This is a genomic window from Paenibacillus sp. NFR01 (assembly GCF_900111565.1).
Taxonomy (GTDB): Bacteria; Bacillota; Bacilli; order Paenibacillales; family Paenibacillaceae; genus Paenibacillus_AQ.
This window is the reverse complement of the sequence record NZ_FOIK01000002.1, coordinates 747,245-804,915: the sequence shown is the minus strand read 5'-3', so window position 1 is coordinate 804,915 and position 57,671 is coordinate 747,245. Positions and strand designations below refer to the sequence as shown.

Below are 57,671 nucleotides of genomic sequence, written 5' to 3'. Positions count from 1 at the left end.
CGAAATTCTCGTGAAGTTCCGCTCGCCGGTGAACGAGGATCTGCCGAAGCTGGAGCAGCTTGGCTATGCCCTGCCGGCACCGAACGACCAATCGGAGCTGGGCGGTCTTGAGGGGCAGCAGATCAGCGTGTTCGCGCGCAAAGCGCCTTATCATTACGGCTGGGACTGGGGTCCGAGATTCCTGACCGCAGGTATCTGGCGTGAAGCGGTACTGAAGGGCCGCGAAGCGGCAGAGATCAGCGACCTGTACATTCGCCAGAACGAAGTGAAGGCACAAGCGGCGCGACTGACCGCGGTGGCGGAAATCGACGCGCCGGAAGCCTGGGAGGGCACGCTGCGGATTACCGCGGACGGGCAGGAGTGGACGCGCGCCGTATCGCTGCAGCCGGGCAAGCAGACCGTGGAGCTGGATCTGGTCATCGACCAGCCGCGGTTGTGGTGGTGCCGGGGACTGGGCGAACCCGAGCTGTACGAATTCAGTGCGGCGCTGCTCGCGCAGGAGACGGTGGTTACCGAAGCAAACGTGACGACCGGCCTGCGGGAGATCAAGCTGATCCGCAAGCCCGACGCGCGCGGCACGAGCTTTTATTTTGAAGTGAACGGCGTTCCGGTCTTCGCCAAAGGCGCCAATCACATACCAAACGACAGCTTCATCACGGAAGTAACGGAAGAACGCTACCGCCATGAAATCGAATCGGCAGCCCTCTCCGGCATGAATATGCTGCGGGTCTGGGGCGGCGGCTTCTATGAAGAAGAAGTCTTCTACCGGCTGTGCGATGAATATGGCCTGCTCGTCTGGCAGGACTTCATGTTTGCCTGCAGCATGTATCCGGGTGATGCGGAATTCCTGGAGAGCGTGCGTCTGGAGGCGGAATACAATGTGCGCAGACTCCGCAATCATCCGTCGATTGCCCTGTGGTGCGGCAACAACGAAATCGATTCGGCCTGGTCGCATTACGAGGAGGATGCGGGCTGGGGCTGGAAGCGGAACTTCAGCAGCGAACTCCGCGAGAAGCTGTGGAGCGACTATCAGGAGATTTTTCATGTCATCCTGCCTAAGGCCGTGGCAGAGCTGCACGCAGACATCGCTTACTGGCCGTCCTCCCCGATGCGCGGCGTTACCGGCGACATTAACCAGCATGCGACCGGCATTACGGGAGAAGGCGACATCCATTATTGGGGCGTCTGGCATGCCATCGAGCCTTTCGAGAATTACAACGTCAAGGTCGGCCGCTTCATGAGCGAATACGGCTTCCAGTCGTTCCCGGAACTGAAATCGGTGCTGAGTTATGCCGAGGATGCCGACATGGAGCTGGAGTCGAAGGTGATGCTGGCGCATCAGAAGAACGGACGCGGCAACCTGCTGATCAAGGAATATATGGACATCTATTTGCCGAAGCCGAAGAATTTCCCTTCGTTCCTGTACATGAGCCATATTCTGCAGGCGGATGCCATCCGCATGGCGATTGAAAGCCACCGGAGAAACAAGCCGTATTGCATGGGTACGCTGTACTGGCAGATGAACGACTGCTGGCCGGTCGCTTCCTGGGCGGGCATGGATTATTACGGACGCTGGAAGGCGCTTCAGTATACGGTAAAAGAAAGCTTCCGCGATCTTCTGCTCTCCATCGACGGCACGGACGGCGAGAATATTCATGTTCATGCCGTGTCCGACCTGCGCAAGCCGGTGGAAGCGGAGCTGAAGCTCGGCTTGTACAGCTTCGGCGGCGAATTGCTCAAGGCAATCGCACAGCCGGTGATGCTGGCAGCGGATTCCGCAGCAGTGGTCTTCTCGATTTCGGCAGCCGAGCTTCTGGGCAGCACGGCGGTTGATCAAGCGGTGCTCGTGGCAACGCTGGAGCAGGGCGGGGAAGAGCTGGCCCGCAAGCTGCACTATTTCGCAGCGCCCAAAGAGATCCGTCTCGCTACGCCTGAGCTGACGATTCAGGAGGTTCCGGGCAGCGGCGGCCTCAAATACACCGTCAGCAGCAATGTGCTGGCCCGCGGCGTCTATCTGACGGCCGAGGACGAAGGCATTTTCAGCGACAATTTCTTCGACCTACTTCCGGGACAGCCGAAGACGGTATCCTTCCTGCTCCGCAGCGGCGGGGAGCAGCACTTTGTTCCGGCTGCGCCGAAGGGGCTTGCCGTCTCTTCGATGGCCGACTATATCGAATAACGAAACGCAGCCTTTCCGCGCCACGCGCGGCCAGCATGCGGCTCTCCGCGCTTCTTTGGCGCCGGAGCGGCCGCATGCTTTTTTTTCATCTAATAAAGGGTTTTGGATTGACTTGACGGTTACCCGAACCTATGATGATAAATAATATATCGCAGTGGCATTCCGAAGGAGAGAGACAACGATGGGCATGGAAATCGAACGCAAATTTCTGCTGCCGGAATATCCGGCGGATTTGATCGGACAAGGGCAGATTCAGGTGCTGACCCGGCACAGCATCGACCAGACGTATCTGGCCATTGAAGAAGGGCAGGAGCTGCGCGTCCGCAAAATCACCGACCTCGATACGGGAGAGGTTACGTTTACGCATACGTTCAAGGACGGGCTGGGCATCAGCCGCAAGGAGATCGAATATGAGATCTCGGCAGGGCTGTACCAGCAGATGATCGATGCGGTGCAGAAGATTGCGCTGGTCAAGGAACGGGTAACGGCCGTTTGGAACGGGATTACGATCGAGATGGATTTTTACAGCCAGCTGCAGCTTTCGGTGCTGGAGGTGGAGTTTGACTCCTTGGAGGATGCGCAAAGCTTCGTGCCGCCCGCCTGGTTCGGCCAGGATGTCAGCATCGAGAAGAAATACAGCAACAAAACCGTCTGGCGCGAGCTGCAGAAGAAATAACGGAAATTGAACTGGAAAGTTTGAGTATAGGTAAGGAGCAGCGGAGGGGATGTTTGGAACTGTAGGAGCGATAGCGATCGCCTTTGTTTCCGGATTTGAACCGCGAAAAGCGGTATAATCAGGAAATCTGGAAACAACAGCGGCCGGAAGTCCAAACACTCACCGTAGTTGTAACTGGCCGAATACTCGGAAATTCTCAGTTCAATTTAATTAGAATCCAAGGAGAAGTAACGGACTTTAACGCTTAAACGTGTTAATATAGAATGAGCTTACGTTTTGCGATTCGGTTATAGAGACAATTCTCAAGAGGGGTTCAGGGAGGATGAGGCAGGTAATGGAGTATATCAGCACTAGAGGCAAAGTGGAGGCGCGCGGTTTTATCGACACGGTTCTGATGGGACTGGCGGACGACGGCGGCTTGATGGTTCCTTTTCAAATACCGACGGTTTCGGAGGAGACGCTGGAGAAATGGAAGAGCCTGAGCTTTCAGGAGCTGTTTCTTGAGATCTTCTCCTACTATACCAACGACGAGATCCCTTACGACGATCTGAAAAAGATGGTGGATGCCAGCTACGGTAACTTCCGTGCGCCGGAAGTGACGCCGCTGCATCAAGTCAACGACTCGCTGTACGTGCTGGAGCTGTTCCATGGTCCGACCTTTGCGTTCAAAGACGTGGCGCTGCAGTTCATGGGCGAGCTGTATTCCTATATTGCCCGCGTGCGGGGCGAAATCATCCATATTCTCGGCGCAACCTCCGGCGATACCGGAGCGGCGGCCATTGCGGGCGTGCGCGGCAAGGAAGGCATCAAAATCTGTATCCTGCATCCGCACGGCAAGGTCAGCAAGGTTCAGGAGCTGCAAATGACGACCGTCGATGACAGCAATGTGCTTAATCTGTCCGTGGAAGGCAATTTCGACGACTGCCAGAAAGTGATTAAGGAATTGTTTGCCGACCTGGAGTTCAAGGGACGGTACCATCTGCGGGCGATCAACTCGATTAACTTTGTGCGCATCCTGGCGCAAACCGTTTATTATTTCTACGCCTACCTGCATGTAGAGAACAGCGGGGGCCGCAAGATCAATATCAGCGTGCCATCCGGCAACTTCGGCAATATATTCTCCGGCTTCCTGGCCAAAAAGATGGGCCTGCCGATCAACAAGCTGATCATCGCCACCAACGAAAACAACATTCTGGAACGCTTCGTGTCGACTGGAGAGTACAAGCCGGGCGAATTCACGAGCACCCACAGCCCGTCGATGGATATCCAGGTGGCCAGCAATTTCGAGCGGTATCTGTATTATCTGCTGGGCGAGGATGCAGTGAAGCTGTCCGAGTACATGGCCAAACTGCAGTCCGAGGGGAAAATCACAGTCTCGGGCGAGCTGCTGGCCCAGGTGCAGCAGGATTTCTCCGCGCTTGGCGTCAAAAACGGCCCATGCCTGGAGATCATCAGCAAATACAATCAGACCTACGGCTATCTGCTCGACCCGCATACGGCCTGCGGTATCGCTGCCTATGAAGCCTTCAGCGGTCAGGATGAGATCGGCATTACCTTTGCTACGGCGCATCCGGCCAAGTTCGACGAAGCCATCTCGCTGACTGGCATCCAGCAGACCTTCCCGGCGGAAATTGCCTCATTGTCCTCCTTGCCGCAGCATATGACGCTTGTGGTGAACGACAAGCCGACGATTACGCGGGAACTGGTCGGATTCTACGAAGCGAAATAGCCGATTCGCGGTTTATAACCATCCATGACGTGCAAGCCTTGCGGTTTGCCCGTCATTTTTGCGTCCGCCAAACCGTTCTTGCTGGAATTTTAGCGAAATCCGTCGAAAAAGTAGACATTTCTCCCTGAGGAATGCGAAAATAGCTTTTAGGTGAATTGGACTTGGGTAGTGAAAAGAACATCAAAAAGGACGGGATCATCATGACAATTCGTTTCGGGGTTATCGGCACCAACTGGATTACGGACCGCTTTGTGCAAGCCGGGTTGGAGAACGAGGAGTTTATTCTTACCGCCGTTTATTCCCGCACCGAGGAGAAGGGCCGGGCGTTTGCCGCCAAATATGCGGGCGCGGCCATTTATACGAGTCTGGAAGAAATGGTGCAAAGCCCCGAAGTGGATGCGGTGTATATCGCCAGCCCCAATTCCAAACATGCGGAGCAGGCCATCGTCTGTATGAACCACGGCAAGCATGTGCTGTGCGAAAAACCGGCGGCCTCCAACAGCGCGGAAATTCAGGCTATGATCGAAGCGGCCCAACGCAACGATGTGCTTTTCATGGAAGCGATGAAATCGACGGTGATGCCGAATTTCGGCGTCATCCGCGACAATCTGTACAAGCTGGGCCAGGTACGTCGCTATTTCGCCAGCTATTGCCAATACTCTTCGCGGTACGATGCCTACCGTCAGGGAACGGTGCTGAACGCCTTTAATCCGGAATTTTCGAACGGCTCGCTGATGGATCTCGGCATTTACTGCCTGTACCCGATGGTCGTGTTGTTCGGCAAGCCGGAACAGGTCAAGGCCACAGGCGTGATGCTCGCTTCCGGCGTCGACGGCGAAGGCAGCATGGTCATGAAATATAAGGATATGGATGCGGTTGTGATGCACTCCAAAATGACCGATTCGTATCTTCCGGCAGAAATCCAGGGCGAAAACGCAACGATGGTCATCGATAAAATTAATCAGCCGTATCAGGTTCGCATCCAGTACCGCGACGGATCCTCCGAGGAGCTGACGCTGCCGCAGGTATACGAGTCCATGTATTATGAGGTGGAGGAGTTTATCGATCTGCTGAAAAACGGCCAGCGGGAAAGCGGCATCAACAGTCATGCCAATTCCCTGGCGGTGGCCGAAGTCATGGAGGAAGCGCGCCGGCAGATCGGCCTGCGGTATGCTTCGGATTTACAATAAAGAAGGTATTATGCAAAGGGGGGCAGCACTTGAAAACATTTAAAAAGGTGTACATCGAGATTACAAGCGTCTGCAACCTCGCCTGCAGCTTTTGTCCGCCGACAGCGCGGACCAAAAATTTCATGAAACCCGAAACGTTTGACCATATTCTGGACGAGATCAGGCCGCATACGAACCACATTTATCTCCATGTCAAAGGCGAGCCGCTGCTGCATCCGAAGGTTGACGTGCTGCTGGACGCGGCGCATGCCAAAGGCTTTAAGGTCAACATCACGACGAACGGGACCTTGATTCGCAAAGCGGGGCCGAAGCTGCTCGGCAAACCGGCGCTGCGGCAGATGAACTTCTCGCTGCACAGCTTCGACGGGCATGAAGGCTCCGAGAACCGCGAAAAGTATCTCGCGGAGATCATCTCGTTTGCGCGTGAGGTCTCCGCGGCCGGCGTGCTGGTTTCTTTCCGGCTGTGGAACCTGACGGAAGACAATATTACGAATGCGGTGCGCCAGCGCAACCGCGAGACGCTGGCGATGCTGGAAGAGGCCTTCGGCCTGGATTACCGGATCGAAGAGAAGGTGCAGCCGGGGAGCGGCGTCAAAATCGCGCCGCGCATCTATCTGAACCAGGACCACGAGTTCAGATGGCCTGCCTTAACCGAGCCGGAGGATGACGGCAAGGGGTTCTGCCACGCCTTGCGCAGCCAGGCGGCAGTGCTGGTGGACGGCACGGTGGTCCCGTGCTGTCTCGACGGCGAGGGCGTCATCGGCCTCGGCAACGTGCACGAGAAGCCGTTCGCCGAGATTGTCGAGGGCGAACGGGCCAACCGCATTTATTACGGCTTCTCCCGCCGCGAGGCGGTGGAGGAGCTGTGCCGCAAATGCGGTTATAGACAGCGCTTCGGGACCTGAAGCGCATGGGAAGCGCCCCCGCCGGGAAGATGGCGGGGGCGCTTTTTTGCGTCCTGGAGCTATAGTGGCGGGTTCTGGTAAGTCCGCCACAGACTTGGCACCGCCCCACCACGCGTAGCCTTCATTGTATTTAGTACAACGGATTGGCCTGATTCTGCCGTAAAACTCAAATCTGTTGTATTTTGTACAATGGATTCTGAGGAAATGCCATAAAATGGCTCAAAACTGAAAATCCGCTTCACAAAATACAACGGAATCAAATCATTGGCGTGTTTTTGCCTAATCCGTTGTATAAAATACAATGAAGCCGGGTGCCGAACTTAGCTGCCGGTCTCCTGCTTTATGCGATTAGCATAAAATCTGCCGCATTGTATTTTTACGGCTAATCTACACGCCCCGCCGCTCTTCCTTGCGGAATTCCGACGGCGAGCATTTCATCAGCTTGCGGAACACTTTGATGAAGTAGCTGACATTGTCAAAGCCGACCTCAAGCGCGATGTCGGAGATTTTGCGTTCGCTCTGCTGCAGCAGGTCGGCGGCTTGGCGGATACGGTAGGAGTTGATATAATCCACCGGCGTTTTGCGGGTCATCGCCTTGAAGAACCGGCAGAACTGGCCTTCGCTCATCGGAATGAGCTCCGACAGGTCGCGGGTGCGGATCGGCTCCTGGTAGTTGTTCTGGATATATTCGATGACCTTTTTGAGCCGGTTGATTTTGGTGGTATCGGCGCTGTCCGAGGCGCTGCGGTTGACCGCGCGCTGATCAATTGCGATCAAGGAGAGCATAATAAGCAAGCTGCCCTTGATATAAGCTTCATAGCCTGGCTTGCCGTCGGCATAGGCAACAAGCATCCGCTCCAGATGCCCGATCAGTTCGCCTTGCCAGGGCACGGCGAAAGTCAGATGGCGGGGGAAGCTTTGGCGTTTCTCCTGCAGCGGCAGAATGACCGACTGCTGAATGGCGTCGTATTGGGCGCTGGCCAAAAGATCGGGATGGAAGACGAGTGCGCTGAACCGGCACGGCGTCTCCTTAAGCGCATATGCGGCATGGATGTCGCCGGATTCGATAAAGACGGCTTCGCCGGCTTTGAGCGGAAAATATTCGGTGTCGACCTGGAACAGGATCTCCCCCTCGAGCAGCAGGAAGAACTCGGCTTCCTCATGCCAGTGGGTGTCCAGAACGGGGGCGCCGGCGGGGAGTTCGATCCAGTAAGCGGCCGCGGGGAACATGCTGTCGCCGTGGACCCGGTCCTCGCGGAGTTGGCGCTGGGATGTACGGTCCATCAAAATTGCCCTCCAATGCTCGAATATATCAAAATCGTGTTATAAATAAGCTATAAAATATTAGTTTTGTTGAAATATTATCGTTATAATGCAACTATAAACACCAAATTGAAGGGTGGCAAGCATTCACATGAAATTTACCGACGGATTGTGGCTCGTGCGCGATGGCATTAACATCAACGGTGCCGTGCAAAACTATGTAGTAGAGAAAACTTCGGAGGGAATGACCGCCATTGCCCAAACGACGCCGATTACCGGCCGTGCGGCAACGCTGAACTCGACTCTCCTTACCGTTAAATTCCATTCCCCGCAACCGGGCGTAGTTGGCGTCAAAATCATTCATCATGACGGCGTACAAGAACGCGGTCCGGTGTTTGAACTGAACAAAGGCAATGGCGACCATGTACAAATCGAAGAAACCGAAACCGAAACGGTGATGATCACCGGCGGGCTGCGCGTTGTTGTCCGTAAAGGCGAACAATGGGCGGTTGATTTCTACCGCGGCAGCGAGCGCATCACAGGAAGCGGTTACAAGTCGATGGCCTACATTACCGACAGCGAAGGCAACTCCTACATGCGCGAAGAGCTGGATCTTGGCGTAGGCGAATTCGTCTACGGTCTGGGCGAACGCTTTACCGCTTTTGTCAAAAACGGCCAAGTGGTCGACATCTGGAACAAAGACGGCGGCACCAGCTCCGAGCAGGCTTATAAGAACATTCCGTTCTATGTGACCAGCAAAGGCTACGGCGTATTCGTGAACCATCCGGAACTCGTGTCCTACGAAATCGCTTCGGAAAAAGTGAAAAAGGCGCAATTCAGCGTGACCGGCCAAAGCCTGGAATATTTCATTTTCGACGGACCGACCATCAAAGAAGTAATCACGAAATACACCACATTGACCGGCAAACCGGCACTTCCGCCGGCATGGACCTTTGGCCTGTGGCTGACGACGTCGTTCACGACCAACTACGATGAAGCAACCGTTAACTCCTTTGTGGAAGGCATGGCCGAACGCGACCTGCCGCTGCATGTATTCCACTTCGACTGCTTCTGGATGCGCGAATACCAATGGACCGACTTCCAGTGGGACGAGCGCGTATTCCCGGATCCGGTGGGCATGCTGAAACGCCTGAAGGAAAAAGGGCTGAAGATCTGCGTATGGATCAACTCCTACATCGGACAACGTTCCCCGCTCTTTGAAGAAGGCAAAAAGAACGGCTATCTGATCAAAAGACCAAACGGCGACGTGTACCAAACCAACCTGTGGCAAGCAGGCATGGGGATCGTGGACTTCACGAATCCAGCCGCTTGCGAATGGTATGCCGGCTACCTGCGCGATTTGATCGACATGGGCGTTGACAGCTTCAAGACCGACTTCGGCGAACGGATTCCTACCGATGTCGTGTACTTCGACGGTTCCGATCCGCACAAAATGCACAACTACTATACCCAACTGTACAATAAAGTCGTATTTGAAGTGCTGGAAGAGAAGCTCGGCAAAAACGAAGCGGCGGTATTTGCCCGTTCGGCAACGGCAGGCGGACAGCAATTCCCGGTTCACTGGGGCGGCGACTGCTACGCCGACTATGAGTCGATGGCGGAAAGCTTGCGCGGCGGCCTGTCGCTCGGCCTCTCCGGTTTTGGCTTCTGGAGCCATGACATCGGCGGCTTCGAGAACACGGCGCCTGCGCATGTGTTCAAACGCTGGCTGGCCTTCGGCCTGCTGTCCAGCCACAGCCGTCTGCACGGCAGCACCTCGTACCGCGTGCCTTGGGCATACGACGACGAAGCCGTTGACGTTACCCGCTTCTTCACGAAGCTCAAATGCAGCCTGATGCCTTACCTGTACGACGTGGCAGGCCAGGCGCATGAGCAAGGCTGGGCTTCGATGCGCGCCATGGTGATGGAATTCCCTGAAGATCCAACCTGCGAAGTGCTCGACCGCCAGTACATGCTGGGCGATTCCCTGCTCGTCGCTCCGATCTTCCAGGAAGACGGCGGCGTGAAATATTACCTGCCGGCCGGACGCTGGACGCATCTCCTGACCGGCGAAACCGTACAAGGCGGCGTATGGAAGAAAGAAACGCATGACTTCTTCAGCCTGCCGCTGTACGTTCGCGAGAACACGCTGCTGGCCCGCGGCGCGGTGGATACCCGTCCGGACTATGATTTTGCGGATAATGCAAGCTTCGGCCTGTACGCGCTGCAAGACGGCGCCGTGGCAACGGCAACCGTACGCGACATGAGCGGCAAACCTGAGCTGACCGTCAAAGCAGAGCGCCAAGGCAAAACCGTTAAGGTGACTGCCGAAGGCAGCGGCAAAGCGTTTACGCTGAGCCTGAAAGATCTGGGAACGATCGCTTCCGTAGCGGGCGCTGAGCAAACGGATGAAACGTCCGTTGCCGTAGCCGCCGGTGCCAAATCCGTATCCTTCAGCATCACGTTGAACTAAACGAATCCGCACGACCCTTGCATGAAATACCTCCCTGCACGCAGATCGGCCGAAAGGCCGGCCCCGCAAGCGGGGAGGTTTTTACTATGCAACCGCACCGTTTGGCGGGTTACGCTGCTTGCGATGTTGACAGCCGGGATTGGCGGCAGTACAGTAACAAATATTCCGCACTATTGAAAGCGCATACGAATATGGAGGGATAAACGATGAATCAGGGATTGCCGGGAACACAGCTGATTACCCAGATCGGCATCGTCGTACATGACATTGAGAAGGTAGCGCAAAGCTATGCCGATTTCCTCGGCGTAGAGAAGCCGGCCTGGTTCTGGACCGATCCGGCGGAGCAGGCACGGACGGAATATAACGGACAGCCGACGGCTGCGCGCGCGAAGCTTGCATTTTTTGACTGCGGACAATTGCAGATTGAACTGATTGAGCCGGATCATGAGCCGTCCACCTGGAGAGAATTCCTGGATGCCAAAGGCGAAGGCGTACATCACGTCGCGTTCCGGATTGCCGGCATGGCATCAAAAATCGCCGAATTTGGTCAGAAGGATATGCCGCTGATTCAGAAAGGCGAATATACGGGCGGCCGGTATGCGTATATGGACAGCTTTGCCGAACTGAAGGTTTTGACCGAGCTGCTGGAGAACGATTGACGGAATTGATTTCGCGGAAGATACAGGGAGGGGCAGGAAAAATGATTGTGCTGATCACTGGGGCCGCCCAAGGGCTTGGTCTGGAGCTGGTGCGCGAAGCGGCAGTCCGGGGGCACCGGGTTATCGCGGGGGTACGGCGGATGGAAGGGGCGGAAGCGCTGCGGCAGCTGCAAAACGAGTATCCGGGCGCCATCCGCATAGCTCCGCTTGATGTATCGGATGAGAGAGCCATCGCGGCGGCACGTGCTTCCGTGGAAGCAGAGGAAGGCCGTGTGGACGCAATCGTCAACAATGCCGGGATCCTGCTGGCCCGTGACGAGGCGATCGAAACGCTGGACTTCGGCGATATGGAGAAGTCGATGGCAACGAATTTGTATGGGCCGATGAGGATTGTGAAGCATTTCCTGCCGCTGATGTTGGGCAGCGATTCTCCATGCATTATGAACATCAGCTCGGAGGCCGGCTGCTTCAGCGGCGCATACGGCGGGGATTATCCGTATGCCGTGTCGAAAGCGGCGCTTAACTTCTTCACCGCCCAGCTGCGGAGCAAGCTGTCTCCGGAAGGGTATGCCGTCTATGCCATACATCCGGGCTGGATCCGCACGACGATGGGCGGGGAAGCGGCGCCGGGCGATCCGCGCCAGGTGGCACGAAGCCTTATGGCGCTGGCGGAGCGGGAAGTGGAGCCGGACCGTGAAGCGTGGATGATCGATCACCAAGGGGCTGCCATGCCGTTCTAAAGCTGGCGCGCAGGCCCGCTGGAGGATCAAAATTGTACTATAAACAAGCTGATATCTGATAGCCGGGCAACAACGGGATGATTATAATTAGTTCATCCAAGGCAGAAAGAAGGAGCATCATCTATGAGCACCCAGCAAGAAAATAACGGCGTGTATGCCATGAGCGGCTACGCTTCCGCTACAGCGCTGTCCGCGGCAGCCAATTTTATCATGAACGAGCCCGAGCCATTCACCCGTACCTATCGGACCTATGTACGTGTGCGGGAGGCCGGCGATTTGACGCTGAAATTGTGGCATAGCAATGCGGTCGATTCCACCTGGGATCAGGGGCAGGATTCGGCAGGCAGCGAACCGGGCGGCGCGTGGACGATCCGCGCGGCCTATGTCGCAGACGGCGGGCGGACCCCGGACGGCTCGGTTGCCGCAGGCAGCCAGGTGCCGGTCACTTTTGACGGGCAAGCCGCGAAGAAGGTAAGCCCGGGAGAAACGTTCTGGAGCGACGCCGCGCGGCTGACGCTGCCGGAAGGGCATTATCTTGCTTTTACCTGGACGATTGCAACCGAGGCCGGCGGCAAATCGGTGCCGTTCAATGTGGAAGGAATGCTGGCGTCGGGCTATGATGCCGAAGGCGAGCGGGCCGGTCAGGAATCGGCCGCATCGTTCCGTGAATCGGACAAGCTGCTCGTGTTGCCGTCCTTTATCGGCTACGAGAAACAGGTCACTAAAAAACTGGTGTTCCTTGGCGACTCTATCACCCAGGGCGTGCGGACGCAGAAGGACGGCTATACCTACTGGGCCGCCCGGATTGCCGAAGGCCTCGGCACGGAATACAGCCTGTGGAACATCGGCTCGGGCTGGGGACGAGCGTATGACGTGGCCGAAGGCGGACCTTGGCTGCACAAAGCGCAACAGGGCGACGAAGTGCTGATCGTGCTCGGCGTCAACGATCTGGATATCGGCCAGCGCACGGCAGAGCAGTTGCTCGGCGATCTCGGCACGATCATCGCCGGCATCAAATCGGCCAACCGCGAAGCCCGGATCATTCTTTCGACCGTGCCGCCGTTCAACTTCGTGGACGAGCGTGAAGCGTACTGGCGTACGGTCAATGAGACCATCCTCAATCAGCCGCCGGCCGGCGTTGACCGCGTTTTCGACATCGCCGCCGTATTGTCGGAACCCGCGCCGCAGGAGCACCGGATCCGCCGCGAATTCATGAGCGACGAATACGATCCGCATCCGAACGGAGACGCAGGCAAGGCCGTGGCTGAAGCCTTTTTACGCTGGTATTAAGAGCTGCATGCAAAGAAGTACCGCATTTGTTGAAACTCTCCACGTGTTTAAGGAGTTATATCAACAATAAGCGGTACTTTTTTTGCGGCATTCCCTATGTTCAGGCTTCCGTCTTGGGACGAAAATCCTTCGGCGTCAGCCCGGTTAGCTTTTTGAAGACTTTACTGAAATATTTAACGTCGTGAAAGCCGACCATCTCGGAGATTTCCGCCAGCTTGAGGTTCGGGTTCTGCAGCAGCAGCTTTGCCTTTTCGATCCGCACGCTCACGATATAATCGGAGAAGTTGATGCCGAACGCCTGTTTAAACTTGCGGGACACGTATTCCCGGCTGACGAAGAACTTCCCTGCAACCTCCTGAAGCGATAGATCCGCCGCGTAGTTCTGCTCGATGTACTGGAGAATTTCCGCCATCGGGTTCCGTTCCTTGACCTTTTTGCTGGCGAGCGTCTCGGCGAGATCTGCCATCAGCGTAAGCGACCAGTCCCGCCAGGCGAACAGGGAGAAAGAGGACCCGCCGGGCGCCGGCGCAGGGTTCCTCCGGTCGGCCTGTTCAAGGGCATCAAGCGCCGATCCGGCTTCGTCGCCAAATGCCTCCCGGACCAGCCGGGAGCGCAGCAGCAGCGCGTCGGCCTTCCACACCTCCAGCATCTCCGGCGTGACGAGGCCGCCGCGGCTAAGCTCCTGGGTCCAGTATTCCGCGGCGGCAGCCATCGTCTCGCGGTTCCCGCTGAGCACGGCCAGCCGCCAGTCCTCCTGGACCTTGGCAAAGGTCAGCGCGGGCACCGCCTCTGACCGGTACAAACCCGCGGCAATCCAGCCGCCATCCCCGCTGCCCTGCGGGAAATGGCAGTAATCCTCATGCCGCAGCAGATTCCGCCGCCGAAGCGCTTCGGCGGCTTCGGCGCGTTGCCGGGGCAAGGTGCCCGGAAGTTGCCCCGGCTCGCTGATCCCGAAATGCATCCGGTGCTGGAGGGTGTGGTAGAGGCCCTCGTTGATGCGGCTGAGCAGGTCCGTTACCGTTTCGCGGCTTTCGAAGAGCAGCAGTGCGATCTCCGGGGGGCCGCCCCAATAGCGGAACGCGATGCCCTTGCCTTCCGGCTGCAGAAATTCGTTGCAGATGTTCACGATGGCGTAATACAGCAGCTCGCTGTCGCCGCGGAACCGTTTCAGCAGCGGGCTGCCGCCGCCATCCGTCTGAACGAGGACAAGCCGGGCAGAGGAGACCTCCGCCGGCAGAACGCCCTCGGCCATCAGACGGCGCTGGGTGCTCTCGGCGACCACGGGATCGTCGATCAGCGCCGTCAGCAGCCGCTCCCCGTAGATTGGCTTGATCTCGTTCAGACGGATGCTCTGCTTGGCGAGGTGGCCGCGCTCGGCCTCCTCCTCGCGCCAGGAGGCGACGGCTTTCGCCACCGCCGCATTGATCGCCTCGGCTTCAATGGGCTTCAGAATATAATCGATTCCGCCGTGGCGGACCGTGTGGCGGACGAATTCAAAATCGTTGTGCCCGCTGACCACGATGAATTTGGTGCTCCCGGAATATTCATCGACCCAGGTCATCAGCTCAATGCCGCTCCCGGAGTCCATCATCATATCCATAATGACCAGCGCCGGTTTCTCCGCGCGGATCATTTCAATCGCATCATAGCCGCCTCCGGCTTCGAGGATTTCGCCGATTTGGTGCGACTCCCAATCCACGAGCAGGCGGATCGCCTTGCGTACTCTTGCTTCATCATCTACAATCAGCGCCTTCATACCCGATCACTCTCCACTAAAAACTCAAATTCCAGCCGGACGACTACGCCGCCGGCTTCCAGGTTGTCCACGGTCAATTCCGCATCGTCCCCGCAGACGAGCCGCAGGCGGGCAAGCACGTTCGCCAGCCCGATGCCTGAACCCGGCGCATCGCGTCTGCTGTCCGGCGTCTTTAGCGCGTCAGGCTCCGGCAGGCCCGGCTTGCAGAGCGCAAGCCGCAGCGCCTCCAGCTTGTCCGCAGCAATGCGGCTTCCGTTGTTGCGGATGTTCAGCTCCATCCGCCCGGAAGGCAGCCGGGAACCGGCAATCTCAATCCAGCCGTCGCTGCGCTGGAGGTTGAAGCCGTGCTTGAAGTAATTCTCCACAATCGGCTGGAGAATCATCTTCGGCATCAGCGCCCCCAGCAGCGGTTCCTCCATATCGTAGCGGAATGCGAAGCGGTTTTCAAAACGTTCCTTCTGCAGCTCGATATAAGCCTTCACATGCGTCAGTTCATCCTGCACGGTTACGATTTTCTCGTCGTTGTACATGCTGTAGCGCATCATTTTGGCCAGTGCCGAGAGCAGGCCGTAAATTTGCGGAACCTTGAGCTCCAGCGCCAGGGTCCCGATGATCTGCAGGGTATTGTTCAGAAAATGCGGGTTGATCTGCGCCTGCAGCGCCCGCAGCTCATTGGTTTTGCTCGACAGCTCCAGCCGGTATTCGCGCAGGATCAGATTGTTGATCGTGTCCATCATGCTGCGGAAATGCCGGGTCAGCACGCCGATTTCGTCTTTGCCCACCTGCCGGATCTCCACCTCCAGATTGCCGCTTTGCACCTGGTTCATATAATTGGTAAGCTGCTTGATCGGAGCCGTGATGCGGAACGAGATCAGAATGGTCAACAGCGTGATGACAATGAGCAGCAGAACGAGTAAAGCGATGTTGATCTTCGTGGCCTCGTTCGCCTCCCGGAACAGATAGGAACCGGGAATCTGCTTGACCAGCATCCAGTGCAGCCCGGGAGCCTCCACCGCCTGGTAAATAAACACGCTGCCGTTCTGCTCAAAATATCCTTGGGTGCCGGCGCCGGCAATCTTCTGATCGTACCAGGCGGCATTGATCGGCTTGCCGAGTTTTTCGGCCTCATTGGCGTAGACCAGCGCCCCTTTGTCATCCAATACATAGAGCTTTTCATGATTCTGCTCGTAAAGCTTGCCTACGATATCGCTGAGCGCGTCCAGGCTGACATCGATGGACAGATACCCCAGCGCTTCGGTCGTCGGCACCTTTTCGATCCGCCGGTGCAGCGTAAATACCGGCTCGGAGGCGTCGCGGTCGACGGCCGATACCAATCCGTAGGACGTGCTGGTGTGCGTGCTTTGAAACTGGACGGCTTCTGTTCCCGAGATGGCGGAATTTACGTCGGGCGGTCCGCCCTGCCGGCGCCGCGGCGTGCTGTTGCGGGCGATCAGCGTCGCTTTGCTGTCTTTGACGCCGTATAAATACACCTGCGAGATGCTGGGCATCGAGGTCGAGATATAGTTCAGCGAGGAGTAAATCCGCGAATTGGCCGAGATTTCATCGTAGCCGGTGGAGAGCAGGCGGTAAAAGTCCGAGTCCAGATACACGGACAAAGACAAGCGGTTAATCTCCTGGATCAGGTTGCCGATGTTCTGGGAGCCTTGAAACAGCAGGCTTTTATTCTCTTCGACCGCCCGCGTACGGAGCGAATCGGTGGTGTGCTGGTAGCTGATATACATCGTCAATATAATGCAGATCAGAATAGGCAACAATAGAAAAACAATTAGCTTTGTCCGGATACTATTCCATTTCATGGAGAAACGTCTCACTTCCGATCAATATTTTACCCCAGACTGATCACCTGCGTAGGTGTTTGGGATGTCCGAAAAATCGGATAATATCCTTAGATGATAAACAAGTAAGCGAGTAAAAGAAAGGGGGGACGGGCGATATGCGCGGCAATAAGTTGTCCCAACTCGGTCAGCAGGCTTTCTTCGTCGGCCCGGCCGTATTATTTTTCACTCTGATTATGATCATTCCGTTCGCAATGGGGATGTATTACTCCTTCACGGACTGGAACGGCGTATCGGGGAATGTAGCCTGGGTAGGCCTTGATAATTTCAAAACCATCTTCACCAATGACCCGGACTTCTGGTCTTCCTTCTGGTTCACCGTCAGATTTACGGTACTGGGTGTCATTTTGACCAACGTCGTGGGCTTTTTCCTGGCCTATTTTTTAACCAAGCCGCTCAAGACGCGCAATGCGCTCCGGACGATCTTTTTCATGCCAAACGTCATCGGGGGCTTGCTGCTCGGCTTTATATGGCAGTTTATCTTTATTAAAGGCTTCGCTACGATGGGGGATTTGACCGGATGGTCGTTCTTCGAACTTCCGTGGCTCGGCGATGCCATCACCGGCTTCTGGGCGATCACGCTCGTCTTCATCTGGCAGTCTTCGGGTTATCTGATGGTAATCTACATCGCTTCCTTGAGCAATGTGTCGCAAGAAGTGCTGGAAGCCGCCGAAATCGATGGTGCCAACCGTCTGCAGGTGCTCCGCAGCATTATTCTTCCGTTGATCATGCCGGCGGTTACGGTAGGTTTGTTCCTGGCGATCTCCTGGTCGTTCAAAATGTTTGACCTGAACTTGTCCCTGACCAAAGGCGGACCGTTCAAATCGACGGAATCCGTAGCCATGAACATTTACAACGAAGCATTCCTCAATAACCGTTATGGACTGGGTACTGCCAAGGCGCTGCTGTTCTTTGTGATCGTGGCCATTATTACCGTCATTCAGGTCCGCATTACGAAGAGCAAGGAGGTTGAAGCCTGATGAATGCAAATACGAAACGGTGGCCGTTCGTCACCGAAATCGTGATGATCCTGCTGGCGCTGCTGTTCCTTTCGCCGTTCTACTTCCTGCTGGCGAACTCGGTCAAGTCTTTCGGCGAAATTTTGAAAAATGCCGCGAGCTGGCCAAGCGAATTCGTCTGGTCCAACTATTCGAAGGCATGGGAGCTGGCCCGGTTCTCCGAGGCGTTCCGCAACTCGATTATCATTACCATCATCAGCGTTCTGCTGATTGCACTGTTCTCGGCCATGGCTGCCTACCGTATGGTCCGCGCCGACAACTGGTTTAACCGCCTGCTGCTGCTGCTGTTCGTAGCGGCGATGGTGGTGCCGTTCCAGACGATCATGATTCCGATCCTGAAAACGGTGAACGTGCTCGGCGTCAACAATACGATTGCCGGCCTGATCATCTGTAACCTCGGGCTCAGCATTCCGATGGCGATCTTCCTGTTCCACGGCTTCATCAAATCGGTTCCGCTGGAAATCGAAGAGGCGGCTACCGTCGACGGCTGTAATCCGGTTACGGTTTTCTTCCGGATCGTGCTGCCGCTGCTCAAGCCGATGCTCATGACGATCATCGTGCTGAACGCGCTGGGGATCTGGAACGACTATCTGCTTCCGTCGCTGATCCTGCAGGCGCCGAACCTGCGGACGATTCCGCTGGCGACCTTCTCCTTCTTCGGGCAATACACGAAGCAATGGGATATGGCGCTTCCGGCGCTTACGCTCGGCGTAGCTCCAATCGTTATTTTCTACCTGTTTATGCAGCGTTACATTGTTGAGGGAATCGCGGCCGGCTCGGTTAAAGGTTAACACCGGGCCGCCGTTCCAAATAGCATTCAAGATCAATCATATTTTATAGGGGGATAACAAACATGCTTAGAAAACGTTCCGCGGCAGTGATGTCCGCAGCCCTGCTGATGTCCGTTGCATTGGCGGCTTGCGGCGGCAACTCCAATAACAATGCTTCCGGCAATACTGCCAACAATGCTTCAAACAGCGCACAAAATGGAAGCGCTGGCAACACTTCGGGAGAAGTGAAGACGGTTAAAATTTTCCAATTCAAAACCGAAATCGTGGAAGGCCTGAACGAACTGAAGGTTGAATTCGAAAAAGAATATCCGAACATCAAGCTCGACATCCAAACCGTCGGCGGCGGCGCAGACTACGCGGCAGCGCTGAAAACGAAATTCGCTTCCGGCGATGCGCCTGACATTTTCTCGAATGGCGGTTATGCCGAAATGGCACTCTGGCAGGACAAGCTGGAAGACCTGTCCGACCAGCCTTGGGTTAAGGATCTGATTCCTCTCGCAGCCGAGCCAATGACCAAAGACGGCAAAACATACGGCATGCCGATGAACCTTGAAGGTATCGGTTATGTATACAATAAAGACCTGTTCGCCAAAGCCGGCATTACCAATACGCCTAAGACCATCAGCGAACTGGAAGAAGACGCGAAAAAGCTGCAAGCCATCGGCGTAACGCCATTCGGCAACGCTTATCAGGAATGGTGGCTGCTGGGTAACCAAGGCATCAGCGTAGCCTTCGCCCAACAAGACAACGTCAACGAATTCATCGACGGCCTGAACGCCGGTACAAGCACGATCGTAGGCAACCCAGTCTTCAAAGACTGGAGCAACCTGCTGAACCTGACTGTGAAATACGGCCAAAAGAACCCGCTGACTACGGATGCCAACACGCATCTGGCCATGTTCGCCAGCGGCGAAACTGCAATGATGCAAGAAGGCAACTGGGCACAAACGCTGGTGGACAACATTACACCGGGCATGAACATCGGGATGTTCCCAATGCCAATCAACGATGATGCCGAGAAAAACGACAAAATGACGGTCGGCGTTCCAGCCAACCTCGTGGTCAACAAAGATTCTTCTTCCAAAGAAGAAGCGAAAACGTTCCTTAACTGGCTCGTGACTTCCGATATGGGTAAAGAATACATTACGAAAAAATGGAAGTTCATTCCTGCGCTGTCGACCATCCAAACCACACCGGAAGATATCGGCGCACTGGGTGCCGACGTGGACAGCTATGTTAAAGAAGGCAAAGTATACGGACTGCAATCGTCCAAATTCCCTGATGGCGTAACGCAAGAATTCGCCAGCGTGATCCAACAGCTGATCGCAGGCAAAGTAGACGAAGCCGGCTGGGAAAAAGGCATGCAAGCCGCATGGGATAAACTGAAGAAATAAGCAAGCAATAAAGAGCATTCCGTCCGGCTCGCACCTGGGCGGGATGCTCATTAACAGCGGCCTCCGCCCCAGCGATTACGCTGGCGGCGGGGGCCTTTTTCTGCATAACGGCTCTCATTTCGCGAATTTTATATATAAATCTCGGCGTAAAACGTGAACAATAGAGAGGAACCTGAATAGGGGCCAACGGGAGAGGAAGATTACATGCGCGATAAGATGAACAATGTACAGATCGGCGTAGATTATTATCCGGAGCATTGGGACGAGTCCATGTGGGAAGCGGATATCTCGCTAATGAAAGAAACCGGAGTCAAGGTGGTCCGCGTCGGGGAATTTGCCTGGAGCCGGCTGGAGCCTGCCGAAGCCGTCTATGATTTCGCCTGGCTGGACCGTTCGCTGGATTTGATGGCAAGATACGGCCTGCAGGTTGTTATCGGCACGCCCACGGCAACGCCGCCGCGCTGGCTGACGACGGCCTATCCGGATGTGCTGCCGGTCTTTGCCGACGGACGGACGTTTCACCCTGGCGTCCGTCATCACCGCTGCTACAACAGCCGCTCGCTGCGCCTGTTCGGTGCCCGGATCACTGCGGAGCTGGCCCGGCGGTATGCCGGTCATCCGGCGGTCATCGGCTGGCAGACCGACAATGAGTTCGGCATGCTCGATTGCCACTGCGATGCCTGCAACGAAGCGTTCCGGGCTTGGGTACGGGCGAAATACGATTCGCTGGCGGCATTGAATGCGGCCTGGGGTACGGTGGTTTGGAGCGGGGAATATGGCACGTGGGAGGAGCTGACGGTTCCTTACGGCGGTTCGCCGCATCAGAACCCGTCGCTGCTGCTGGACTATCAGCGCTTCCAGTGGGATGCGGTGGTCAGCTTCCAGCAGGAGCAGATCGACCTGATCCGGCAGTATTGCCCGGAGCATTTCATCACCCATAATTTTCACAGCTATCCGCAGCGGCTGGACCAATATGCGGTCGGCGCGGCGCTGGATGTGGCTTCGTTCGACTACTATCCGAACACTTCGCCGCTCAAGCAGGAGACGACCCCTTACAGCGGGGCGTTGTCCCTGGATGTGACGCGCGGCATCAAACGCCGCAACTTCTGGATCATGGAGCAGCTCAGCGGCTCGCCGGGCTGCTGGATGCCGATGTGGCGCACGCCGCATCCCGGGATGATCCGCGCCTATGTCTGGCAAGCCATCGCCCGAGGCGCGGATACGGTGGTGCATTTCCGCTGGCGCAGCGCGGTCGCCGGCGCGGAGCAGTTCTGGCACGGGCTGATCGATCACAGCAATGTGCCGGGCCGGCGGTTCGCCGAGTTCGCCGGGCTTTGCGGCGAGGTGAACGAACTGAGCGAACGGCTGAAAGGCAGCGTACTGCAGCATGAAGTGGCGATCCTGCACTCGCATGAGCAGAAGGTTGCGCTCGATATTCAGCCGCAGGCCGAAGGCTTTGACTATTACGAGAACATCAAGCTGGTGCACCGTTCTTTAACCAAACTGGGCATCGGCTGCGATGTCATTCATGCCGGCGAGCCGCTGGACGGATACAAGCTGGTGATTGCGCCGAGCTTGTACGTGCTGGATGAGCCGCTTGCTGCGCAGCTTGAGGCCTTCGCGGCAGCCGGGGGTACGCTGCTGCTGACCCCGCGTACGGGCGTTAAGAACCCGGACAACCTATGCGTCATGTCGCCGCTGCCGGGACTGCTGAGCCGCGCGGCCGGCGTGACCGTCGCCGAATACGATCCCGTCGGACGGGAGACGCATGCGCTCGTCGACGGGGAAGGCCGCACCTATGCCTGCAGCCAGTGGTGCGACCTGCTGACGCCGGATACGGCCGAGCCGGTCGCCTGGTACGGCGACGATTTCTTCGCCGGCATTCCGGCGGTGACGGCCAACCGCTTCGGCGCGGGCCAGGTGTACTACTTCGGCACGTTTGCCGAAGAAAGCTACTGGACCGCGCTGCTGGCCCGGCTGGCCGGGGAGCAGGAGCTGCAGCGCTTCGCCGGCTTGCCGGACGGCGTGCAGGCCACCGTCCGCCGCGGGCCGGGCGGGCGATTCCTCTTCCTGCTCAACCTGAACCGCGTGACGCAGACCGTCACGCTGCCCGCGGGTTATCGCCGTGCCTTGGGCGGCGGCGAGGTGCCGGCAGGCGAGCTTGCGCTCGCGCCGTTCGGCGTGGAGATTCTGGAGCTGCCGGAATAGAAGTTTTGATAGCCCCATCCCTGGCGTCAGGGATGGGGCTGCTGGTGTGGAGGATAAAAGTTGATCGGGCGTATGAAGGACTAGTGAGTGATAAGGATGGGCTAGCTTAAGTGTGGGGCGGGCTTGGTTTAGCTGTTACAGGCTGCCGTTGCATTTAGTGCAATGGATTAGCTTAAAAATCGCCCAAATATCAAATCCGTTGCACTTCGTACAACGGATACGGGGGAAAACAGGCTCATATCGCGCTAAAACCAACTATCCGTTGTACAAACTGCAACGAAATGAAAAAAATCAAGCATATGTGCGCTTTTCATTGTACGAAATACAATGAAAAGTGATAGCGCGTAAATAACGGCAGAAATGCCGTTATTTACGCGCTATCACCGCGGCCTTTTGCCCACCTGCCGCAAGGCCCTTGGCGCCTTCATGGTTGCCGTCGCTCTCCGCCCGCAACCCGCCGCTCTGGCCCGTACCCCGCCGCTTCCCACCCGCAACCCGCCGTTCCCGGCTGGTTAATGCAGCCGCCGGAACTGCTCCGGCGTCACCGTCGCCTGCTTGCGGAAGGTGGCGACAAAATGGCTGACGTCGCGGAAGCCGACGAGCTGCGAGATCGCCTTGACCGTCAGGTCGGAGCGGGTGACGAGCAGCTCTTTGCTTTTGCGGATGCGCAGCCGGAGAAGATAGGCATACGGAGACAGGCCGAAGGTCTGCAGGAACAGGCTGCCGAGATGCCGGCCGGAGACCTCCAGCCGTGCAGCCATGTCGTCCAGGCCGATATCGGGATCGGCGAATACGGTATCCATCCATTTGAGCAGCGGCTGCAGCTTATCCACGTTGCGGGAAATGGCGGAGCTTTTATGCCACTGCCCGTATTTGTTTAAGGTAAGCAGGAAATGATAGGCTTCGGTTGACGCGCCGATCCCGAGGATGTCGCTGTCCAGGTCGTAACGGTCCAGCATGTCCTTCAACATCAGCGTCAGCGGGGACTCCTGCTCCCAGCGGTACAGGGCGTTGTCCAGCATGCCGAGCGATTCGAGAATCTGGCCGGCGGAGCCCCCGGCGAACGTAAGATAATACGTCTCCCAAGGCTGGGAGGACACCGATTCGTAGCGGTGGGGAGTGCCCGGAAGCAGCAGGACGCCGCTGCCCGGGGTCAGGGCATGCTTTTTATTGTCGAATTCAATCATGCCTGCGCCTTGTGCGGTTTGCAGCCAATGAAAAGCATAGTAGCCTTCCGGCCGGGAAATATCCTCCTGCTGGGGATTGTACCCAAGGTTGTCGAGCATGACCGGCAGCGTATGGCCGTCTTCCTGGGCGAACACGATACGCCGGTGACCGGGGGTAAGCAAAGGAATCCTCTCCTGCTGCGAGCTTGCTTTTTCAAGACATCAATATGTTCCGGATTATTATATGCAAGCGCGAATATTTTATATATAAAGGGATACGTGAAGAAAGTACAATGGGAATATAATTATACTATAAAGGATGTGCACAACGTGATCAACGATAAGCTGCCAAAGATCTGGTATGGCGGAGATTACAATCCCGAGCAATGGGACGCTCCGGTGTGGGCCGAAGATGAACGGATGTTTAAGCTGGCCGGAATCGATGTGGCGACGATCAATGTTTTTTCCTGGGCGCTGATTCAGCCTTCCGAGGACACCTATGATTTCTCCGGGCTTGACGCCTTGATGGACCGTTTATATAAAAATGGAACCTATGTCTGCCTGGCGACGGCCACCGGCGCGCATCCGGCGTGGATGGCCCACCGCTATCCCGAAGTGACCCGCGTCGACGTGCAAGGCCGCAAGCGCAAATTCGGCGGACGCCACAACTCCAATCCGAACTCTGAGGTCTACCGCAAATTTGCAACCAAGCTGGCCGGCAAGCTGGCGGAGCGTTACAAGGATCACCCGGCGCTGGTCGCTTGGCATATTTCCAATGAATTCGGCGGATATGACTATTCCGAACAATCGGAAGCCGCGTTCCGCGTCTGGCTGCAAAAACGTTACAGCACCCTGGACAACCTGAACCGCGCCTGGAACACCAGCTTCTGGGGGCATACGTTCTATGACTGGGAAGAAATCGTGCTGCCGAGCGAGCTGAGCGAAGAGTGGAACGGAAACCGCACGAACTTCCAAGGCATTTCCCTCGACTTCCGCCGCTTTATGTCCGACAGCCTGCTGGAATGCTACAAACTGGAGTACAACGCCATCAAAGAGCATAGCACCAACGTGCCGATCACGACCAACCTGATGGGCTTCTATCCGGAGCTGGACTATTTTGAATGGGCAAAATATATGGACGTTATCTCCTGGGACAACTACCCGGCGCTCGATACACCAGTCAGCTTTACGGCCATGACGCATGATCTCATGCGCGGCCTCAAGAATGGCCAGCCGTTCATGCTCATGGAGCAGACGCCGAGCCAGCAAAACTGGATGCCGTACAACTCGCTGAAGCGTCCGGGCGTCATGCGTCTGTGGAGTTATCAGGCGGTGGCGCGCGGCGCGGATACCGTTATGTTCTTCCAGCTCCGCCGCTCCATCGGCGCTTGCGAGAAGTACCACGGTGCGGTAATCGAGCACGTCGGCCATGAGCATACCCGCGTGTTCCGGGAGGTCGCGCAGCTCGGCAAAGAGCTGGAGCAACTGGGCGATACGCTGCTGGATGCGCGCAGTGCGGCGCAGATCGGCATCGTGTACGACTGGCAAAACCGCTGGGCGGTCGAGCTGTCGAGCGGTCCTTCGGTAGCGCTGAACTACGTGAATGAAATTCACAAATATTACGATGCGCTGTACCAGCAAAACATCGAAGCCGACATGATCGGGATCGAAGAGGACCTGTCCAAATACAAAATCGTCATTGCACCGGTAATGTACATGGTAAGACCTGGTTTTGCGGAAAAAGTAGAAGCGTTCGTCAAAGCGGGCGGTACGTTCATCACGACCTTCTTCAGCGGCATCGTCAACGAAAACGACCTCGTGACCGTCGGCGGTTATCCAGGCGAACTGCGCAAGGTGCTCGGCATCTGGGCCGAGGAAATCGACGCGCTATTGCCGGAGATGAGCAATGAAATCGTCATGAACGGGACATGGGGACGCCTAGGCGGCGTGTACAAATGCAATATGCTGTGCGACCTGATTCACGCCGAAGGCGCTGAGGTGCTTGCCCAGTACGGCTCCGACTTCTATAAAGGCATGCCGGTGCTCACCGCCAATTCCTTTGGCGAAGGCAAAGCGTATTATATCGCCAGCAGCCCGGAAGCGGCGTTCCTGCGTGATTTCCTGGCTACTGTCAGCGAAGAGCAAGGCATTCAGCCGCTTGTTGCCGCGCCGGAAGGCATTGAGTCGGTACAGCGCGTGAAAAATGGCGTGCCGTACCTGTTCCTGCTCAACCATCAGCCGGAAGATCTCAAGGCAGAGATCGGTGCCGCTGAACGCGTCGACTTGCTGACTGGCCAAACCTTCAGCGGTACAGCCGTTGTTCCGGGACGGGGACTGCTGATCCTGACGGAGAAGAACTAAAAACTAAACGCAGCAACCTTCGCTGCACATCGGAAATGAAAAAGACGGCTTTATCGGGAGCTTCGGCTCCTGATAAAGTCGTCTTTGTTTAATGTTTGCTTTCTCCGAGTTTGCTTTCTCCTCGTTTTCTTCCGCATTCGACTCTCTGCCTTTTCCGCCCTCGGCTCAGCCGCCTGTCTACGCCCCTGCTCCCGAATCCGCTCCAGTATCCGTTCCCGTATCCGCGCCCGGAGCGCCGTTGCCGCCGCCGTTTGGACCGCCGCCGAAGCCACCGCCTCCACCGCCGAAACCGCCAAGCGTAATCTTCTCGGTTTCGGTGGAATCGCTCTTCAGCGTATAGCGGATGACGTCGCCGGCTTTCAGATCCGCCAGGCTTAGCGCCGTTTCCTTCTGTTCATTGTTGTCGAAGGTCACCGATACGATCTGGGTGTCGCTGCCGACGGTAATATCCGTCGTCTCCTCGGAGAAATTTTGCTGCATGCGTCCGCCCCCGAAGCCGCCCTGGCCGCCCCCGCGTTGGCCGCCTGCCCCGGCGCCCCGGCTGTTGCCGCCTTCAGTGCCTAACGCCTGACCGCCTTCCGGCGGCGTACCCTGCTGCCCGTCCGCGCCAGCGCCTTGGCCATTTCCGCCGTTGCCGCCCTGCCTCATGCCTGACGGCATCTCTGCGGTATACACCGTGATGGTATTGCCGTTTATGCTTTTGATTTTGCCAAGGTTCATATTCATGAACCCGTTCATGCCGTTTTGTCCGCGCCCGCCGGCTTGTCCGTTTTGTGCAGCGCTGCCGGTTTGCGTTTGCGCTTTTTGCCCGCCGCCCGCAGCGGAAGCGGCATTGTCGCTATTTGCGCCGCAGCCGGACAGCAGGACCGCAGCCATCAGGCCGGCGGCCATCAGATAAGGGACAGTTTTTTTCATCAGAATCGGTTCCTCCTCAAATTTCCAGTACATCTACATGAGCATAATATATCAGACGCCGATAAAAGAAAGCTTAATCTTAGCTGAAAGTTTGCCTAAGAAACGCCGGTCCGGCATGATATAGTATACATATCCAAAAATAACGATTTTCCGTGAACCGGAAAGAGGCGGCACAACATGAAGACAATACTCGTAACCGGTTACCGCGCGCATGAGCTGGGCATTTACGACAGCAAACACGCCGCGGTGCCGTATATAAAAAAGGCGATCAAACGCCGCCTGATTCCCCTGCTCGACGAGGGCCTGGAATGGGTCATTACCCCCGGGCAATACGGCGTGGACCTGTGGGCCTGCGAAGCGGTGCTGGAGCTGCAGGAAGATTACCCCGGCCTGAAGCTGGGCATCATTACCGCGCATGCGGCGCCCGAGGAACGGTGGAAGGAGGAGAAGCAGCAGGAATACCGGCGGATTCTTGCCAGGGCAGATTACTGCGCGCCGGTCAGCAAGGCACCGTACGAAGGAAGCTGGCAGTTCCGGGCCCGGGACGATTTGCTGTTGCGGAAAAGCGATGGAATCCTGCTCTTTTACGATGAGGAAGCAGCAGAAGGCAGTCCGAAATACATGAAGGAGCGGTCGTTGAAAAAGCAGGTGGAGGAAGGCTACGCTGTCTATTTGATCTATGCGGAAGAGATTCAGAGCATTGCCGACGAGGAGAACAGGGCGGATTATGAATAGGGGGAACGTGCATTGAGCGGTGCCGGATATGAAGAAGATATTTGTTATGTCATTTTGCTGACGCCGACCGCGCAGGACCGGCGGGATATGGACATTATCCGGGGGCATGTCGCCCATCTGCAGGAGCTTGAACGAAGCGGACAGCTGGTCTTGTGCGGGCCGTTCAGCGATGCCCCGGGCGGCATGGTCATTGTCCGTGCGGACTCGCGCGATGAAGCGGTCCGGATTGCTGAGCGCGATCCGTACGTGCGGACAGGCATCCGCGCCTATGAAGTGCGGACCTGGGGGCTGTCGCACGCGGGCAACCGCCATATGGGAATCGCGGCCGAATAAACGCGCCGCGATCCCGCCGGAGCCGTCCGTCCGGGCAGGGGACGGACGGCTCTCATATAAAGCTGCGCAGCGAAGGCGGCCTGCGCACTTGGGTATGCTGTTCGAAGGCGTAAGCCAGCCGGATCAGCACCGGTTCCTCGAAGGCTCGCGCGGCAAACGCGACGCCGAACGGCACGCCCGTCTTCGTATAGCCGGAAGGCACCACGATCGACGGGTAGCCGGCTCTCGAGGTAATGCGTGCGCCGAAATCGGCAGGGAACAGCAAGGCATCCAACCGGTGCTCCGCCATGACGGCGTCGATGCCCTGCTCCTTGCACAGCCGCAGATCGGTCAGCCGGTCGCGGATGTACTGCGTTTCGGTCAGCCGGCCCGAGGTCGTATATTCGGCGTCAAGCAGCGTCGATTGGCCGTAACGCAGCGTTTCGACCGGATGGGCGTGGTTGAAGGCGATAATATCCTTCAGCGTGCGCACCGGTGCACCGGGGCCGAGCTTCGCCAGATAAGCGTTCAGCGACGTCTTGAACTCGTTGAGCACGACCGATGAGTATTTGATCTCGCGGGCCGTGGGGATGTCTGCCGGATCGACGATCGTCGCGCCTAGGTCGCGCATTTTCTCCACGGAGGCATTGAACAGCGCCAGCTGCTCCTCGGTCACTTCTTCGAAGTAATAGTCGCGCGGAATTCCGATGCGCGCGCCTTTCAGGCCGTCCGGATCGAGGAAGGCCGTATAATCGGCGTGGCGCCGGCCGGCGCCTTTGCCCATGGCCGCATCCTGCGGGTCGGCGCCGAGCATCGTGTTCAGCAGCAGTACGGCGTCAGTGACCGTCCGTGCCATCGGCCCGGCGGTATCCTGGGTGTTCGACAACGGGAGAATGCCCGTCCGGCTGATTAAGCCGACCGTCGGCTTAAGGCCGATGACCGACCCGAGATTGCCGGGGTTGAGGATGGAGCCGGAGGTTTCGGTGCCGACGGACACTGTGCAGAAATTGCAGGCGACCGCCACGGCCGAACCGGAGCTGGAGCCGCCCGTCGGATGGGAAATGTTGTACGGATTGAGCACTTGTCCGCCGCGCGAGCTGTAGCCGGAAGGCATGCCGGTCGTCATGAAGTTGGCGAATTCGGTCATGTTGGCTTTGCCGAGGAGGATGGCCCCTGCTTCGCGCAGCCGTGCCGCGAGATAAGCATCCTCCGGGGCGTACGAGTCCGCCAGCGCCAGGGAACCCGCGCTCGTATGCATTTTATCGCCGGTGTTGATATTGTCCTTCAGCAGCACCGGAATACCGTGCAGCGGTCCGCGTGGCCCTTGCAGTGTTCGCTCCGCATCCAGTGCCTCTGCGATGAACAGCGCATCGGGATTGATCTCCAGCACGGAGTTGACGGTCAGGCCGCTTTTGTCATGCTCGGCAATGCGCTCCAGGTACATCAGGACAAGCTGCCTGGAGGTGAGTTCGCCCGACTCCAGCGCCGCCTGGATTTCCGGGATTGTGGCATCAATGAGTTCAAAGCTCATAAGCTCTCACGCTTCTTCCTTGGGAAGTGGACCATCCTCTTTACCTAATCCTATTGTTAAGCGCTTTCGTATATGATTCGGAGCCCCGGCGCGTCCATTTGGAATTTTCGTGACGGCTCCCCGGCTTATCCTTTTACCGGAGCGAATCCTTCTTCCTGCAAATATTCCTCGGCTTCCTGGAAGGTTTCGAAGGCCATCTCCAGGTTCAAACCGGCATACAGATACCAGAGGTCTTCCTCCCGCCGGAGGCTGAGCGTGTGGCCGTCGCTGTTGATCCAAGCCGACTCCTGCGGCGCTTTCTTTTTCTTCTTGGAGGCCGACGCTTCGGGCGGGACATAGGAGGAGAGGGCGTCCAGCGTCCGGTCCAGCAGCTCGCGCAATTGTTCCTCGGTATAGTCGCGGATGTTCACCAGCCCTTTGTCATCCATCTCGTAGCCGCTTAGCAGGCCGGCATACACAAAACCGTTGCCGTTCGGATGCAGATGGTAAGCGACCGTCTTTTTCTCGTGGCGGCTTTCCTCAAAGTGATAGTTCACCCGGCCGAGGGAGACGTTTTTCCGCTCCAGTTCCGGGTATGAATCGAGAATCTCCAGTTTTTGTTCAAAGGTCAGCATCATTATCCTCCGTTATCGATCAGCTTTCATTCCATAGTTGCAAGTGATTATACCATGCGGGCCGGGAGCGAGCCTAGTGCTTGCGTCGGAGGGACTATTTTTCAGAAAAAGATTGGATATCACCTGATCCATTCCGATAATTCTTATAAGAGAAGACCCATGGGGAGGCGTACTTGATGCTAAAGGTGAGAACAACCCTGCTGGTAAGCTTGCTCATCGGCGCGGTTCCGCTGCTGCTGTATTTTGTGCTGTACTCTTATTTGCCCGCCAAGGTGCCGATTCATTACAACGGCCGGATTCCGGACCGTTTTGTCGAGAAATCCAGCTTTGAGGTGCTGCTGCTGGGCCTCCTGGGCTGGGGCGGTCTGGCCATGATGAAACTCCTTCATTTGATTTTGCGAAAAACGTTCATGCAGAGCTATATCCAAAATATCGCGGCCATTAACCGGCTGTGGAACGGGGCGATCCTGCTGGTGACGGCAGCCTTCTCGGTGCTGGGAAGCTGGGCATTGCTGGCTATGGTTTAATCGGGAAATTTGATAGAATCAAAAAGACAGCGATTCCAAGGAGGAGTAACCATATGACCCAAGAACAAGCATTCACTGTAAAATGGGGAATTCTCAGCACCGGCTGGATTGCCCATCAATTCGCGACCGACCTGGCGCATGCCCATAACGGTGTCGCTTATGCCGTAGGTTCGCGCAATCAGGAAAGCGCAGACGAGTTTGCCAAAAACCATGGCATTCCGGTCGCATACGCTACATACGAGGAGCTGGTCAACGATCCGGAGGTGGACGCCGTCTACATCGGAACGCCGCATCCGTTCCATAAAGACAATGCGCTGCTCGCGCTGCGCGCCGGCAAAGCCGTACTTTGCGAAAAACCGTTTACCGTCAACAGCGCGGAGCTTGAAGAGATCGTATCTTATGCCCGCGGGCAAAAGCTGTTCCTGATGGAAGCGATGTGGAGCCGGTTTATCCCGGCCAACGTGAAGGTAAGAGAATGGATCGCTTCCGGCGTGATCGGCGATGTCCGCACCGTCAAAGCCGACCTTGGGTTCCGGGCCGACTGGAATCCGCAGGGCCGCCTGCTGAATCCGGAGCTGGGCGGGGGCGCACTGCTGGACGTCGGCATTTATCCGGTGTCTTTTGCATCCATGATTTTCGGCCCGCATCCGGAGCAGGTCTACAGCACGGCGCATATCGGGGAGACCGGAGTGGATGAGCATTTCTCGCTGCTGCTCGATTACGGCGGCGGCAAATCGGCAATGCTCGGCGGCGGCGTACGCCTGAAAATGCTGGAAGAGGCATTTATCTTCGGTACGGAGGGTTACATCGTGGTGAAGGGCACGCTGGTGAATCCGAAAGCGGCCGAGCTGTACATCGGCGGCGAACGGGCTGAACGGTTCGAGGATGACCGCGAATCGATCGGCTATTCCTTTGAAGCGGAAGAAGTCGGACGCTGCCTGGAAGCCGGCCTGACTGAAAGCCCGGTCATCCCGCTGGATGAGTCGCTGGCGCTGATGAAATTGCTGGATCTGGTGCGCGGCCAGTGGGGCTTGCGGTATCCCGGCGAATAAAGGGAGGGACTCCATGGTTCATGCCAAAGATGTGCTTGCCAATCAATTGCTGGCGGGCGCCAACGATCCTAGCTGGCATCTGCCGTTTATGCAGGCCGCCCAAGGAGTGACCGAGGAGCAGGCGTTCTGGAAGCCTGCCGCAGGACTGTTCAGCATCGCGGAACTGACGCAGCATCTGCTGTACTGGAATCAAACATGGCAGACCCGGTTCCGGGAAGGGCATGTAAATGCCGTCCCGCGGATCGCGAGCAACGACGCCAGCTTTATCGTTCCCGCAGAAATCGCTTATGCGGAGCTTCGCGACAGGCTGCTGGAGGTGCTGCTGCAGTGGCACCCGCTGCTCTCCGAAGAGCGCCTTGAAGCCGAAGTGGACGGCTTTCCGGAGCCGGCCCGCTGGTGGGAGATCATCAGCAATGTAGTGACGCATAATGCCTATCATATTGGACAGATCGTGCTGGTCCGCAAGCTGTATCAAGCATTGCCGAGATAAGTACTATGTAAAAGGCCACCCTTACGCGGAGTTTCCCCGCATGAGGGTGGCCTTGCGCTATAGTAGAGGTTATCCCTCCGCGGCTACGATCCGGTTGCGGCCCTGGTGCTTAGCGTTATAGAGCGCTGTGTCCACCGATTTAAACAGTTCGCTCAGGTAGGCGGAAGGATCTTTGGCCGGACCGGCGGTGAAATCGCCCACACCCAGCAACCCCATGCTGATCGTCACCGAAATCGGCTGCTCGAAATGGTCGATATACATCCGGTTGCGTTCGATATTGGTCTTCAGAGATTCAGCGATGCGCCGGGCCTGCGTTTCCCCGGTCGCCGGTAAATAAATCAGAAATTCTTCGCCGCCGTACCGGGCGAGGATATCCTGCGGCCGCAGCGTCTGCCGAAGCACTTCCACCGTGCCGCAAATGACCGCATCGCCCGCCAGATGGCCGTAGCGGTCGTTGACCGCTTTGAAATAGTCGATGTCGATCAGGATCAGTGTGCAAGGAAACGGCTCATGGCGGCTCTGGGAGACTTCACTTTCAAGATGCTGGGTCAGATAATGCCGGTTATAGCAGCCTGTCAGACTATCGGTAATCGCCATTTTGGTCAGTTTGCGGTTCGTTTGATACAGCTCCTCCTGAACCTTCACGAGCGACTGATTCCGTTCCTGCAAAATGGTGTTCTGATGATGGGTCTCGTCGATCAGCCGCCGCAGTTCGGTAATGTTCTGGAACGTGAGAATGCGTCCGACCCGGACGGTATTCACCAGGATCGGTGCGGCATGGATACTGACGTACATTTGAATGTCCGGATGGAACAGCTCAATTTCGGCCGTCTCCAGCGGGAAATCCCGGTAATGCCTGAGAAAATGCCCAAAGGCGTTGGCTCCGCCAGGCAGAATGCAGGACAGCTCGAACCGGTCGCCGGTCTTCAGGCTCATGAACGGATGCAGCGCCTGATTGATCTCGACCACCTTCTCCTGATCGTCCAGAACCAGTATGCCGTATTCAAGGGTGTCGATGATGTCCTGATGGGCGATCGTGACGATATCGAACACTTTATCCTGATGAATCGTAATGACGAAAAATATTGCCGAAATTAATATCCCCAGCGAAGTAAACCCTGGGATGACGGGTAAATACGGGTCCAGTACAACGTTCAGAAAGATGTCGAGCAGCAGGCAGACGGTGACGGACACGATGCCCTTCAGCATGTAAAGGACCTGGTTTTTGATCCGGGTCACCTGATCGGATATAAGCGCCTTATAGATAATGTATAATGACGCGACGGCATGGAAAATCAGGCTCGCCAGAATAAACCAGAAGAACGGGCCATACAACCGTTCGATGTAATGCCCGTCCACCGGCCGGACAAACCAGCCATACGGATTGAGAATAACGCCGATGGAGGACAGGATGGGCGGAATCAGCAGGAACAGCACGAATTTGCGCTTCAAATACTGGTATTGCTCTGAGAGGAGAATGGTGAAGAATACCCAGCCGGTCGTCAGGAGGGCGCAGTCTACAAAGGCCAATTTTACATAGAACAGCTGATATATCGGAGCGTCCGCCGTGCGGATCGCAAATTGGCAGTAAGGCCAGATCATCATCGCCAGATGAAAACCGAGGTACACTTTATGTAGCTTCGTGATGTTAACGGAAACAAATATGTATATGAGCAGAAGAAAGAGGATAAAGCATAGTATCAGATCGATCCATGACTCCAATGCCAACAGGCTGCACCTTCTTGCTATATGGTAGTATTGAAGATTATATGGGTTCAATGGGTTGCATATTGATCTAAATATATAATCAGATGCGCAAGATTACAAGCATATCACGCCTGAGCAGCAGGTGAATTTGAGAGGTGGCTGTGAAAAAGATGACTACTCGGCCGGAACATGCGCCTTCGTCTATTCATGCCGGAGGCAAGGAACTGCTCGCTGCGGAAACGGCACGGCTGGCACGGCTGATTGCAGCCCATGCCCCGTTCGACGGCACGTTCGACCTGAGCATTCCCGGTGTGCAGGCCAGCCGGTTCTCCGCTGCGGATGTGGAATATTTGAAGGTTTTTGAGTGGCCTGCGCTGCTGATTGCCGCCCAGGGGGCAAAAACCGTTACCGTGGGGCATGAGGTATATGCCTTCGGCCGGTCCGGCATGCTCATGCTGCCGGTTGCCCTGCCGATTGCGATGAAAGCGACAGAGGCCAGCTATACTGAGCCGTTTCTCGGCGTGAAACTGCGGCTCGACCCGCAGCAAATCGCCGGGCTGGTCCTGAAGCTGTATCCGCAAGGCTTGCCTGCTGCTGCAAAGCGGGGGACGGGTTATCTTCTGGAAGCGGATCTGGGCCTGATAAAAGCTTTATCCCGTTTGATGGAATGCCTGGCGAGCCCAAGCGATGTCCAGTGGCTGGCGCCGCTCACCATGGAGGAAATCCTGATTCGCGTGCTTCGCAGCCCGATGGGCGGCCGTGTCGCGGAAATCGGGCTGGCGGATTCAGGCGTGAACCGGGTGAGTCAAGCAATCGGCTGGCTGAAGGACAACTATGCCCAGCCGGTCAAAATTGCGGAACTTGCGGATCTCGCGCATATGAGCGAATCTGCATTCCGCGAGCATTTCAAGAGCATCACGTCCATGAGTCCGCTGCAATACCAGAAGGCGCTGCGCCTGCATGAAGCGAGACGCTTAATGATTTCCGGCGCGCTGGATGCGAATGCTGCCGCGCAGCAGGTTGGTTATATCAGCAATTCCCAGTTTAACCGGGAATACAGTAAGTTTTTCGGTAGCCCGCCAAAACGGGATATCGCGGGTTTGCGGCAGCAAACGCCGCCTTTCTAGCGGAAACAGCCGGTCCTGGAATTTCGGCGAAATAGGCAAAAAGCAGCGCGGAACAGGCAAGCTTGGGGATAACACGCGCCTTATAATAAAGTCGGCCTTGATTCAAGGCACTTGATTAAGCAATCGCCAAGGAGGCTTTGGATATGCGCGTTTTTGTTACCGGAGCAACAGGTTTTATCGGCTCTGCCATTGTACAGGAGTTATTGGCTGCGGGTCATGGGGTGATCGGTCTTGCCCGTTCGGAGCAGGCGGCCCAGGCGCTGCTTGCGGCGGGCGCCGACGTGCACCGCGGCTCGCTGGACGACCCGGACAGCCTGAAACGCGGCGCGGCCGCCGCGGAGGGCGTCATCCATACCGCTTATAATCATGATTTCGGCAATATGTCCGCGGCCGGGGAGCTGGATGTTTTGGCCGTTGAGGCGCTTGGCGCTGCACTCGTGGGGACTGGAAAGCCCCTCGTCGTCACCTCCGTGATTTCTCACCTGGCGAAAGGGCGGGTGTGCACGGAAGCGGACGAGCCGGACGGCGGATCTGCGGTTAAACACCGCTCCGCCGCGGAGGAGGCGGGCTTGAAGCTGGCCGACGCGGATGTGCGCGTGTCGGTGGTGCGGCTGCCGCCTTCGGTGCACGGCGAAGGCGACCGCAGCGGGTTCCTGCCCGCCGTCATCCGCACGGCGCTTCAAGCGGGCGCGTCCGCCTATGTCGGCGACGGCACGAACCGCTGGTCGGCCGTGCACCGGCTGGATGCCGCGCGGCTGTACCGGCTCGCGCTGGAGTCGGCGCCGGCCGGCGCCCGGCTGCACGCGATCGGCGATGAAGGCGTGAGCTTTCGCGCCATCGCGGAAGCGGTCGGCCGCCGGCTGGACTTGCCGGCCATCTGCATATCGCCGCCCGAAGCGGCCGGCCACTTCGGCTGGCTGGCGCATTTTGCGGCGCAGGATGTGCCGGCATCCAGCAAGCTCACGCAAGCGTTGCTCGGCTGGCAGCCGGTGCACCCGGGAATTCTCGCCGACCTGGAGCAGGAATTCTACTATCGGTCATAAATAGCAAAGGGACAGCCCCGCGGTCATGCGAATGACCTGCGGGGCTGTCCCTATTTTTGCATCAAGGATTCAAGTGATAAATTAGATCAAATCGGATTTTTTCAGGAGACGCTGAATTAAGGTTGCGGCTTCGGCGCGCGTGATGTTCGCTTTCGGCATCAGCTTGCCGCCGTCGCGTCCGCTGACCAGCCCCGCTTGAGTTGCGCTGACGACGCTGTTTTTCGCCCAGCTTCCGATACTTGCGCTGTCGGCAAACCCGGCGAGTACGGCATCGGCATTGGCCGAAGTTGCCGTATTGGCGAGACCGGTTACCTTCATCGCGTCGGCCAGGATCGCGGTTGCCTGTTCACGGGTGATCTTGTCGTTCGGACGGAAGGACTTATCTTCAAATCCCGTGATCAGACCGTAGGCAGCCGCTGTATTTACGACTCCGGCATACCATGCACCTGCACTCACATCCGTGAAGGCGGAGGTGCCTGCATTGACCGGCAAGCCTAAGCCGCGGACGACGATGGCGGCAAATTCGGCGCGGGTAATGTCTGCGTTCGGCAGGAAGGTATCATAAGTCGCTCCGGTGACAACCATTCTGGAGCCCATGTCGTTTACGGCATCCTTCGCCCAGTGATTGGCGACATCGGCAAACGTAACCGGATGCCAAACGACGGAATAAGTGCTGTTTGTAAGGCTGTTGATCTGCGCGTAGTATTTGCCGTCAATGCTAACGACTTCAGTCGGCACATGGCGTACCGAGCCGTCGGCATTTACAACGATCCCTGTCGTGATCTTGGACGGGTCAACGCCCAGCGGCAGCGGTACAGTCCGTTTTACATACGTATTGAACAGGCTGATTTCTTTGCTGTTGCCGTTGTAAGAAGCGGTCACGTTGAAATCAAGCGGTGCGGTGACCAGCGTAAAGCCTCCATTGCTTGCTGCATGATTCACAATCTGCGAAGTGGCGCTGTCCGAATCGCTGATGTTGACTTGGAACGTGATGTTGCTAAGGTCCGTGCCGGCTCCCAATTGCATGGCCAGCGTATTCACGCTGATCTGGTTAGCCGGAAGCGTGTAAGTACCTTTGCTGGTTTGGAGAACAAGCGTAGCAGAGCTGTCCTCCATATTTTTCATCATATCGCCGCTGAGCTGCGTGGCAAATGCATTCGAAGCCGAAGTTACCGGCACGGTTACGACTGCATTGCGGCCTTCTGCGCTAAGCTTTGCCTGCAATTGCACGGGATCAATCGTAATCGTAGTTTTGCTAGTGCTGCCGCTCGTGGTGGTATTCGACTTGCCGATGCTTTCGGCTTTGCCGTTGACCAGAACCTGGACGTTATCGCTTGGCGAAGCAGTAGCAGTCGGAGTAGTTGTACCTGTATTGCTGCCGGTGTTAGAACCGGAATTGGATCCGGAGTTAGGATTGGTGCCGGTATCCGGGTTCGAGTTGCCGCCATTGGACCAAACCGCATATAAGGTAACATTTTTAGTCGGCCGGATCGTTGCGCCGGGCAAATAATCAGCAACCGGGGAATTCGGCGTAAGGCTCCAGCCGGCTAAAGTAAAACCTTCTTTCGTTAAGCCTTCTCCGTCTGAGACGGTAGCAGTGGTTGCCCCAGGACCGTAGAAGTTGTTGTCTACAGGAACAGTACCTGTTGCGCCGTTACCGTCATAGGACACTTGGGTTCGAAGTTTGTAGAGATCATACTCTTCTTGGATGGCCATATTTGAATATACTTCAGAACGAGAATCGACGGCCAGCGTCTCTGCTTGCGTAGGGCCATCGCTTACCAGTTGGACCCATCCCGATCCTTCCGTACGGTATAACCGTGTTTTATCAATAGAATCGCGTACACCTTCTAGAACATAGAGGACCCCATAATTATCAACTGCGATGCTTCGAGGGGAAAAATGACCAGGATCAGGAGAAGCCAGTGAAGTCCGGTAACCGGTTGCGAGATCCACCTTCCATATTCCCGCATTATCTGAGATATAAAGGAAATTGGGAGTGACCACCATATCATTGATATTATACAAAGGATCGAGATTGACGACAGTTGAACCATCAAGCTGGTGGTCAATATCAATGGGAGACCAATTGCTGCTGCTCAAGGAATATTTGAATACTTCTCCATAGTTGGTGGCTAAATACAGGTTTCCGTCCTTATCTGAGGTGAACGCCGTTGCCGTAGGAACTCCAGTGCTTATCGTGCTCAAAGTAAAAAGTGTTCCATCTACGTTAGGCGTCAACTTATATACGTATCTACCTTGGCCCCAATCAGCGGAAGTGATGGCATAAAGATTCCCGTTGCCGTCTGCGGCCAAATCGCCGGTTGGAGAAGTAAAGCTCCCTGTTATTTTTATTAGATCCACCGGCAATGAAGTGTTATTGGTGTTGTTGGCTTCGACGACTTCATCGTTGATGCGTCCATATTCATGAATATTATATTGGCTGTCCAGAATGTAAACCTTACCGTCGGTTGCAGCCATGCTGGAAAACGTGGTTTCTAAACTCTTATCATTTGTATTAACCCACGTGCTGAGCCCGGAAAATTTAAATTCAGCGGCTGCATAGGCTTTTCCACCCCCTAGCGGTTGAAGTAGCGCGGAGAATATCAGCAGCGCGCTAGCTGCTAATGATAGTTTTGCTGTTTTCTTGTTGCCGGACCTCAATAATGCCATTCATGATCGCCTCTTTCGCTGTGAGAGTATTGCAGATTTAATAATAGCAAAATTTAGTCGAAATTTGAAGAATAAACTTCATATTTATGCAAAATGTATCACCTCTCATCAGTGGGGCGGAAGGAAAACTAGAATCTTGTCGATTCAAGAAAAGGGAGTGGGCATTTTTTAATTTCTTCTGTGAATTTATATTCATTTTTAAGCATAATAAAAACCCCTAATAAAGGGGTTTTGCAGATAGCTCCAGGCTGTGCGTCACCCGGTTTCTACCGTTTGCTTTGGAGGCATAAAGCGCGCTGTCCGCTTGTTCGAGCAGAATTTCTGCCGAATCGCCTTCCGTAAAGGTGGAGCTGCCGACACTGATGGTCAATCTTCCGGTTTCCCAGGCTGCCGAAGCCGTCACCAGCCGGAGATTCTCGGCCACCAGCCGGGCTTCATCGGCGTTCATATCCGGAAGGATCAGCACGAATTCTTCGCCGCCGAAACGGGCGACGGTATCTTTTTCCCGGGAGTGAAATTTGAGCAGGCTGCCGAGCTTCTCGAGCACACGATCACCGGCCGGATGCCCAAAGGTATCGTTTACCCATTTAAAATGATCGATATCGATGATGAGCAGCGAAAAAGGAACCTTGGAATCTTCATAGCGCGCGATCTGCCAGGCCAGCGCCTCTTCAAAATATCTGCGGTTCTTCAGCCCGGTAAGCTTGTCGGTGGTAGACAGCTCCAGCAGAATGGAATTCAGCTCCATGAGCTCAGCCTGCTTCTGCTTGATCTCGGCATGAAGCTGGTTCAGGCTGGCAAGGGCCTGATCTTTCTCCCAGTAAGCATCTTCGATCTGCTTTTTGGCCGTACGCAGCTCTTGTTCATAATCGATGCGTTTACTCATCGGAACAAGCACGCAATCGATAACCTCCACGCCGCCGATTTCGAAACGCCGTCCGTTAAGGATATACGGGACCGAGGCCCCATCGCTGTTTTTCAGGCTGATGAACAATTCGTCCACATGTCTGTGCAGGTTGATGTTGGGATAGAAATAAGAATGGAAGACCAGTTGGTTGGCCTTCGACATTAAGGAATCCACATGCTTCTGCAGGAGTGCCTGGCGCGCGTAGCCCATCGTATCCAGAAAAGTCTGATTAACCTCCGTAATAATGCCTTCATGCGTAATGGAAATATACCCGCACGGGGCATATTCCAAGCGTTCATCCATGGTTCATGCCCTCGCAATACTGCTTGATCTTTTAGCCGATATGCTGAAGATACGCTTTAATTAACGTAATGGTCTCTTCGGGATGACTGATATGCGGGTAATGGCCTTTGGCTTCCATCAGCCGGAACTCGCTACCGCGCAAATTTTGGTGTAAATATTCACCTACTTGAATAGGGACGATGCTGTCATCCGAACACTGCAGAATCAATGTGGGGATGCTGGCTTCGGCAACGGCGCTCCGGTGGTCGGACAAGAAGGTAACCTCGGCAAATTCCCGCGTAATGACCGGGTCGGCGGTAATAAAGCTCTGTTCCAGATCCTTTACCAGCTCCGGACGCTCCGGGCTGTTCATCGCAAGCGGCGCCATAAAGCTGGCCCAGCCGCTGAAATTCATCTCCATCATGTCCAGCAGCTCGGTAATGTCGCTCCGTTCGAACCCGCCGAAATACTCGCCGTCATTCAGGTAACGCGGGGATGGCCCGATCATTACCATGGATGAAAAGAGCTCCGGACGTTCGATGGAAGCGAGCATGCCGATCATCGAGCTGACGGAATGCCCGAAGAAAATGATTTCGGTCAATTCCAGCGCTTCAATGACGTCGAGCAAGTCCTGTACATAGCCGCGGAAGGTGCCGTAGCGTTCGGGGCTATAGGCGCTAAGATCGGAATTGCCCGAACCGACGTAATCAAACTGCACCAGCCGGTAATCCCCGGAAAAAGCGGGGGAGATATACTGCCACATCGTCTGGTCGCAGCCAAAGCCATGAGCCATGACGATCGTGCGCTTCCCCTCCCCGAGAACTCTTACTTTATTTCTTGCGATTACGTTACTCATCCGTACATGCTCCTTCTAGTATCGATACAATACTCCCATTGTGAGGGCGGAGCGAAAAAAAGACAAGTGGACATAAAAAGTCATTGTTCTACAATTATCGACATTATTCTATAAATCTTTAGCAAATTCATTGAGCTTTTCCGACATTTCTCGAATGTTATAGATAAACGAGGAAATCTGCTCGGAAGATAACGCCTGATCCTGTACAATCGCGGCAATCTGCTCAATCGAGATACCCATCTGCGACGTTACCGATTTAATGGCGATCAGGGTCTCTTGAACCGATTTCGTGGAGTCCACCGTCTCATTCGACAGCTTGCGGATTTCCTGGGCAACGACCCCGAAGCTCCGTCCTTTATCCCCGGCATGGGCCGCTTCGATTGCAGCATTGATGCCCAGCAGGTTGGTCTGGCTGGCGACATTTTTAATCATTGTCACGACTTTATCGGTCTGGTTCACCTGGTCGCCGCTCCTGCGCGCCAGCGAGAGCAGCTGCCGGGAGAAATCGGCCAATTGATTGGAGCCTTCGGCTACATGTCCGAGCCGTGTACTGGCTTCCGTCAGCGAACAGGAAATTTGCTCTGCAATATTCCGCAGTTCCTGGTGTCGCCGGAGCTGGATGGCAATTCCGCCGATAACCGCTCCTTCAAGATTCTGGACCGGAGTTGCCGTTCCCGTAAACTCGAATCCATAAAATTCGGCCGGTACTTCCGCCCGGAGCGTGGTGTTGCTTGTAATCGCAAGGGTCAGCGGTTCTTCGGCCTGCAGCAACTGGCCGGCGTAAATTTGTAAATCAATATTGTCCCCGGGCCAATAGGCGATAAATTTCTCCAGATCGCATACCGCGATGGATAGATCGGCAGGCACGGCTGCCTTGAATACCGGAACGGCAGCGATCAGCTGCTCCAGCGATTCGACTTTGTACATGATGTATGCCCACCTTTTCTAGGGTATGGATAGTGATTTGCATCACAGTTGGTATATTAAATTATATATCGGCCGGCGGGTAGTCCCATTCAAGTAGGCAAAACAAAAAGGCCCCGTTCGCCATATCGGCGTGCGGGGCTGCGGTGCACTGCTCCTTGGGCGCCACGCGGGAGCCAGCAGCTATGCGGCGATGTACCGCTACTCTTTCCCGGTATTCGTGCTTTTCTGCATCATTTATATACTCTATGGAAGAAAAGGTGTACAATTCGGGCGGAAGAGTGGGCAAGCTAGCGAATAAGGAGGGATCGGGTGGCGCGCGTATTGTTTGTCAATGCCGGCTCGGAAGGGCATGTGAACCCGACGGTTGGCGTAGTTGCGGAGTTAATCTCGCGAGGAGAAGAGGTCGTTTATTTTACGATACCGGCTTATCGCGAGCGGATGGAGCAGGCTGGGGCAGTTGTACGTACAATTGACGAGGACCGGTTCATACAGGCGTTTATCGCAGGCGGAAGACGGTATGCGCTGGAACGGATCAACGGTCTGCTCCGGACAGCGGAAGTAGTCATACCCGGGGTGCTGGAGCAGATTGCCGGAGAGCATTTCGATTATCTCATCCATGACTCCATGTTTGGCTGCGGATATCTGCTGGCGCAAATTTTGAAGCTTCCCGCCATCTGTTCATGTACTTCCTTTGCCCAGACGGAGCCGGAATTCAGGCGTATGCTGGAAGGATCGTTTCAGGATGCTCCCCAAGAAGAAGCCGACGCCGTATGGGCGGAATACCGGCGTTTGGTTAAGCAGGTAGAGTCGAATTACGGCGTGCGTTTTCCTTCGCCGTATGAAGTCTTTTGCAATCCCGCACCGCTGACGGTCGTCTATACAACCCGGGCATTTCAGCCGGATGGGGAGGCTTTTGGCGAAAACTATGCCTTTGTGGGACCTTCCATCGGCAAGCGGATTACGCAGGACCAAGTGGATGGGGCTGCTCTTCACGCGGATAACCCAATCTATATCTCGCTGGGTACCGTCTTCAATCAGGCAGCCGACTTTTACCGTTTATGCTTCGCGGCATTCGGAGGTTCAGGGCATACAGTGGTTCTGGCGATCGGGAACAAGGTACAGGCCGCCGATTTGGGGCGGATTCCGGACAACTTCATCGTGAAAAGCTATGTCCCGCAGAAGGAAGTGCTGCAGCAAGCCAAGCTCTTTATCACGCATGGCGGCATGAACAGCGTGCATGAAGCACTTTATAACGGCGTCCCGCTCGTCGTCCTTCCGCAGAGCGCCGACCAGCCGCTGATTGCCCGGCGGGTCGCCGAGTCCGGAGCGGGAATCGAGCTGCGGATGGAGGGCTTGAGCGCTGCCGATTTGCGCGATGCTGCCGAACGGGTGCTGCGTTCACCCTCGTATAGGGCGGCCGCGGCCAAAGTCGGAGAGACCTTCTGGCAAGCGGGCGGGTATGCCGCAGCGGCCGAGAAGATGATGGCGTACAGCAGACAACATCCTATCATATGAAAAACTAAACCCCTTCCGGATGTGGAAGGGGTTTGGTTTTGCGGGGAGGACGAGTGAGCACCTCTATGCCGGGTTTCAGGAAGCGTTCAGGACTCCATCGCCTTTACGGTCTCCCCGTCCACCAGCATTGGTTGATAGTAGGTGCTGTTCTTCAGGTCTTTTTTTCCTTGAAGCTTCTTAATGATCCAATCGGCGGCGTCGCGGCCCATTTGCTCCTGCGGATGGGTTAACGTCGTCAGCTTGATGTTGGCATTTTTGGCGATGTACGAATTATCCTGGCCGATGATGGACAAATCTCCGGGAACCGCGAGGTCAAGCTGCCGGCAGACGTTGACGACTTCCAGTCCGACTTCGTCGTTGTAACAGACAATAGCCGTCAGATTCTCCCGATTCTCTTCAAGGAAATGCTTCAGGCTTGCCGACAACTCCTGTTTCGATTCCGTATCAAAGGACAGCACCTGCTCGGGATGAAAGCGCAGTTTGGCTTCGCCGAGCGCCTTGATATACCCTTTCATGCGGTATTTGCCCTGCAAATCGTCCATTTTGGCGATGATGCCAATCTGGGTATGCCCTTTGGCAATTAGCTCGCGGGTCGCCAGATAACTGGACTGCACGTCGTCCAGGCAGAGAAACGGCACTTCCAGTTCTTCATAATAAGCATTGATCATGATAAACGGGACATCCTGTTCCTTGAACGATAAATAGTAGGCGATATTCGGGTTGTACAGATTGCTTTTGGTCGGTTCGATAATCAGCCCGTCGACGCCGAAGGAGAGCATCATCTCCAGCGCCTTTTTCTCCTGGGCGACATCGTTGTTGGTGCTCGCCAGCAGCAGCGAATAGTTGTCTTCGTTCAGCCGGCCCTCAATCCCCCGGATAATGGAAGGAAAAATATAATCGGAGATGTACGTCGTAATGACGCCGATCGTCCGGTTGTTGGCATTGCCGCCGGATTTGGCGCGGTACTGGTTGCTGACATAGGTGCCGGAGCCTTTTTCACTCCGCAGGAAACCGTCGTTCGACAGCTCCAGAATGGCTTTGCGGACCGTTTGCCGGCTGACGTTATATTTATCCTGTAAAGCGGATTCCGTGGGAATCTGTTCGCCTACGCTGTATGCCCCTGAGAGGATGTCGCTTTTGATCTCTTCCAGGATGACCTGATATTTTGGTTTCATCGATCCCACTCTTTCGCATTTGTTCGAGTACGAATTGTCGTTCCGTTAATAGTTGTATGTACATATTTTAACATGATTCTGCGTTTTGTAACATCTTTTCTGCATTTCGAAACCAAAATCAGGACTAGACGGGTAGTTTATGAAGAAGCTTCGGGTTTAGAGGGTTATTCCGCCCACTTATCATTATGATATTTGTAGGTATATCTTATAATGTGTGTTGACAAATGTACGAACAAAAAATATACTAGGGCTGTCAATAAGGGAAAGCGCCTTCTTAATGTATATTAGACGTTAACAAAGTAGGGACAGAGGGGAGTAACGTGAGCATGGATCAGAACATTGCACAGGCGATTACCAAGGGGGAAACGGCGCTTGGGATCGAATTTGGATCCACACGTATCAAGGCGGTGCTGATTGACCGCCGGTTTGAAACGATTGCTTCGGGCAGCTATGAATGGGAGAATCTGCTGGTCGGCGGTTACTGGACATACAACCTGGCCGATATTATCAAAGGCCTGCAGGACGCTTACAGCGAAATGAAAGCAGAAGTACAGCGGAAATACGGAGTGACTTTGCAAACCGTCGGTTCGATCGGCTTCTCTGCCATGATGCACGGATATATGGCCTTCGACAAGGCAGGCGAACTGCTGGTGCCGTTCCGGACCTGGCGCAATGCCACGACCGGCGCCGCGGCCAAAGCGCTCACGGAGCTTTTTGAGTTCAACATCCCGGAACGCTGGAGCATCGCGCATGTGTACCAGGCCATCCTGAACGAAGAGCCGCATGTGCCGCAGATCGATTACGTGACAACGCTGGCCGGCTATATCCACTGGCTGCTGACCGGCAATAAAGCGCTTGGCATCGGCGATGCTTCGGGCATGTTCCCGATCGACGAAGCTACGCTGAATTACAATGCAGCCATGCTGCAGCAGTTTGACGAGCTTGTGGCCGGCAAGGGGTACCCTTGGAAGCTGTCGGAAGTCCTTCCGAAAGTGTACAGCGCCGGCGAACAAGCGGGTGCATTGACCGAAGCCGGAGCGAAGATTCTCGACCCTTCGGGCGATTTGCAGCCGGGCATTGTGCTGTGTCCGCCGGAGGGCGATGCCGGAACCGGAATGGTCGCCACGAACAGCGTGCGCAAACGGACCGGCAACATCTCGGTAGGCACCTCGGTATTTGCCATGATCGTCCTGGAAAAAGACCTGACCGCCGTGTATCCGGAAATCGATATGGTGACGACGCCGGACGGCAGCCCGGTCGGGATGGTGCATGCCAACAACTGCTCCAGCGACATCAACGCCTGGATGGGCTTGTTCCGCGAGTTTTATGAAGCGATGGGCCAAAAGGCGGATGCGGCGCAGCTCTTCAGCGTCATGTTCAATAAGGCGCTGGAAGCGGACGCCGACGGCGGCGGCCTGCTGAGCTACGGCTATTTCTCCGGCGAGAATATTACCGGCATCGAAAAAGGACGCCCGCTCTTCGTCCGTTCGCCGGAAAGCCGGTTTAACCTGGCGAACTTCATGCGCGTGCATCTCTTCACTGCTTTTGCGGCGCTAAAGATCGGTATGGACATCCTGACCAAGAAGGAAGATGTCGCCATCGACAGCATCCTGGCCCACGGGGGATTGTTCAAGACTCCGCTCGTTGGTCAAAAAATGGTTGCCGCAGCGCTGAACGTTCCGGTATCCGTCATGTCTACCGCCGGCGAAGGCGGAGCCTGGGGCATGGCGATTCTCGCCGCTTACCTGACGGACAAAGCCGCTGGGGAGCCGCTGGCCGACTACCTTGAGAATACAGTATTCAAAGATGCGGAAGGTCAGGAAATCCGCCCGGACAGCGCGGATGTGCAAGGCTTCGAACTGTTTATGGAGCGATATGTGAAAGGCTTGGCCATCGAGCAGGCCGCAGTAGATCACCTGGTAGAGAACTGGAGGGAATAAGATGTTAGAGCGTTTGAAAGAAGAGGTCTATGAAGCCAATCTGGACCTGCCGAAGCATGGACTGGTCAAATATACTTGGGGCAATGTGAGCGCGGTGGACCGCGAAAGCGGGCTGTTCGTCATCAAGCCAAGCGGCGTCAGCTACGACAAAATGAAGCCGAGCGACATGGTCGTCGTCGATTTCGACGGCAACGTGGTGGAAGGCGACATGCGCCCATCTTCCGATACGCCGACCCATGCGGTGCTTTACAAGCATTACGCCGAAATCGGCGGCATTGTGCACACGCATTCGACATGGGCGACAATCTGGGCGCAGGCCGGCCTGGATGTGCCGGTGATGGGCACCACCCATGCCGATACCTTCTACGGCGCCGTGCCGTGCACCCGCTTCCTGACCCAGGAAGAGATCGACCGCGGTTATGAAGCGGAGACGGGCCGCGTGATTATCGAGACTTTCGAGCAGCGCGGTCTGGACGTGATGGCGGTTCCCGGCGTGCTGCTGAAAGGCCATGCCCCGTTCACCTGGGGCAAGGACGCCCATTCGGCGGTGATGAACAGCGTCGTGCTGGAGGAAGTGTCGAAGATGAACCTGTTCGCCCGCGAGCTGAATCATTTTGCCGAAGAGCTGCCGCAGCGCATCCTGGATAAGCATTACCTGCGCAAGCACGGCAAGGACGCCTACTACGGGCAGAAATAATATTTTACCAACCAAAGATGAAATGGCTTCTTAACAAGGCGCGAAGGCGCGGAGAGAAGTTTGGAACTGGAGGCGCGGTAGCGACCGCCTGAAAGCTTTCCGCAGGAAAGCTCGCATCGGAAGCGTCTGCTGTCTCACGATTTCATCCGCCAATGGCGGATTTAATTAAGAAATCTGGATACAACAGCGGCCGAAAGTCCAAACATTCCCGCAGTGCTGCCCGAGCCGAGTTAACCCGTCATTTCATCCAACCATCATAACACGAAAAGAGGAACCCCACATGTCAACAGCAATCGCGAAAGAGTTCTGGTTTGTCGTAGGTTCGCAGCATCTGTACGGAGAAGAAGCGCTCGCCGAAGTTAAAGCGCATGCCCAGGAAATGACGGACGCCCTGAACCAAAGCGGCGTTCTGCCTTACCCGCTCGTGCTGCAGGATCTGGCAGTGAGTGCAGACAAAATCACCAAGATCATGAAGGAAGTCAACTACCGCGACGAAGTGGCCGGCGTCATCACCTGGATGCACACCTTCTCCCCGGCGAAAATGTGGATCCGCGGCACCAAGCTGCTGCAAAAGCCGCTGCTGCACCTGGCTACGCAATATAACGAAAGCATCCCATGGGCAACGATCGACATGGACTTCATGAACCTGAACCAGGCTGCCCACGGCGACCGCGAATACGGCTTTATCAATGCCCGCCTCAAGAAGCAAAATAAAGTGGTTGTCGGCTACTGGGAACGTCCGGAAGTGCAAAAGCAAATCGCCGAATGGATGGACGTAGCCGTTGCCTATAACGAAAGCTTCAACATCAAAGTGGCCCGTTTTGGCGACAACATGCGCAATGTCGGCGTAACCGAAGGCGACAAAGTCGAAGCCCAAATCCAGTTCGGCTGGACCGTCGATTACTTCGGCATCGGCGATCTGGTGGCATACGTGAACGCCGTAACCACCGAAGAGATCGACGCTTTGTTCGCCGAATATGCCGAGCTGTATGATTTCGACTACGGCGATTACAGCAAAGAAGCTTGGGAAGCGAGTGTAAAAGTTCAAGCCAGCTACGAAATCGCCCTGAAGAAATTCCTCGACAAAGGCGGCTACAATGCCTTCACTTCGAACTTCGAAGATCTGCACGGCATGAAGCAGCTTCCGGGTCTGGCCGTACAACGCCTGATGGCCCAAGGCTACGGCTTTGCCGGCGAAGGCGACTGGAAGACGGCTGCCCTGGACCGTCTGTTGAAAGTGATGTCCCATAACCAAAACACCGGATTCATGGAAGATTATACGTATGAAATGGCCGCCGGACAGGAAGCCATTCTGCAATCGCATATGCTTGAAGTCGATCCGAGCCTGGCCAGCAACAAACCGAAGGTGCTCGTATCCCCGCTCGGCATCGGCGACCGCGAAGATCCGGCCCGCCTCGTATTCGACGGCAAAGCCGGCGAAGGCGTAGTCGTATCGATGGCTGACTTCGGTACCCACTACAAGCTGCTGATCAACGAAGTAACCGCGTTCGAGCCAACGGTTCCGGCACCTAAGCTGCCGGTAGCCCGCGTATTGTGGCAAGTGAAGCCGAACTTCCAGGACGGCGTCAAAGCCTGGATCGAAAACGGCGGCGGCCATCATACGGTCGTATCCCTGAACCTGACTACGGATCAAATCGTCGCTTACGCTAAACTCGTGAACCTGGATTACGTCGTCATCAAATAGTTTTCAGAATAAGCGGTTTCTTAAAACGAAAGCGGATGGGCCGATGCCTGTCCGCTTTTTGCTGACTGTTGATTTTTGTCACTGTTCAAATCTTCACATACCAAGTAATATGTTAAGAAATCAATTTCATATTTCACAAGCTATGATGGTCATGGATCACACTATGGCCGGAGCAGCTTCTGGAGAGACCGCGGATTACCGCGGCGCCGAAGGGTTCATAATCTCAGGCAAAAGGACAGAAGAGTATTGAATGCAGGATTAGCCAGGCGGACCCGTGTCTGCAGGGCTGGTCTATCATTTGCTATTCTTATGTGCCCTGAGACTGGATGACATCCAGTCTCTTTTTTTTTTTTTCATCCATGCACCGCACACATTAAGGGGGAGACAAGTATGGCACAGACAGAATTAAAACGGGAACTCGCGAACCGGCATGTCCAGCTGATTGCAATCGGGGGCACGATCGGCACAGGACTTTTTCTGGGGTCGGGTAGAGCGATTGAGAAGGCCGGGCCTTCCATCATGCTTACTTATCTGATCGTCGGGATTGCCGTATTTTTCGTAATGCGGGCGCTGGGGGAGCTGCTGCTCTCAAAAGCGGGCTACCAGTCGTTTACGGATATTGCGGAGGATTATTTGGGGCCTCGCGTGGCTTTTGTCACCGGCTGGACCTACTGGTTCTGCTGGATTATGACGGCTATGGCCGATGTCATCGCAGTCGGCGTATATGTGCAGTATTGGTTTGACATTCCGCAGTGGGTACCGGCCGTCGTCTGTCTGGTCGTTTTGCTGGCGCTTAATCTGATGACGGTAAAAAATTTCGGCGAACTGGAATTCTGGTTTGCGCTCATCAAGGTGGTTACGATTCTGGCGCTGATCGGCCTGGGCGTCGTTCTGCTGATCATCGGCTTCAAGACGGATGCCGGATCGGTTACGGTACGGAATCTATGGTCGCATGGCGGTATTTTCCCGAACGGGGTGTCCGGGTTTTTATTCTCCTTCCAGATGGTTGTATTTGCCTATGTCGGCGTGGAGCTGGTCGGGGTGTCGGCGGCGGAAACGGCGGATCCGGAGAAAAATATCCCGTCGGCGATCAATAAAATTCCGCTGCGGATACTCTTTTTCTATGTCGGCGCGTTGTTCGTTCTGCTCTGCATCAATCCGTGGACGGAGCTTAGCCCGGCAGAAAGCCCGTTTGTCAAAACCTTCACGCTGGTCGGCATTCCGATCGCCGCAGGGGTTATCAATTTCGTCGTTCTGACCTCGGCGGCCTCCGCTTGCAACAGCGGCATGTTCTCGACCAGCCGGATTTTGTATAATTTGAGCCGCAATAAGCAGGCTTCGCCGCGGCTTGGCAAGCTGAACCGCAATCACGTGCCGGGCAATTCGCTGCTGATCTCGACGTTGGTCATTTCCGCCGGCGCGCTGCTGAGCAAGCTTCTTCCGGACCGGGCTTTTGACGTGGTGACTACGATCAGTGCCATTTGCTTCATTTGGGTCTGGGGCGTCGTGCTGGTCAGCCATATTCTGTATAAGAAAAAACAGCCGGCTTTGCAGACTGCGTCCAAATTCAAAGCGCCGTTCACGCCGGCGGTCAACTACATCGTGCTAGCCTTGTTTGCCGCCATTCTGGTCATTATGCTGATTGCCGATGATACGCGTCCGGCGGTACTCTTTACTCCGGTCTGGTTTATTCTGATCTTCGTCCTCTATGCGCTGCGCGGCGGCAAACGCTGACCGATCAAACGTACTCTTGCTACGCTTAGCCTTGTCCCTCCGGGCATAGTATAATGTATGGGAAGACAAAGACCAAATGGAGGGAGCCAGCTACATATGGCACAATCATTGAAAGGCAAAACGGCAATTGTAACCGGAGCGGCAAGAGGCATCGGAAAGGCAACAGCGGTCGCATTGGCCACGGAAGGCGTAAATGTCGGCTTGCTGGCGAGAACGGAAGCTTCTCTGCAGGGTCTGGCGGCTGAACTTAAAGCATTGGGCGTTAATGTGGCCTATGCGGTTGCCGATATTTCATCCAAAGAACAGGTAGAAGCAGCGATCGCAAAATTGAATGCGGAGCTCGGGCCAGCGGACATCCTGATCAACAATGCGGGCATCGCGACCTTCGGTACGGTGCTGGAGATGGACCCGGAAGAATGGAAGGGCATGATCGACACGAACCTAATGGGCACCTATTACGTGACCCGCGCGGTTCTGCCGCAGCTTATCGCCAAAAACGGCGGGGACATCATCAATATTTCGTCGACCAACGGCTTAAGCGGAGCAGCAACGTCGAGCGCCTACAGCGCATCCAAGTTTGCCGTGATCGGCTTTACCGAATCGCTGGCCCAGGAGGTCCGCCGCAACAATATCCGCGTATCGGCACTTACGCCGAGCACGATTGCGACCGATCTGGCGCTGGAGCTGAACCTGATCAAGGAAAACAACGACTCCAAGTTTGTACAGCCGGAGGATGTTGCTGAATTTATCATTGATCAGTTGAAGATTAACCCGCGTATGTATGTGAAGACGGCGAGTATGATTGCAACCAATCCTTTTTGAGGACGGTAAGGAGAATTCACGATGAAAATAGCAGTAATCTATGGCGGTACGCGCGAAAACGGCAATACAGAGCAACTGGCCGAACTGGCCTTGCGCGGTCTGGACGTTGAGCGGATTAAGCTCAAGGACTACAAGGTGGAGGTCATCGAGGATCTCCGCCACAGCGAAAGCGGCTTTTATGACCGCGGGGATGATTACAACGCGCTGATCGACCGGATGGTCGCCTGCGATATCCTTGTATTCGCCACGCCGATATACTGGTACGGCATGTCAGGGCTGATGAAGAATTTCATCGACCGCTGGTCCCAGACGCTGCGGGATGCGGAGCGTCCGCATTTCCGCGAGCAGATGAAGAACAAGACGGGTTATGTTATCGCGGTAGGCGGGAATAAGCCGCTGATCAAAGGGCTGCCGCTGGTGCTGCAATTCCAGCATATTTTCGAATTCTTCGGCGCGACCTACGGGGGCTACATCCTCGGTGAAGGTCATCATCCGGGTGCGGTTCTCGAAGATCGCGAGGCGCTGCGCAAAGCGGAGCTGCTGAACGCGGAGCTGCGGGAGAAGACGGTTTAATAAGAAAGTCAGCAAAGGACCCATCGACAGCTTCATCTGTAGATGGGTCCTTCCGTTTGTGTCTGCTGCCACGCTTCAATGCTCCAAGGAAGCCTTAGCACTTCCGGCCCGTTCCCAGCCCGCGGATGGCCTCCATCGGGCTGTGCCAAATAGGATAGACAATACTGACATCGTTTTAGATAAAATGAACTTGTACGTATCCGGATTTCTTTTCACTCTACATCCATTTGTTTGTGCAGTGCGGATTTGTGCTCGACGGCTGGGAGGAAATGAGCTTTGCCGCCTGCACGGTTTCGCGTAAGAAGTCATTTCTGCCCACGTACGTTTACGACCAGGGAGCGGGTTTCGGTATTTTCAAGCAGATCGCCGCTTACAGGGTCGGCTTTATAACGTTTCTCAAGTGCGCCGTTTCGGTAAAAGTCTAGCAGGTACATTCCTCGTTCGGCCCCGTAAAATTGTATGTCGTAATCTTTGTAGCCCGCTATGCGCTTCAACCGGCTGATCATATCATCTGGCATCAGAATCTGCATCCCGTCTGCCATGTACAGATTATCCAGGCTGAACCCGCTCACGTCATCGAAGACATTGCCGGTATCATGGTCCACGATATACGTAACCGTCTCGCCTACGCCTTGCGAAAAACTGGTGAACGTGAAGTCGCCGTCATTCACCAGCCCGGTGAAGCTGAAATTGCTTTTGATATCCGGCATCCGCTGATCCAGCAGGTCGAAGGCCTGATCCTTATTATAGACAGGTTGGTGGGCGTCTTGCCCTTGCGAAAGGAAGGATTCATCGAGCCGGATATAAAAGAACGGCGGATCGCCCTGGCGGGAAGCGGAAATATAGCTGACGTTCAGCTCCCCCGTTACATAGCTGAGCTTACGCGCAGTATTGGCCCGTTCGGCCACCCACGTATCCTCAACCGTCGCATTCGGCTGGCGTTTGGCGTTGGCCGCAAAGTCGGCATCTGCGGAAACTCCGCCCAGACCGGGCAGCGGCGTCTGCGACAGCTCCGGATGCAGAATCACGGCGAACGGCCGGGACAATGGCGACTGGTCATAAAAAAGCGCGCTCAAGCCGTATTTCGGCAGATTCACCGCGCGGAACGACAGCTCGGACCAAGGCACATCCGCGGTCTGCCAGATATATTGTCCCTTGAATGCGTTGAGCAGTTCACGGAGATCGTCCTGCAAAATATCCTGGATATCCGATGCGGCCAAAGAAGCCTTCGCGGCCGCTTCCGCCGTCGCCGTTCCGGTTAATTGTTCGGCAGAGGAAGGGGCTGGCGTAGCGGTTGCTGCCGTCGGCTGAGCAAGGGACGTTTGAACCGGGTTCGCCGTAGACGCTGCATTCCCGCTACCGGTTAGGTTGGAGGCGCTGCATCCGCAGATGGACAGAGCGAGGGCCGAAGCTGCAAGCAGCGATATTTGTCTGAACAATGGAATCACCTTTGAAAGTTTAAGTTGGAACTAGTGTAGCATTTTTTGAACAGCGGTGTTATGAGGACGGACAAATGAAAGCACGTCCGAACAGGAATCGGATGCAGCCTGCCTTTACACTGGTGGAGAGAGGAGTGGTGGGGAATGGAAGCATTAAGCCAAGCTGCGGCAGGCCATTGATTATATCGAAGAGCATTTGCAGTCCGGAATGGTCATGGATGAAATCGCACGGGCGGCATTGTCGTCTAAATATCATTTCCAGCGGATGTTCCACGCCCTGACCGGATTTACGGTGTCGGAATATATCCGCAATCGCAGGCTTACGCTGGCGGCGGAAGAGCTGACTGGGACAACCGCCAAGGTCATTGATATTGCGCTCAAGTACGGCTATGACAGCCCCGAGGCGTTCACCAAAGCGTTCCAACGGGTGCATGGGGTTACGCCGCTTGCAGCGCGCAGAGAAAATGTGCGTCTGAAAGCTTTTCCCCGGATCTCCTTTCAACTTCAGATTAAAGGGGAGACTGAAATGAATTATCGGTTGGTGCAAGAAGAGGAAACGAAGGCCATTGGCAAGGAGGTCATTCTGGAGAAGGAGCATGCCCGCGAGATTCCGGCTTTTGTGGAGAAGATCTGGACCGACGGCACGCATAACCGGATCAACGAGGCCGTTGGCCGCCCGCATGGATCGCTGCTGAACGGCTACCATTTTGACTTTGCGGAAGACGGTTCCAAGCGGTACATGATGGGATATCCGGTGCCTGTAGGTACGGAAGTTCCCGGGGATTTAACGGTGCTTGCCATACCTGCCCAAACCTACGCCGTATTCGACAGCCGGGAGACGATTCCGGAAGATTCCGAAATTGGACTCGAGATCATCAATGTATGGAGACGGATTTATGCGGAGTGGTTCCCTTCGACGAATTTCGAACAGGCAGAAGGGCCTTGCCTGGAAAAATACCGCTGGCTGGACGAGGCTAAGTCTGAGTCGGTATGCGAAGTATGGATTCCGGTGCGGCGCAAGGAATAAAGCTGCGGGGAGCGCTTCCTGCCCGCGTTACGCATTATCGCGGCGTTTGACGGCGGCTCACCGCGTTTGAGCTTGGACACTTGGCGATGACGGAGGTAGGCCACCCGGGCAGGTTTGGCTTTTTGGCCTGCGTTACACAAACACTCCGCGGGCTATTCCCATTGCACGCTCAATAACAAGCGTTGTTTCATCAACGCAAGAACAAAATCAATGTAAAAATCCTGTCTGACAACGACCAGATGCTTCCTATGGGGATAAGAGTAGAACATCACATCCGTTATAACCTCGTTATTGTCAAATTGGCGCTGGATATCCAGAAGCCCGGCCTCCAGGCCGTTGTCTTCATGGAACTCGATCTGGAATTCAACGTCTCTTCCGGCTGCCGTTTCCTGAATGGAGAGAATCCGCCGGTCGTAGGTATATTTAATCATAGGGACCTCCTTTTTTTACATCAGATAGCGCAGGTAGATGTAGACGCTTGACAGCAATATCGAGAGAATCATTAGTGGAAAGCCGTATTTCAGGTATTTCAGAAAAGTGATGGGGTATCCTTCCTTGCCTGACAGTCCCGCTACAATCAAGTTAGCGCTCGCGCCAATGAGCGTGCCGTTTCCGCCTAGACAGGCGCCCAAAGCAAGGCTCCACCACAACGGTTCAAGATTGCTGATCCCCATGTTTCCCATATCCTGAATCAGGGGAATCATTGTTGCTACAAAAGGAATATTGTCCAGGAAAGCGGAAGCGATAGCGCTTAGCCAAAGAATAAGCATTGAGGTGGCAAACATGTTTCCTCCAGTCACCTCGATTGCTTTTTCGGCCAATTTGGCGATGACTCCGGTTTCAACCAGCCCGGATACGAGCACGAACAATCCGATAAAGAAGAAAATCGTAATCCACTCCACGCTGCGAAACGCCTTTTCAAGCAGAGGCTCGCCTGTTAACAGCAGCAGCAAAAAGGCCCCGCTGAGCGCTACAGTGGCGGACTCCAGGTGCAGGCTCTGATGCAGGAAAAAGCCGGCAATCGTGACGGCGAGCACCGCAAGACATTTTGCCAACAATCTCCGGTCGGTGATGAGGGCGGATTCATCCATCTCCATCAAGCTCTGCTGATATTCAGGCTTCGATTGGATCTGCTTCCGGAACATCAGAATAAAGAGGGGCAGGTAGGCCAGCAGAATGATGATGATCACCGGCGTTAAATTGTTGATGAAGGCAAGGAAGGTCAGCTCTTTGACCGCGCTTCCGATCATGATATTAGGAGGATCGCCGATCAGAGTGGCCGTGCCGCCCACATTCGAGGCTATAATCTGCGTTATAAGAAAAGGCACGGGATTGATCCGGAGCTGTCTGGTGATGCTGAAGGTAACCGGCGCAATCAGGAGAACGGTCGTAACATTATCCAGAAACGCGGAGCCCACAGCCGTAATGAGCATTAGGGCAATCATAATACGCGTCGGCTTTCCTTTTGCCCATTTGGCGGCCTTTAAGGCCACATATTTGAATAGCCCCGTCTCGGCGGTGACCCCGACGATAATCATCATTCCGACCAGTAACCCGATGGTATTGAAATCGATATGATGCAACGCGGTTTCCTGATCGACAATACCGGCCACGACCATCAAAACGGCGCCCAACATCGCCAGAATCGTCCGGTGGATTTTTTCGGAAATGATCAGTGCATAGACGACTAGAAAAATAATGATAGCAGCAATGGCTTGTTGTTCCATAGTACCTCCTATATAAAATAAAAAGAGCCTCGAAGCCAGGCTCTCTTTCCTGAATGATACCTACTATACCTTACTTTTTTTCGGGCCTAAAGTAAATACCGGGCCCATAGAGGGTAATGTAGCGTAAGGAGGGATCGCACTTGGATACTTTAATTTACGCCGTAATTGCCGTGCTGTATCTGCTGCTGCTGATCTACGGTTTTGCATTATGGAAGCGGGAGGATAGACATGGACCGCGGTATTTGCTATTCCTGCTGACTGCGGCGCTGGTCTGGGATAACGGCATTATGGCCTTGGGAACCACGCTTGATGAAGGCGAGCTGCTTAAAGGGCTGAACGTGGTGCGGTTTTGGCTGCATGCGTTCTGTACGCCGCTGCTGGCGTGGATCTCCTTGGACCTGATTCGCCAAGCCGGGAGTCCATGGGCTCAAAAGCCGCTGGCCGGATGGATGTTTGTCCTGTACACGGCGGCGCTGATCCTGTTGGAGCTGGCCAAACAGACGCTGAGCCTTGTGCTGGAGCCGGTGCGGGAATACGGAGCGCTCCGTTATGTGCCTGCAGAAGAGGCTTCAGGCCCGCCCCTGATGTTCATCCTCGTTATGATCCCGCTGTTCGCGGCGGGGATCATTCTGTGGAAACGCAAAGTAACCCCGGTATTATTCTGGGGTTCGCTGCTGATGATTGCCGGAAGCCTGATCCCGTTTGATCTCGAAAGCTCTGCAATAACGAATATATTCGAGCTGCTGCTGATCGGGTCAATCTGGATGGCAATCTCCAGGCTGGCGAACCGGCGGACCGGTTTATCCTATCGTTAACGTCATGCAAAATCCCCCTTAAATCAAGCCCATGGGCTGAGTTGAGGGGGATTTTTGCTGTGAGGAACGTTGTTGCAGAACGCCGCTGCCGCTACGTCCAGCGCGACAGCGTCAGGATGAAGGTACAGCCGTCTCCCTCCGGATCGCCCAGCGTCAGGCTGCCGCCCATGGCTTCGGCCAGCAGCCGGCTGAACGTCAGGCCGAGACCCAGGCCGCGCAGCGTGCTTTGTTTGCCGCCGCTGCGGAAAAAGGCCTCGAATACCTGGTTACGGATCTCCGGCGCAATGCCCGGTCCATTATCTGTGATACAGATTTCTGCATCGCCCCGGGAATCGGCCGTCAGGGTTAGGGTCAGGTGTAAGCTCTGTCCGGGGGGCTTGGCCTGCAAGCTGTTGTTCAGCAGGTTGACAACAATCTGCTGGATGCGCAGCGGATCGCCGCGGACCGCCAGCGGAGCCTTAGGCAAGCGCAGCACCGGCTCTTCCACGGCAGCCTCCTGGGTTAGTCTCCATTGATAGAGGATTTCCTCCAGCAGCGGACCCAGCTCCAGCCGGTCGTGGCTGATCGGAACAATGCCGGCGGCGAGCGCGTTGTAGTCGAGCAGATCAGCGACCATGCGCTGCAGCCGCTCCGCCTCCAGCAAGGCAATGTCCAGGAATTCTTCCGCTTCCCCGCCTTCGACTACCCCTTCGCGTACCGCATGAACCAATCCTTTGATCGAAGTAACCGGCGTTTTGAGCTCGTGGGACACGCCGGCCAGCATGACGGCCCGGGATTGCTCGAATTGCCGCAGCTTTGCCGTCATCTCTTCGAACGATAGCAGCAGCTCGTGAATCTCCCGTTCCTTGGCGCCGGTACCGAGACTGATATTGTAATCCCCGTCGCTGACCTGTGCAGCGGCCGCGGCTACCCGCTGAATCGGTTTGGCCAGTTTGCCCGCGAGCAGATAAATCGTCAGCCAGCTGAGCAGGATCAGGAAACCGATCAAAATAGCGAAGAACGTGATCTCTTCCTGCGGAATATGGCGCAGCGAACGTTTGGACTGCAGCACCAGCACGTTGCCCAGCTTCTTGCCGCCGGTTTGAATCAGCGCGGAAGCGGCCTTGAACTCCGGGCTGCGCGGAGCGTTCAGGCTGTCGTTGAGCTTGA

The 57,671-nt window shown here is 55.6% G+C and carries 47 protein-coding genes and 1 riboswitch (2 of these 48 running past the window's edge); of the genes, 30 read left to right on the top strand and 17 right to left on the bottom strand.

All coding sequences use genetic code 11. The features are described from left to right. From BMW84_RS14755 to BMW84_RS14735, 5 genes are all read left to right on the top strand, one after another. Nucleotides 1-2,179, top strand: the 3' portion of a protein-coding gene (locus tag BMW84_RS14755; protein ID WP_091069669.1) for a beta-mannosidase. 362 nt of this gene lie to the left of the window's left edge; only the last 2,179 of its 2,541 coding nucleotides appear in the window; its start codon lies off the left edge, out of view; it ends in the stop codon at nt 2,177-2,179. A gap of 181 nt (nt 2,180-2,360) precedes the next feature. Beyond that, nucleotides 2,361-2,855, top strand: a complete 495-nt coding sequence (locus tag BMW84_RS14750; protein ID WP_091069667.1) for a CYTH domain-containing protein — start codon at nt 2,361-2,363, stop codon at nt 2,853-2,855. Nucleotides 2,856-3,189: 334 nt separating this feature from the next. Then, the gene (gene thrC / locus BMW84_RS14745) at nt 3,190-4,584 is read left to right on the top strand and encodes a threonine synthase (protein WP_091069666.1); all 1,395 of its coding nucleotides are present in this window, start codon (nt 3,190-3,192) and stop codon (nt 4,582-4,584) included. A 200-nt stretch (nt 4,585-4,784) separates the two neighbouring features. Next, nucleotides 4,785-5,774, top strand: a complete 990-nt coding sequence (locus tag BMW84_RS14740) for a Gfo/Idh/MocA family protein (RefSeq protein WP_091069777.1) — start codon at nt 4,785-4,787, stop codon at nt 5,772-5,774. Between the two features lie 29 nt (nt 5,775-5,803). Then, nucleotides 5,804-6,679 (top strand): radical SAM/SPASM domain-containing protein, encoded by an 876-nt coding sequence (locus BMW84_RS14735; RefSeq protein ID WP_091069664.1) that lies wholly within the window; start codon nt 5,804-5,806, stop codon nt 6,677-6,679. A gap of 387 nt (nt 6,680-7,066) precedes the next feature. Here BMW84_RS14735 and BMW84_RS14730 read toward each other — a convergent pair whose 3' ends face one another. Further along, complete coding sequence (locus BMW84_RS14730; RefSeq protein WP_091069662.1) at nt 7,067-7,963, bottom strand: AraC family transcriptional regulator; 897 nt, start codon at nt 7,961-7,963, stop codon at nt 7,067-7,069. A gap of 130 nt (nt 7,964-8,093) precedes the next feature. On the opposite strand from BMW84_RS14730, the gene yicI reads away from it, so the two are divergent. The 4 genes from yicI (at nt 8,094) to BMW84_RS14710 (ending at nt 13,104) form a co-directional block, all read left to right on the top strand. Continuing rightward, a complete protein-coding gene (gene yicI / locus BMW84_RS14725) occupies nt 8,094-10,415 on the top strand; it encodes an alpha-xylosidase (RefSeq protein WP_091069661.1) in 2,322 nt (773 codons plus the stop codon). A gap of 206 nt (nt 10,416-10,621) precedes the next feature. Then, the gene (locus BMW84_RS14720) at nt 10,622-11,074 is read left to right on the top strand and encodes a VOC family protein (protein ID WP_091069659.1); all 453 of its coding nucleotides are present in this window, start codon (nt 10,622-10,624) and stop codon (nt 11,072-11,074) included. A gap of 41 nt (nt 11,075-11,115) precedes the next feature. Further along, a complete protein-coding gene (locus tag BMW84_RS14715) occupies nt 11,116-11,814 on the top strand; it encodes an SDR family NAD(P)-dependent oxidoreductase (protein ID WP_091069658.1) in 699 nt (232 codons plus the stop codon). A gap of 123 nt (nt 11,815-11,937) precedes the next feature. Next, on the top strand, nt 11,938-13,104 hold the full coding sequence (locus BMW84_RS14710) for an SGNH/GDSL hydrolase family protein (protein ID WP_091069656.1): 1,167 nt from the start codon (nt 11,938-11,940) through the stop codon (nt 13,102-13,104). Nucleotides 13,105-13,204: 100 nt separating this feature from the next. On the opposite strand, the gene BMW84_RS14705 is transcribed toward BMW84_RS14710, so the two are convergent. Both BMW84_RS14705 and BMW84_RS14700 read right to left on the bottom strand, forming a co-directional pair. Next, nucleotides 13,205-14,860 carry a response regulator transcription factor gene (locus BMW84_RS14705; protein WP_091069654.1) on the bottom strand — a complete coding sequence of 552 codons (1,656 nt, stop codon included), beginning with the start codon at nt 14,858-14,860 and terminating at the stop codon, nt 13,205-13,207. Then, the gene (locus BMW84_RS14700; RefSeq protein ID WP_091069653.1) at nt 14,857-16,677 is read right to left on the bottom strand and encodes a cache domain-containing sensor histidine kinase; all 1,821 of its coding nucleotides are present in this window, start codon (nt 16,675-16,677) and stop codon (nt 14,857-14,859) included. Before BMW84_RS14700 ends, BMW84_RS14705 begins: the two co-directional genes overlap by 4 nt. A 137-nt stretch (nt 16,678-16,814) precedes the next feature. On the opposite strand from BMW84_RS14700, the gene BMW84_RS14695 reads away from it, so the two are divergent. The 4 genes from BMW84_RS14695 to BMW84_RS14680 all read left to right on the top strand — a co-directional run bounded on the left by BMW84_RS14695 (nt 16,815) and on the right by BMW84_RS14680 (nt 22,128). Then, nucleotides 16,815-17,696 (top strand): carbohydrate ABC transporter permease, encoded by an 882-nt coding sequence (locus BMW84_RS14695; protein WP_091069652.1) that lies wholly within the window; start codon nt 16,815-16,817, stop codon nt 17,694-17,696. After that, nucleotides 17,696-18,526: a carbohydrate ABC transporter permease gene (locus BMW84_RS14690; protein ID WP_091069650.1), complete on the top strand. Its 831-nt coding sequence runs from the start codon at nt 17,696-17,698 to the stop codon at nt 18,524-18,526. The genes BMW84_RS14695 and BMW84_RS14690 overlap by 1 nt, the downstream gene beginning before the upstream one ends. A 62-nt stretch (nt 18,527-18,588) precedes the next feature. Continuing rightward, nucleotides 18,589-19,920 (top strand): ABC transporter substrate-binding protein, encoded by a 1,332-nt coding sequence (locus tag BMW84_RS14685; RefSeq protein WP_091069648.1) that lies wholly within the window; start codon nt 18,589-18,591, stop codon nt 19,918-19,920. A 204-nt stretch (nt 19,921-20,124) separates the two neighbouring features. Further along, a complete protein-coding gene (locus BMW84_RS14680) occupies nt 20,125-22,128 on the top strand; it encodes a beta-galactosidase (protein ID WP_091069647.1) in 2,004 nt (667 codons plus the stop codon). A gap of 512 nt (nt 22,129-22,640) precedes the next feature. On the opposite strand, the gene BMW84_RS14675 is transcribed toward BMW84_RS14680, so the two are convergent. Beyond that, a complete protein-coding gene (locus tag BMW84_RS14675; RefSeq protein WP_254772992.1) occupies nt 22,641-23,477 on the bottom strand; it encodes an AraC family transcriptional regulator in 837 nt (278 codons plus the stop codon). A 147-nt stretch (nt 23,478-23,624) separates the two neighbouring features. Between BMW84_RS14675 and BMW84_RS14670 the strand changes: the two genes are divergently transcribed. Next, nucleotides 23,625-25,655, top strand: coding sequence for a beta-galactosidase (locus tag BMW84_RS14670; protein ID WP_091069645.1), 2,031 nt, complete (start codon nt 23,625-23,627; stop codon nt 25,653-25,655). 177 nt (nt 25,656-25,832) lie between these two features. On the opposite strand, the gene BMW84_RS14665 is transcribed toward BMW84_RS14670, so the two are convergent. Next, nucleotides 25,833-26,570 carry a hypothetical protein gene (locus tag BMW84_RS14665; RefSeq protein ID WP_091069644.1) on the bottom strand — a complete coding sequence of 246 codons (738 nt, stop codon included), beginning with the start codon at nt 26,568-26,570 and terminating at the stop codon, nt 25,833-25,835. Between the two features lie 177 nt (nt 26,571-26,747). Between BMW84_RS14665 and BMW84_RS14660 the strand changes: the two genes are divergently transcribed. Continuing rightward, nucleotides 26,748-27,305 carry an SLOG family protein gene (locus BMW84_RS14660; RefSeq protein WP_091069642.1) on the top strand — a complete coding sequence of 186 codons (558 nt, stop codon included), beginning with the start codon at nt 26,748-26,750 and terminating at the stop codon, nt 27,303-27,305. Between the two features lie 12 nt (nt 27,306-27,317). After that, the gene (locus tag BMW84_RS14655; protein ID WP_217646134.1) at nt 27,318-27,638 is read left to right on the top strand and encodes a YciI family protein; all 321 of its coding nucleotides are present in this window, start codon (nt 27,318-27,320) and stop codon (nt 27,636-27,638) included. Between the two features lie 52 nt (nt 27,639-27,690). Here the strand turns inward: BMW84_RS14655 and BMW84_RS14650 are convergent, their stop codons facing one another. Beyond that, nucleotides 27,691-29,148: an amidase family protein gene (locus tag BMW84_RS14650; protein ID WP_091069641.1), complete on the bottom strand. Its 1,458-nt coding sequence runs from the start codon at nt 29,146-29,148 to the stop codon at nt 27,691-27,693. A gap of 125 nt (nt 29,149-29,273) precedes the next feature. Further along, a complete protein-coding gene (locus BMW84_RS14645; protein WP_091069639.1) occupies nt 29,274-29,762 on the bottom strand; it encodes a hypothetical protein in 489 nt (162 codons plus the stop codon). 176 nt (nt 29,763-29,938) lie between these two features. Here BMW84_RS14645 and BMW84_RS14640 point away from each other — a divergent pair, with 176 nt between their 5' ends. The 3 genes from BMW84_RS14640 to BMW84_RS14630 are packed head-to-tail and all read left to right on the top strand — an operon-like array spanning nt 29,939 to nt 31,831. Beyond that, entirely contained in the window at nt 29,939-30,289 is a 351-nt protein-coding gene (locus tag BMW84_RS14640; protein ID WP_091069637.1) for a DUF1648 domain-containing protein, read from the top strand. 53 nt (nt 30,290-30,342) lie between these two features. Continuing rightward, entirely contained in the window at nt 30,343-31,341 is a 999-nt protein-coding gene (locus tag BMW84_RS14635; protein WP_091069636.1) for a Gfo/Idh/MocA family protein, read from the top strand. Nucleotides 31,342-31,354: 13 nt separating this feature from the next. Continuing rightward, on the top strand, nt 31,355-31,831 hold the full coding sequence (locus BMW84_RS14630) for a DinB family protein (RefSeq protein ID WP_091069635.1): 477 nt from the start codon (nt 31,355-31,357) through the stop codon (nt 31,829-31,831). A gap of 69 nt (nt 31,832-31,900) precedes the next feature. Here BMW84_RS14630 and BMW84_RS14625 read toward each other — a convergent pair whose 3' ends face one another. Further along, nucleotides 31,901-33,559 carry a histidine kinase N-terminal 7TM domain-containing diguanylate cyclase gene (locus BMW84_RS14625; RefSeq protein WP_091069632.1) on the bottom strand — a complete coding sequence of 553 codons (1,659 nt, stop codon included), beginning with the start codon at nt 33,557-33,559 and terminating at the stop codon, nt 31,901-31,903. Between the two features lie 149 nt (nt 33,560-33,708). Here BMW84_RS14625 and BMW84_RS14620 point away from each other — a divergent pair, with 149 nt between their 5' ends. Both BMW84_RS14620 and BMW84_RS14615 read left to right on the top strand, forming a co-directional pair. Continuing rightward, nucleotides 33,709-34,665, top strand: coding sequence for an AraC family transcriptional regulator (locus BMW84_RS14620; RefSeq protein ID WP_091069630.1), 957 nt, complete (start codon nt 33,709-33,711; stop codon nt 34,663-34,665). A 143-nt stretch (nt 34,666-34,808) separates the two neighbouring features. After that, nucleotides 34,809-35,708 carry an SDR family oxidoreductase gene (locus tag BMW84_RS14615; protein WP_091069628.1) on the top strand — a complete coding sequence of 300 codons (900 nt, stop codon included), beginning with the start codon at nt 34,809-34,811 and terminating at the stop codon, nt 35,706-35,708. Between the two features lie 81 nt (nt 35,709-35,789). On the opposite strand, the gene BMW84_RS24845 is transcribed toward BMW84_RS14615, so the two are convergent. The 4 genes from BMW84_RS24845 to BMW84_RS14595 all read right to left on the bottom strand — a co-directional run bounded on the left by BMW84_RS24845 (nt 35,790) and on the right by BMW84_RS14595 (nt 41,353). Further along, on the bottom strand, nt 35,790-37,424 hold the full coding sequence (locus BMW84_RS24845) for an S-layer homology domain-containing protein (protein WP_175498821.1): 1,635 nt from the start codon (nt 37,422-37,424) through the stop codon (nt 35,790-35,792). Between the two features lie 1,174 nt (nt 37,425-38,598). Beyond that, complete coding sequence (locus BMW84_RS14605; RefSeq protein ID WP_091069625.1) at nt 38,599-39,591, bottom strand: sensor domain-containing diguanylate cyclase; 993 nt, start codon at nt 39,589-39,591, stop codon at nt 38,599-38,601. 31 nt (nt 39,592-39,622) lie between these two features. Beyond that, the gene (locus tag BMW84_RS14600) at nt 39,623-40,426 is read right to left on the bottom strand and encodes an alpha/beta fold hydrolase (protein ID WP_091069623.1); all 804 of its coding nucleotides are present in this window, start codon (nt 40,424-40,426) and stop codon (nt 39,623-39,625) included. A 108-nt stretch (nt 40,427-40,534) separates the two neighbouring features. Continuing rightward, nucleotides 40,535-41,353 (bottom strand): methyl-accepting chemotaxis protein, encoded by an 819-nt coding sequence (locus BMW84_RS14595; RefSeq protein WP_091069622.1) that lies wholly within the window; start codon nt 41,351-41,353, stop codon nt 40,535-40,537. A gap of 309 nt (nt 41,354-41,662) precedes the next feature. Here BMW84_RS14595 and BMW84_RS14590 point away from each other — a divergent pair, with 309 nt between their 5' ends. Then, on the top strand, nt 41,663-42,868 hold the full coding sequence (locus BMW84_RS14590) for a macrolide family glycosyltransferase (RefSeq protein ID WP_091069620.1): 1,206 nt from the start codon (nt 41,663-41,665) through the stop codon (nt 42,866-42,868). Between the two features lie 86 nt (nt 42,869-42,954). Here the strand turns inward: BMW84_RS14590 and BMW84_RS14585 are convergent, their stop codons facing one another. Further along, nucleotides 42,955-44,043: a GntR family transcriptional regulator gene (locus BMW84_RS14585; RefSeq protein ID WP_091069619.1), complete on the bottom strand. Its 1,089-nt coding sequence runs from the start codon at nt 44,041-44,043 to the stop codon at nt 42,955-42,957. A gap of 326 nt (nt 44,044-44,369) precedes the next feature. Here BMW84_RS14585 and BMW84_RS14580 point away from each other — a divergent pair, with 326 nt between their 5' ends. From BMW84_RS14580 to BMW84_RS14555, 6 genes are all read left to right on the top strand, one after another. Further along, nucleotides 44,370-45,983, top strand: coding sequence for a xylulokinase (locus tag BMW84_RS14580; protein WP_091069617.1), 1,614 nt, complete (start codon nt 44,370-44,372; stop codon nt 45,981-45,983). A gap of 1 nt (nt 45,984) precedes the next feature. Continuing rightward, nucleotides 45,985-46,680 carry an L-ribulose-5-phosphate 4-epimerase gene (locus BMW84_RS14575; RefSeq protein ID WP_091069615.1) on the top strand — a complete coding sequence of 232 codons (696 nt, stop codon included), beginning with the start codon at nt 45,985-45,987 and terminating at the stop codon, nt 46,678-46,680. 280 nt (nt 46,681-46,960) lie between these two features. After that, on the top strand, nt 46,961-48,385 hold the full coding sequence (gene araA, locus BMW84_RS14570) for an L-arabinose isomerase (protein WP_091069614.1): 1,425 nt from the start codon (nt 46,961-46,963) through the stop codon (nt 48,383-48,385). A gap of 169 nt (nt 48,386-48,554) precedes the next feature. Continuing rightward, nucleotides 48,555-48,634: riboswitch (glycine riboswitch) on the top strand. 141 nt (nt 48,635-48,775) lie between these two features. Further along, a complete protein-coding gene (locus tag BMW84_RS14565) occupies nt 48,776-50,119 on the top strand; it encodes an amino acid permease (protein WP_091069612.1) in 1,344 nt (447 codons plus the stop codon). Between the two features lie 96 nt (nt 50,120-50,215). Continuing rightward, nucleotides 50,216-50,941 (top strand): 3-ketoacyl-ACP reductase, encoded by a 726-nt coding sequence (locus BMW84_RS14560; RefSeq protein WP_091069611.1) that lies wholly within the window; start codon nt 50,216-50,218, stop codon nt 50,939-50,941. 21 nt (nt 50,942-50,962) lie between these two features. After that, a complete protein-coding gene (locus tag BMW84_RS14555) occupies nt 50,963-51,514 on the top strand; it encodes a flavodoxin family protein (protein ID WP_091069609.1) in 552 nt (183 codons plus the stop codon). Between the two features lie 305 nt (nt 51,515-51,819). Here BMW84_RS14555 and BMW84_RS14550 read toward each other — a convergent pair whose 3' ends face one another. After that, nucleotides 51,820-52,953, bottom strand: coding sequence for a hypothetical protein (locus BMW84_RS14550; protein WP_091069607.1), 1,134 nt, complete (start codon nt 52,951-52,953; stop codon nt 51,820-51,822). Nucleotides 52,954-53,161: 208 nt separating this feature from the next. Between BMW84_RS14550 and BMW84_RS14545 the strand changes: the two genes are divergently transcribed. Further along, the gene (locus BMW84_RS14545) at nt 53,162-53,980 is read left to right on the top strand and encodes an AraC family transcriptional regulator (protein WP_091069605.1); all 819 of its coding nucleotides are present in this window, start codon (nt 53,162-53,164) and stop codon (nt 53,978-53,980) included. Between the two features lie 152 nt (nt 53,981-54,132). On the opposite strand, the gene BMW84_RS14540 is transcribed toward BMW84_RS14545, so the two are convergent. Both BMW84_RS14540 and BMW84_RS14535 read right to left on the bottom strand, forming a co-directional pair. Further along, nucleotides 54,133-54,411 (bottom strand): hypothetical protein, encoded by a 279-nt coding sequence (locus BMW84_RS14540; RefSeq protein ID WP_091069603.1) that lies wholly within the window; start codon nt 54,409-54,411, stop codon nt 54,133-54,135. A gap of 15 nt (nt 54,412-54,426) precedes the next feature. After that, nucleotides 54,427-55,707 (bottom strand): ArsB/NhaD family transporter, encoded by a 1,281-nt coding sequence (locus BMW84_RS14535; RefSeq protein ID WP_091069602.1) that lies wholly within the window; start codon nt 55,705-55,707, stop codon nt 54,427-54,429. 140 nt (nt 55,708-55,847) lie between these two features. On the opposite strand from BMW84_RS14535, the gene BMW84_RS14530 reads away from it, so the two are divergent. Continuing rightward, nucleotides 55,848-56,522, top strand: a complete 675-nt coding sequence (locus BMW84_RS14530) for a hypothetical protein (protein ID WP_091069600.1) — start codon at nt 55,848-55,850, stop codon at nt 56,520-56,522. Nucleotides 56,523-56,613: 91 nt separating this feature from the next. Here the strand turns inward: BMW84_RS14530 and BMW84_RS14525 are convergent, their stop codons facing one another. Next, on the bottom strand, nt 56,614-57,671 hold the 3' portion of the coding sequence (locus BMW84_RS14525; protein WP_091069599.1) for a HAMP domain-containing sensor histidine kinase. The gene runs 352 nt beyond the window's last position; 1,058 of the gene's 1,410 nt are visible here — the last part of the coding sequence; its start codon lies beyond the right edge, outside the window; its stop codon occupies nt 56,614-56,616.

Bases quoted from the DNA above. Each gene is read 5' to 3' on its own strand.
- BMW84_RS14585 (WP_091069619.1), bottom strand. From the start codon at position 44,043: ATGAAACCAAAATATCAGGTCATCCTGGAAGAGATCAAAAGCGACATC.
- BMW84_RS14545 (WP_091069605.1), top strand. From the start codon at position 53,162: ATGGTCATGGATGAAATCGCACGGGCGGCATTGTCGTCTAAATATCAT.
- BMW84_RS14640 (WP_091069637.1), top strand. From the start codon at position 29,939: ATGCTAAAGGTGAGAACAACCCTGCTGGTAAGCTTGCTCATCGGCGCG.
- BMW84_RS14720 (WP_091069659.1), top strand. From the start codon at position 10,622: ATGAATCAGGGATTGCCGGGAACACAGCTGATTACCCAGATCGGCATC.
- BMW84_RS14605 (WP_091069625.1), bottom strand. From the start codon at position 39,591: ATGGATGAACGCTTGGAATATGCCCCGTGCGGGTATATTTCCATTACG.
- BMW84_RS14660 (WP_091069642.1), top strand. From the start codon at position 26,748: ATGAAGACAATACTCGTAACCGGTTACCGCGCGCATGAGCTGGGCATT.
- BMW84_RS14685 (WP_091069648.1), top strand. From the start codon at position 18,589: ATGCTTAGAAAACGTTCCGCGGCAGTGATGTCCGCAGCCCTGCTGATG.
- BMW84_RS14540 (WP_091069603.1), bottom strand. From the start codon at position 54,411: ATGATTAAATATACCTACGACCGGCGGATTCTCTCCATTCAGGAAACG.
- BMW84_RS14560 (WP_091069611.1), top strand. From the start codon at position 50,216: ATGGCACAATCATTGAAAGGCAAAACGGCAATTGTAACCGGAGCGGCA.
- BMW84_RS14715 (WP_091069658.1), top strand. From the start codon at position 11,116: ATGATTGTGCTGATCACTGGGGCCGCCCAAGGGCTTGGTCTGGAGCTG.
- BMW84_RS24845 (WP_175498821.1), bottom strand. From the start codon at position 37,424: ATGGCCATCCAAGAAGAGTATGATCTCTACAAACTTCGAACCCAAGTG.
- BMW84_RS14665 (WP_091069644.1), bottom strand. From the start codon at position 26,570: ATGAAAAAAACTGTCCCTTATCTGATGGCCGCCGGCCTGATGGCTGCG.
- BMW84_RS14650 (WP_091069641.1), bottom strand. From the start codon at position 29,148: ATGAGCTTTGAACTCATTGATGCCACAATCCCGGAAATCCAGGCGGCG.
- BMW84_RS14700 (WP_091069653.1), bottom strand. From the start codon at position 16,677: ATGAAATGGAATAGTATCCGGACAAAGCTAATTGTTTTTCTATTGTTG.
- BMW84_RS14555 (WP_091069609.1), top strand. From the start codon at position 50,963: ATGAAAATAGCAGTAATCTATGGCGGTACGCGCGAAAACGGCAATACA.
- araA (WP_091069614.1), top strand. From the start codon at position 46,961: ATGTCAACAGCAATCGCGAAAGAGTTCTGGTTTGTCGTAGGTTCGCAG.
- BMW84_RS14565 (WP_091069612.1), top strand. From the start codon at position 48,776: ATGGCACAGACAGAATTAAAACGGGAACTCGCGAACCGGCATGTCCAG.
- BMW84_RS14620 (WP_091069630.1), top strand. From the start codon at position 33,709: ATGACTACTCGGCCGGAACATGCGCCTTCGTCTATTCATGCCGGAGGC.
- thrC (WP_091069666.1), top strand. From the start codon at position 3,190: ATGGAGTATATCAGCACTAGAGGCAAAGTGGAGGCGCGCGGTTTTATC.
- BMW84_RS14615 (WP_091069628.1), top strand. From the start codon at position 34,809: ATGCGCGTTTTTGTTACCGGAGCAACAGGTTTTATCGGCTCTGCCATT.
- yicI (WP_091069661.1), top strand. From the start codon at position 8,094: ATGAAATTTACCGACGGATTGTGGCTCGTGCGCGATGGCATTAACATC.
- BMW84_RS14575 (WP_091069615.1), top strand. From the start codon at position 45,985: ATGTTAGAGCGTTTGAAAGAAGAGGTCTATGAAGCCAATCTGGACCTG.
- BMW84_RS14535 (WP_091069602.1), bottom strand. From the start codon at position 55,707: ATGGAACAACAAGCCATTGCTGCTATCATTATTTTTCTAGTCGTCTAT.
- BMW84_RS14580 (WP_091069617.1), top strand. From the start codon at position 44,370: ATGGATCAGAACATTGCACAGGCGATTACCAAGGGGGAAACGGCGCTT.
- BMW84_RS14630 (WP_091069635.1), top strand. From the start codon at position 31,355: ATGGTTCATGCCAAAGATGTGCTTGCCAATCAATTGCTGGCGGGCGCC.
- BMW84_RS14600 (WP_091069623.1), bottom strand. From the start codon at position 40,426: ATGAGTAACGTAATCGCAAGAAATAAAGTAAGAGTTCTCGGGGAGGGG.
- BMW84_RS14750 (WP_091069667.1), top strand. From the start codon at position 2,361: ATGGGCATGGAAATCGAACGCAAATTTCTGCTGCCGGAATATCCGGCG.
- BMW84_RS14730 (WP_091069662.1), bottom strand. From the start codon at position 7,963: ATGGACCGTACATCCCAGCGCCAACTCCGCGAGGACCGGGTCCACGGC.
- BMW84_RS14740 (WP_091069777.1), top strand. From the start codon at position 4,785: ATGACAATTCGTTTCGGGGTTATCGGCACCAACTGGATTACGGACCGC.
- BMW84_RS14710 (WP_091069656.1), top strand. From the start codon at position 11,938: ATGAGCACCCAGCAAGAAAATAACGGCGTGTATGCCATGAGCGGCTAC.
- BMW84_RS14680 (WP_091069647.1), top strand. From the start codon at position 20,125: ATGCGCGATAAGATGAACAATGTACAGATCGGCGTAGATTATTATCCG.
- BMW84_RS14645 (WP_091069639.1), bottom strand. From the start codon at position 29,762: ATGCTGACCTTTGAACAAAAACTGGAGATTCTCGATTCATACCCGGAA.
- BMW84_RS14595 (WP_091069622.1), bottom strand. From the start codon at position 41,353: ATGTACAAAGTCGAATCGCTGGAGCAGCTGATCGCTGCCGTTCCGGTA.
- BMW84_RS14690 (WP_091069650.1), top strand. From the start codon at position 17,696: ATGAATGCAAATACGAAACGGTGGCCGTTCGTCACCGAAATCGTGATG.
- BMW84_RS14705 (WP_091069654.1), bottom strand. From the start codon at position 14,860: ATGAAGGCGCTGATTGTAGATGATGAAGCAAGAGTACGCAAGGCGATC.
- BMW84_RS14695 (WP_091069652.1), top strand. From the start codon at position 16,815: ATGCGCGGCAATAAGTTGTCCCAACTCGGTCAGCAGGCTTTCTTCGTC.
- BMW84_RS14635 (WP_091069636.1), top strand. From the start codon at position 30,343: ATGACCCAAGAACAAGCATTCACTGTAAAATGGGGAATTCTCAGCACC.